Consider the following 57671-nt stretch of genomic DNA (forward strand, 5'->3'; position numbering starts at 1 on the left):
TTGCAAGGACGCTACCTCGCGCCCGGCCCGGTAGCCTGGAGGAATAAGCGGAGGGTATTGCGTAGCAACAATTTTCCCGCCGGGAGTCGGGATTGTAAAGGGCGTGACGGAGAACGCCCTTTACACGTTCACGGGTATCGGCGTTTCAGAGAAACTATGAACAGGAGGTGAACGGAACCCTTTTTCTGAGAGTGCATATTCAAAACTTCTACCCACACCGGCGATACTTTCTGAAACTAAGGCGTTAACTGAAGAGCATTACTCCGAGTGGGGCCGTTTCTTTGCATCGTTAAATCAGAACTGATACTCAATCCCAGCCCAGTAATTACGGCCTTCTTCGATAAATCCTTCGCTGTACACGTATCGTGTATCGAACAGGTTATTGACCGAAGCGTTGACGCTGAACCCGTGACCGATGGCGTAGTCTGCGCGTAAATGGGTAATGGCGAAACCTGCGGCTTTCTGCGAGCCGTCGCTATTGCTATAGCTCGATGAGCGGGCCTCTTCAGACAGCGTAATGCTCAGTGGATCCCACGGTTTCAGCGTCATCCATGCGGTGAGGGTTTGCGTCGGCAAATCGGTTATTTTGCCGATGTCGCTGCGTTTGACGTCCGCATGAATCAGGCCATAGCTCAGCCCAACATCCAGCATATCAAAGACTTTACCTTTAACGCCTGCATCCAGACCGGTGTAATCCACCCGGCCGCTGTTCTGATTCTGGATGGTATCGGCATCAATATTGTGTGAAAGAATGGCATCGCTGATGCGGTTGTAATAAACGCTGGCTTCGAATCCCCAGTCTTTGCCAAGTGAACCATTCCAGGTCAGATCCACGCTGCGGGCGCGTTCCGGTTTAAGCTGCGGATTGACCAGCGCCACCTGGTTATAGGCCGGTTTCGAGGTGGTGTAGCGCTCTTTCAAAGTCGGGAAACGTGTTCTGTCAGAGTAGGACAGCGCTAATGTGTCTGAATTTTCAAAGTGATATTTGGTCATCATCTGCCAGTTGAAGGCCGACTGATTGTTGTCATCATAGTGGGTGACGCTACCATTTTTTTCGTGCTTCATGCCTTCCAGACTGTCGCGCCAGTCATAGCTTATTCCAGCTACTACATCGACGTTATCCGCCGCTGCCCACTGGTATTCGCTGGCAACGGACCAGGTGCGGTCTTCGTAACGGTCGTAAGCTGCATTCGGAGCGCCTTTCTCGCGGTGAACATCATCTTTCCAGTTCACGGCGAAAGAGAGCAGGTCGTTTTCTCGCATTTCCGCAGCGAGCTGCAGGCCAGCGCCATCGCTGTAGTCTGAATAATGACTGTAGTTGCCTTTCTTGTTTTTCAGATCGGCAAGTGAGTTGTACATCATCAGCGTATTTTCAAAGGTGTCGCGATACAGACGGCTTTTCAGGGTGAAACGATCGCCCAGATGGGTGGTGCCCTGATAGTAATAGCTTTCTTTATCGTACTGTGGCCATTGCCAGTAGCGTGATTTCTGACTGCTGGCTCCAGCGTACGGCGGGTTATCTTTTTCACCGTCCTGATTAATATAGGTCAGCACATATTCGTCATTACCACGTGGGGTAAAGCCCAGCTTCACGATACCGCGTTTGTCATCGGCGGAGGAGTTAATCATCTTGCCGTTGCTGCCCGCAATAGGGTTGTCCACACCGTGCGGTAAGCCAAGGAAATCCTGCTTCAACTGACTGCCGCTGAGCTGGATGTAGCCGAGATCATTGCTGGCGCCAAATGAAGCGTGCATATCGTGGGCATTGTCTTTGCTACGACTCCAGCCCTGGCGATAGCCAATGCTGCCTTCAATCGGTTTGGTAGGCTTTTGGGTGGTGATATTGATGGCGCCGCCCATCTGGTTCGGCCCTTGTAACAGCGACGAGTAGCCTTTGGAGACTTCAACCGAAGCGATATCGGAGGTCAGAAAACGGCCTAAATCGAGGTTGCCATCATAGGGGATGTATACCGGCACGCCGTCAAAATAGACGGGAACCTGACGGCTGTCAAAACCGCGGACTTTCACCTGCTGTTCATTGCGGTTGCCTGACTTTTGCAGCACGACGCCGGGGACAACGCTCAGTGCCTGCGCCACGTTTTGCTTATCCAGTTGCTGCATCGTTTCCTGGCCGAGAACCGTAGTGGTTGCGGCGGAGGCCGGACTTGACCAGACGGTCATGGTTTCGCTTTCCTGCCCAGCAAAAGCACTGTGCGCGAAAGCAAACGACAGGGCTGTGTAAAGACAACTTTTGTTGAAATTCATTATTTTTAGTCCATTTATTAATGTTATATGCCACGTGCGTCCGGGCTCAGGCTAACTTTGATATCCGCGGGCGGAGCGTAGTAAGGCGCGGAAGTGATGAAAAGTCTGATGCCACAGTCGAGATAACTCGCCAGCGAGGCGAGGGTAATGCCGCCAGTCAGCGCCAGCGTGCAATGGGGGGCCAGAGAAGGGGCCTGGCGAACAATTTCTGTTGCTTGCTCAGGGGTAAATTTGTCGAGTTGCAGGACATCGGGCGCGGCGCGTAGCGCGGCTAATGCCTCATCTGGCGTATCTGCCTCAACCACAATCTTTTTTTCTGGCGCATGGCGGCGTAAGCGCGCAATCGCACCTGACCAGTCGTTTGGGTTGGTAAGAAAATGGCGGTGATTAGCAAACAGCAGTACCGTTTCGGCGCATCCTCCGCGATGGATAATGCCTCCCGCGGCGAGTATTGCCTGAGTCGCCAACAAACGCGTGCCGGGAATGGCTTTGCGGGTACAGGCAATCTGCCCATCAGGATAGCGTTGGCGCAGTTGGCTCAACATGCTCTCAAGATAGCCCGAAACCCCACAGCTCCACTCCAGGACATTTTGTACCGCTTTCCAGCCCTGGTGCAGCGCCGCCGCATTCCCATGTGCGCGAATCAATCGCTGCCCTGCACTTACCTGTTCACCATCGGCCACCATGTCGCTGACGGTCAGCCCTAATGAGGTGAGCATTTGTCTGGCAACGGCGGTGCCGCTAACGCATCCGCCCTGGCGATGATAAAACGCCATAACGCCCGGCTGTGCGCCGATCCCCAACGCGCGGGTAGTCAGATCGCCGCCCTGAATATCTTCCAGCAGCAGCGCGTCGGTTTGCGCCTGCGAAAAGTAGATCATCGCAGCGCCTCCCGCGGCACGCTGTCCCACCAGATAAGCGCCCAGTCACGGCTGGCGGGGGCAATCGTGCGTGGATCCTGCTGTTGATACCAGGTTTCCAGACGTTCGACCTCATCGGCGCTCAGTTCACCCATACTCCAGCGTACGTTTTCCAGAAAACGCGTCCAGGTGCTGTTGTCCTGCTGGCAGTTGGGCCCGCGGATAAAATCAACATGCGCGTGGATCCCCATCTGATACAGGACATTAAGCGCATAGATATAGTTGGGGAGCTCAATCACTTCGCGGCCCAGTGCACGCTGAATGGTGGGGGAAACGAAAGATGAACTGACGAGATGAGTGGTGTAAACCCGCAGTCGGGCCTGATTATTCAGTTTGGTCATCGCCTGGCGCATATCGGCAACCAGCGTAGAGCGCGAGGCGACGGCGATATCGCACTGGGGTAAATCATCCCAGTGTTCCTCCCAGGCCCGCTGCACCCACTGCACGTGACGGGCGTTCATTTGCGCAGCGCGGCGGGCAGCTACGCTAAGCATGCCCTGGCTGTAATCTACGCCGTAAATTATTGGCATCTTTTTAGCGAGCGCCAGCGAGACCGTACCGGGACCGCAACCCATGTCAAACAGCGACTCCGCCCCTTTCAGGTCGATTTTCCCCAGCAGTTGCAGCAGATAGCTGTCGGTTAATGAGGCGCAATTTTCCGCCATTTTTTCCGCACGTTTATCCCAGTGCTCCGGCTTTTTCTCGGTTCTGTTCGCCAGCTGTAACTGTTTACGGTAAAGATCGGCAAAATCAATGTCGTCAATGAGCATTCTTATTCCTTAGTTATGTGAGCCAAAGAGATGGTGAGCAATTTGTGACGGTGTAACGCGATACAGTTCCGCCAGGCGATCGGTGGCGAGCTGATGTTCAGGAAGTCCTTGTGACACTTCGCCATTTGGTTCAACGCGTACCACGCTGTCGGCAATTGCCCGGGCGTGCAACGGATGATGCGTCGACATCAGCAGGGCCATACCCGAATTTTTCAGCGTCACCAGCGTGTCGAGCAGACGGATCTGATACCCAAAATCCAGGCTGGAAGCTGGTTCATCCAGCAACAAAAGGCGTGGGCGTTGCGCCAGCGCGCGGGCAATCAACACCAGTTGCCGTTCTCCGCCGCTCAGCGTGTTCCAGCGCCGGGGTGCCAGATGAGAAATTCCCAGCATCGTCATCTGCTGGTGCGCATTTTCACGCTCTTTAGCGCCGGGAACCGCAAATGCCGCCAATTGCGGGGCCAGCCCCATCATCACCATGTCCAGCGCAGTGAAGGCAAACGCGCCGTCATGTGCCTGAGGAACCCAGGCGATAGCGGCGGCGCGTTGCCGATCGCTGAGATGATTTATGGCGACGCCATCAAGCAGAATGTCACCGTGAAGCGGCGGAAGAACGCCGAGAATGGTGCGCATCAGAGTGGTTTTTCCACTGCCGTTGCCCCCAATCAGACAACAGACGGAGCCGGGCGAAACCTGAAATGAGACATCGCGTAACACGGGCTGGTGACTGTGGTATCCCAACGACGCATGGCGGAGGGTCAGAAGCGTCATGGGCGATTTCCTCGAAGCAAAAGCAGCAAAAAGAACGGTGCGCCAATAAATGCCGTCAGGATCCCCAGCGGGATTTCTGTGCTGCTCAGCGTGCGGGCAAGAGTATCGGTGAGCAGCAGCAAAATGGCGCCGATCCCCATGGAAACTGGCAGCAACTGCTGGTGGTTATTGCCACTGAGGAGTCTGCCGATGTGCGGTACAACCAGCCCAATCCAGCCGATAATGCCCGCGATGGCAACGGTACAGGCGGTGATTAACGTTGCGCAGACGATCAGTCCCAGCCGCAATCGCGAGACGTTGATCCCAAGCGATCGTGCTTCATCATCCGACAGGGTGAGCAGGTTCATGCGCCAGCGCAGCAGCAATAGCGGGATCAGTCCTGCGAAGATCAGCGGTGCCGAGAACCACAGATCGTGCAGCGTGATCGTCGATAAACCGCCAAGCAGCCAGAAGGTGATAGACGGGAGTTGGGTATACGGGTCGGCCAGCGTTTTGATGAGCGAAATTCCCGCACCGCATACCGTACCCAGCGCAATCCCGACCAGCACCAGCGTTAACACCGGGTCGTGACGCTTGACTCGCCGGGTAATCAACCAGACACCGGAGACCACGAATAAACCGCCCATGAACGCATACAGCTGAATGAACAGGATCGGTAAACCTAACAGGATTGCTAAACAGGCACCTAAACCCGCACCCGCCGCCACGCCGAGAATATCCGGCGAGACCAGTGGGTTGCGGAACATGCCCTGATAGGTGGTTCCTGCGCCCGCCAGCGCCGCGCCGAGCAGCAATGCAGCCAGTATGCGTGGCAGGCGGATTTGCCAGAAAACGATTTTGTCCTGCATTGGAACGCCATCTGTACCGGCCACGAGATTCAGAACCTGCTGTGCATCCAGGCGATACGCGCCTGATACCGCAGCGACGCTCGCGCAAAGCACCACCGCAGCAATCATCAGAAAACCGAGGGTTGATGTTTTCATCAGACTGCCACCAACCTTTGATACTGTGCGTCGCTTAGCGTGGTGTGCCAGAACAATTCACTGTAGCGCTGCATATCGGCTTTAAAGCTCGCGTTAACCTGAGGATCAAGCCAGGCATGAAGGCGGCGTAACCCCAGTAAACGGTTGATGCCAGGAGGTGCATCCAGCCAGCCAAACGGCAGACCGCTGAGAAACAGAATGCGCCGGTCAGCAACCGCTTTGACTCCTTGCCAGACCGGATCTTCTCGTAGGAACTGCGCTGTCACCGCATCCTGCACCAGGATAATATCCGGCTGCCAGCTGAGAAGATTTTCCATTGAGACCTGTGTGAGCCCCTGTCGTCCGGGGATGTGCGCCACATTGTGCAACCCCAATAGTTCTGCTGCTTCGGTATGCAGAGAACCTTGTAAACCAGTCTCCAGTCCTCTGGCACCGCGCGCGGCATAAAAACGCAGATTCGCCGCGGGTGAATGCGAGAAAGCTATTGCATCATCGATAAATCGACGGGCCAGAGCGGCCTGCATTGCGGTTCGCGAGACGACGCCCAATACTTCACCGACTGCGCGCAGCTGTTCTGGGGTATGGCGCAATTCGCCGTTAATCAGCAGCCAGGGAATGTGTGTTTGTGCGCTCACTTGTCTGGCTTGAGAAAGCCAGGTTTCATCGGCATTACCGCAGTCAATAACCAGGTCAGGTTTAAGCGCCAGGAGTGCTTCAAGCGAGAGTGTGCTGGCGCGCCCCGCCAGCCTGCCGAGTTTCGGCAAAGTCCGAATGTTATCGTTAAACGGGATGGCTGTCTGGCGAGAGAAATCAAAGGAGGAAAGTCCCACCAGTTTTTCCGGTGCGACGGCCAGCAGCAGCATGTCAGCAGGCGCGCCAGCACTGACCACACGTTGGGTCGTTGCTGGCTTCGGAGAGTCTCCAATGGCCACAGTCAGCGAGGTTTGAGCAAACGCGGGAAGATGGCGTAGCAGTATTGCAGATGCCACGAGTTGGGCAAACATCCGTCTTGTCAGTGGCATTATCGGTATCCTGAAGGTTACAAAATCGCTATATATTTACATATACAGCGAATAAAAACATGTTCAGAATCAATTTCTCACGGATGAAAACCCCGGATACCCCATAAGGGCTAGAGGCCATAGAGACAGCTGGAAGGGGGAAATATAAGAAAGAAAAATCCGCGACGAAGCGCGGATTCAGGAAGTAAAACGGCTCGGGCTATGATGTTATGGCGTCGGTTGAGTCTGTTTTTTAGACTCGACTGGCGCTGTACTTGCCGGGGTAGGTCGCGACGCGGGTACGTTGTCACAGGGCTTTTCTTTGGCGCAAATCAGGTCGAGCATTTTCAGCGTTACGCCGTTGGTCCAGCCGAAACCATCCTGCAACGGATACTCACCGCCACCACCGCCGGTTCCAGTGGTGCTCACGTCATACTTCTCAACCAGCTTTTTCTCGCGATCGTAGGTGTGTTGAACATTGGTGAGGAATCGCCAGGTCACGTCCATGGCGACAGTATCCTGACCGTAATTCTGTAACCCGGATGCTGCTACCCACTGGAGCGGGGCCCAGCCATTGGGGGCATCCCACTGCTGGCCGCTTTTCACCGACGTGGTAGCAAGGCCGCCCGGTTGCAGCAGATGTGCCTGGGTGGCCGTGGCGACTTTACTGGCACGATCTTTTGCCGCTGCATTGACATATAGCGGGAACAGGGCGGCAGCCGTGAGCTGGTTGCGTACTTTGTGGCTTTTCAGATCGTAGTCGGCATACCAGCCTTCTTTGTCGTTCCACAGGTACTTCTCGATCCCTTTTTGTCGGGCATTAGCGAAGCCATCGTACTGCGCCGCTTTGGCATCATCACCAGCAGCCTTGCTGGCGAGGGAGATCATTTTTTCCATTTTGTACATCAGCGCATTGAGATCGACCGGAACGATGCTGGTGGTGCGCAGAGTGCCCAGCTGATTAGGATTGTCCATCCAGCGGGAACTAAAATCCCAGCCGGACGCGGCAGCTGAACGCAGGTCGCGGTAGATTTCTGTGGCCGGGCGGTTCGGGTTGCTTTTAGCGGTGGCGATATCCTCTACCCACGACTCTGGCCGAGGCGAATCGCGCTCATCCCAGTAGCGGTTCAAAATGGTGCCGTCATCCAGTTTAACTACGCGCTTATTTTGCTGACCGGGCTGGAGTGTTTCGACGCCTTCCATCCAGTAGCTGTACTCTTTGAGCATCTGTGGGAGGTATTTTTTCAGCGCGTCATTCCCGTCGTGCTGCGCCAGTAGTTCAACCATAAAGGCAAAGAACGGCGGTTGCGAACGACTCAGGTAGTAGGTGCGGTTGCCGTTAGGAATGTGTCCCCAGGAATCAATCTCGTAAGCGAAGTTTGCCACCATGTCCGAGACCTTATCCCAGTGATTGCTCTCGGCAAGCCCCAGCATGGTGAAATAGCTGTCCCAATAATATATTTCGCGAAAACGCCCGCCAGGTACCACATACGGGTCCGGGAGCGGCAGCAGCGAATCCCATTTTTCAGCGTCGGTGGTCGAACGAGTGAGTACCGGCCACAGGCCATCGATATGTTCGCGTAATGATTGCCCGGCCGGGGGCACGTATTTCTCGCCGACTTTCGGCAACGTAAAATTCACCTCGACAAAATGACGTAAGTCGAATCCGGACTGGTTTTTCTGCATCCGGTAATCGGCAAGAATCATTAATGGATCGCTGTTTGGCACCGCGTCCGCAAAGGTTTTCTGGTCAGGAAACAGTTTGGCTGTTTGTACATCGTTAAACAGGGGGCCAAGCAGAATATCAGGCGGAGCAGGCGTAGCGGCTGGTGCGTCCTCGGCGTTGACGGTAAAAGAGGAAAGGGCAAAAAAGGTGCTTGCGAGCGTCAGTTTTATTGCAACAGAGAGCAGGCCAGGATGGCGAGTTGCTGGCGTTATCATCGGTTAATCTCCTTAGCGGCTTGCCGAAGTAGCGGCATTTACCATGAGAAAACCTTAGTTCAGGAATGACCGTTTCGCGTGATCGGCTCCCCATTTTGCGAATAAACAGACATTTCCCGACGCGAATAGAGAAGAAGCACACCCTTTGTTGGAAAGGGTGTGCTTCGGTATCAGTTTGCGCGGGTTATCCGCTGTGTGACACAGTCAATGGTCAGAGTATCGCCCATCTTGATGCTATCGAGAGCCGCGCCTTGCTGACACATCCAGCACAGACCCATTTCACGAGCGATAATCGCCGGATGCGAGGCTTCGCTGCCGTCCCGCAGGCAGATACCTTTGATGGTCTTCGGATCGAGTTGCAGTACCGTAGACGGATAAATGACATCAGCGACCAGGATAGTGGGGCGCAAGAACGCGGGAATTTGTGCGCTCTCTCCCGTCAAATGCTGCAGTGAACGGGACAGCAAATCTTCAATATCAATGTATCGCGCCTGCAGATAAGGATCATCGAGCTGTAAATACTGCTGGCTGAGATCGCTCAGCACCTGATGCCAGGCCCAGGCGGCGCTGCACTGCTTTTCGCGCATTACATCGCAGGCCATTTCAAACAGTTCAGGATCGTCCAACAGCGTATGGTGACCGGAGAAGATGGCGGCGATATCTGCGGAATATCGTTCTTCAGCAAGTGCGGTGAGTTCGCTCAGATCGTTCAGCGTACTTTGGATGGCGGTCTGTAATCGCTGCTGCTCAGCCTGGAGTGATGCGGCTGGCTGCGGGTTTACCTCGGGCGAGAACGGCGTGTGACAGAATGCCGTCCCCGTGACTTTTGAGGGAGCCTGAGTTGCCTTGTTATCAGCATTAGCGGACTCGAGCGATTCACCAAAATTCTCCGCTGCCAGCTGTTTAAATGCGGCCAGCGCATCCTCTGCCTGTTCGCCTTTGGCAATCAGGCGCAGCGTGTCATTACAGCGTACCTGCAGCAGAGCTATCTGATTCAGGCTATCAGGAACCACACACTTGCCGTTTTTCTCCAGCCACATGTCGGCGTTAAAACCAGACAACGCGGAAACCAGCCGCGAAGCCGGGCGAACGTGGATGCCGTTAGGGTTTTTCACCACAATGGCAACAGAACGGGCATCTGCATCGGGAGACAGTGCAGCAGATGCGGGTTTCGCTGCGGATGGCGAAGGTAAACCCAGTTGCTCACATTTGGCGTCGAGGGCGTTCATGGCATCACGGATGACCCGATCGATATCAGCACCCGCGGCGGCGCTAACCGTCGCGGCCAGTGTGCCTTCAACCAGTGGTGCTGCGCACAAACGCACTTTGGCGGCAATGCCAGGGTCGAGCAGTTCCAGCGCGGTTTCCGCACTCAGTAATGCACTACCGATATCCATCATCACCAGCACGTGGTCCGTATCGGCCACGGACTCGATGGCTTCCATCACCTTGATCGGATCGGTGCCAATCGGATTCTCAGGATCATCAATGCCTGCGGCAATGGCGATTTTGCAATCACCGCCCATTAACATCTGCCGGGCCAGCGCACCGACGCCTTCGCCCAGTTGGGCGCTGTGAGAAACAATAACCAGGTTTACCATCGCTTTATCCTTACTCTCTGGACGCCTGAGCTAGCATTTGCATCATAAACATGACCGACGTTGCGCCGGGATCCTGATGCCCAATACTGCGCTCACCAAGATAGCTGGCACGGCCTTTGCGAGCCTGCATGGTGATGGTGCTTTGCGCTGCGGCTTCCGCTTGCTGGCTTGCCGCTTCCAGCGCTGCCTGTACGCTTAACTTTTGCTCGCAGGACTGACGTAAAGATTCGACCACCGGTAGCCAGACGTCGCACATGGTTTTGTCGCCAGGTTCAGCCTTACCGCGGCTAATCACACCTTCTGCGCCATCACGCATCATTTGATACAACTCTTCAAGCGTCAGGCTTTGATGAGCCTGAGTCACCTGGGCGGCGCGAATAAAAAAGGTGCCAAACAGCGGTCCACTGGCCCCGCCGACGCTTGAGAGCAGCACCATACCGGTGTTTTTCAAAATAAAGCCGATGTCTTTGTCTGCGATGGACGGCAGCTTTTCAACGACTTTGCTGAAACCACGATGCATGTTCAGACCGTGGTCGGCATCGCCGATCTCCCGGTCAAGTCCGGTGAGAAAATCACTTTCTGTGGTGAAGATCTCGCCGCAACGATAGAGCCAGTTAACAATTTGCGTTCTGTTGAGGGACATCATGAATCTCCTTATTTACCCCAGTTGAGGGCAGGGGTGTGAACCGGTGCATCCCATAAGCTCAGCGTTTCGTCGTCTACCTGTAACAGGGTGATCGAGAAACCGGTCATATCCAGAGAGGTACAGTAAGAACCGATCAGGTTGCGCTCAATGACGATGCCTGCATCCTGACAACGGCTTTCCAGGCGGTTATACACGCCGAAGAGTTCAGACAACGGCGTCGCGCCGAGATTATTGACCAGCGCAATAACGCGATCGCCACTTTGTAACGCACGCTTGCTTTCTTTACCTTCCTGCCACGTGCCCTGGACGTTGTCCCAGTGGCGGAGTGTACGGCTGTAGTTACCGTTTTCCAGCAGGGTATCGAACATTTCATCAACGGTCTGATCGAGAGAGGTGAAGGGGCGACGGTCTATGCCCGGTTCCCCGTGGATACCTACGCCAAACTCCATTTCGTTATCCTGCAGCGTGAACGACGGTTGTCCGGCGGCTGGAACGGTACAGGCGCCAATGGCTATGCCAATGGAGTGCCCCAGGTTATTCAGCTTACGGCCCAACGCCGCACAGGCTTCCAGCGAATCACCGCGTTCGGCGGCCGCGCCGACCAGTTTTTCGATCAATACGGTATTCGCCACGCCACGTCGACCGGCGGTATACAAACTGTCTTTCACCGCCACGTCGTCATCCACCACCATGGTAGTGACTTTGACACCGCTTTCGTGCAGCAACTCGGTGGCGGTTTCGAAATTAAGAATGTCGCCGGTGTAATTTTTGATTATCAGCAGCACGCCTTCGCCACCGTCAATTTGCATGGCGCATTCGAACATTTTATCGGGTGTGGGCGAGGTAAAAATCTCACCTGGACAGGCGCCAGAGAGCATGCCCTGACCAATGTAGCCGCAGTGCATAGGTTCGTGTCCGCTGCCGCCACCGGAAAGCAGTGCCACTTTGCCCATCACCGGCGCATCTGCGCGGGTGACATATACCGGATCCTGATGCAGTGCCAGGGAAGGATACGCTTTCGCCAGTCCGGCGAGTTGTTCATTCAGTACGTCTTCAACACGGTTGATCAATTTTTTCATTATTTATGCTCCGCAGACAGTCCTGGATGGCTGCCAAATTCGGGCAGGCATCTGATGTAGGGTATCGGTTGGTTCAACGTCACGGCGACCGCTCGCTGCCGATAAGGTAATTTTGCACACGGGTACGCAAAAGAAAATTACTGTGAAGGGCGTTTCAATACGGAACGTCATCATTTTATAACGTTCCATATTGAAACGTAGTGGTGCATAAAACAGCGAAAATGAGAGATCGGGCAGTATTTAATGGGGAAAGACTACGTGCAGGATTTTGCTAAAAAAAACCACCTGCCTGGCAGGTGGTTTATGCGAGGGAAAATTATCGGTATTAGCCCGGATAAATTCCGCGATCTTTACGTGCCAGCAGAATGCGTTCGCAGGCAACAATGTAGGCTGCGGTACGCAGGGAGCAGGATTTCTCAGCTGCTTTTTCCCATACGTGCACCATCGCATCAGTCATGATTTTGTCCATGCGATTGTTGATCTCTTCTTCACTCCAGAAGAAGCTTGCCATGTCCTGGACCCATTCGAAGTAGCTGACGGTTACGCCGCCTGCATTACATACGACGTCAGGTACCACGATGATACCGCGGCTTGCCAGCATATCATCGGCATCCGGGTAAGTCGGGCCGTTAGCGCCCTCAAGTACCAGTTTGCAGGTCAGCATTTCTGCACGCTGACGGGTAATCTGTCCTTCCAGCGCGGCAGGGATCAGGATATCCATCTCCACGCTCCAGAAGGCTTCGCTGGCGATGGTTTCAGCGCCTGGGAAACCGGCAATCTGTTTGTGCTCTAACTGCCAGGCAGACAGCGCGGTCATGTCGATACCTGTGGAGTTAAACAGCGTTGCGGTGTGATCCTGAATAGCGACGACACGCGCACCCGCTGCGGCGAACAGGCGGGCGGCTTCGCTGCCGACGTTACCGAAACCTTGTACCGCCACGCGAGCGCCTTCAACTTCAATGTTCGCACGACGCGCGACTTCCAGACCGCTGACGAAAACGCCGCGACCGGTGGCTTTATCACGGCCTAACGAGCCGCCAAGGTGAATAGGTTTACCGGTGACCACACTGGTCACGGTGGTGCCGTGGTTCATGGAGTAGGTATCCATCATCCAGGCCATGACTTTTCCGTTAGTACCTACATCCGGCGCAGGAATGTCTTTCTGCGGCCCAATGATAATGCCGATTTCGCTGGTATAACGGCGGGTTAAACGCTCCAGTTCACCTTCAGAAAGTGAGAACGGATCGACGCGCACACCGCCTTTGGCTCCGCCGTACGGCAGATTCAACGCTGCGCATTTGATGGTCATCCATGCAGACAGGGCCATCACTTCATTAAGATCAACATCAGGATGATAACGCACACCGCCTTTGCCCGGACCGCGGGAAAGGTTATGTTGCACGCGATACCCTTCAAAATGACGGATAGTGCCGTCATCCATCTGCACCGGGATATCGACAATCAGCGCGCGTTTTGGGTGGCGCAGGGTGTCCACCCAATGGGAAAGTTCGCCCAGGTAAGGGGCCACACGCTCGATTTGTTGCAGGTAGGTATTCCAGGCAGATGTGCTGCTATCTGAAGCGTAAGATAACTTATCCATGATAAACCTTAGTTATAAAAGTAATATGTTCTTAATTTGGCCGTGGTATACAGTGAATCTCACCATATAAACCTAAATTTAACATTTTTTTCATAGAACAGCCTGCCTGGCTAACACGGATTATCGGTATGAGTAGTGTGGGTTTTGGCTTAGTGGTGAATGGTTATTCTTTATTTTTGCTGTCATTGCGGTTGTTTTGCAGTTTATGTAGTTTAATATGCATAACTTGTAAAAATCGCAATTTGTCAGATTTATGACGCACCTCTAAAAGTAAACAATATGATAATAAAATGTGTTTGCTTTATTGCTGTTAAGCTGGGCGTCAGTAGGTCACGGCGATGGTGACAGTATCGGCATAGTTGTCTGGCGTGTAGTTCGCGCTGGGAACGGTGGCGTAAACCGGGTAGGTAGTCGTTGTCCCCGTGCCGCTGCCCGCAACGGTATTGAGCGATGTATTGCCCCACACCATACCGGAAGGACCTGGCGTCGAACTAAGCTGGTAGGGGACTTTATCCGTATTTGACCCCGTGCCTGCCATCACGCCGCTGCCTGCCGTATTGCCGTTGGAGGGTTGAAGTCCGATGGTATAAGGCGTGTTATTGGAACAGGCTACGCCTACGTTATTTGACGCCGTGAGATTACGACCCGTTCCGCTGGTGGGAGCAAAGCTGATGTTAGTCGCGGAGGTGATATTACACTGTTTGCTGACAGCAGCTGTGACGGTGAAAGGAAACCTGGCGGCAACGGTATCACCACAGGTGGTCGGCGGGAAAAGTAATCCAGGATTAAGGGTGACAAGGGCTGTTGCCGTCGTATAGTTATCCTGATAGTTTCCGGGGACGGCTGAAGTTTGTGGCGTGACGATCTGCGCCGATACCGTGAGTGAACCTGTCACTGGCGTCAGATTCAGCAGGTTAAGCTGTACCATCGGAAAAGTGGTTCCCGACTGATACTGGCTGCCCCAGACTTTGGTGCGCCCGCTATCCTGGTAAAGCTGGTATGCCAGCGTTCTGGCGGGGTTTCCGCTTAACGACATATTTCGCGGTGTCACCTGGCCACTGACGGCCGAGGCGCCAATATTAAAACAGAGATTGATCCCAGCCAATGTGTCACCAAGCTCTTTGGCGCAAGTGTAACTGAACGTCATTGATGACGTAGCGCCTGTCGCAGACAGTGGATTGACCGAACCTAAATTTATGGCTTGCACATTGCTCACCGAACAGGTTACCGCATGGCTAATTGCCGGACAAAAAAGTACGGCAGCGATGAGTAGCAGATGTCTTAACCTCATGAGCGCACTCCTGTTAATGTGGGCGACAAACCAGTGGGCCTATTTGCAAAATCCCCTTTGCTGACGCGGGATAGTCAAATTGCACGCGACAACTACCGGTGTCCGTATCAACTCGCAGCGTGTTGTGCTGTTCAAGAGTGTCGAACCATGTCATTCCATCAAAGCCAACGACAGACGATTGTCCTTTTTCGTTGATGGCGTAAGCCATGCTACCTTCAGGAATTGGCTTACCCTGATTGTCGACGAGGATAATCTGCGCAGCGCGGACGGGGGTGATGCCAAAGCTAATCAAAGTACCGGAACGATCGGCTGGCGTGGCATTCGTCTCAACGCGTGCGATCCGCATATTGGCAGGGAGATCCATCGGGTCAATACTGATCAGGTTTTTTTGATAACTGTTGAGCGGTGTGACCAGCAGTAGTCCCTGGTCATCGCTGCGACCGATCAGGTTATTTTGCAATTTGACCGGAACATCAGGCACGCCGTCAGTTGAGACGACGGCAAAACCATTATTGATTTCTCTTGCTGCAAACAGGCCGCCTCCCATAGTCACCAGCGATCCGGTTGCGCCTGCATAACCGTAATGGTTATCCGGTAAACGGCTGAATCCCGCGTACGCTTTACCATAACGTCCCAGATATCCCACTTCTCCCTGGCCACTTTGCCGGGAAGCCTGCTGACTGGCAGCCAGATTCCAGCCCCAGCCGCCGTCGGCAGGGGGCGTCAGGCTGGCGTTGAGCTGGTAACCGGTTTCGTCGTTGGTACGTTGTAGGGTGCTGCTGGCGCTCAGATTGTTGTCGGTCGTGATGGTTACCATCAGATAGAGGCTACGATCGCGGTTGTCGTCAATGTTCTGGTTGAATCCGGCATTCAGTGAGATGTTGTCGGTGAGAGATTTAAACCAGCTGGCATTGGCGTAGCGCACCGCATTTTCGTGTGGATATCGAAACTGCAAATAGCTCAGGCTGACATTTCCAGCTGCTTCCAGCGAATAACCAATAACCGTGTTGCTGTTAAGCGTGGGGGGCGGCTCACCGTAATGGGTGGCGACATCGCGATAATCGCCGGAAGTTGCCGTGGTACTGGTACTGAAATTAAACCGTTCGCCGGACCAACGGTAACCAAAACTGTACAAAAACCCGTTCTTTCCTGAGTCGGTACTTGCGGCAAGTGAGGTCGAAAACGTGCCGCTGCGGGTTCCTGGGATCCAGTCGTTACTGAAGCCCGCGTTAATCAGTCCATCGCTGGTTTCCGCGTGAGTCCCGGCGGTGAACGTATTGCTAAACCCGCGACGCCACGTAGCGCTCAATACTGGTGCGCTGGCATAATCAAAAGAGGAGTAACCATAATTTTCGCGTACCGTGCCTAATTCTGCCGACCAGGCGGTTAATCCTTCCCGCAGGAGTTGCTGATCGTTGTAGAACGAGAAATTTTGTACGCTCGTTCTGCCCAACGCATCTGTCATCATCACCTGACCCGTTCCCGCGCCGCTGATGTTAGGCATTGTGTTGATCTGAAAGCTACCTGCGGGGACTTCTCCGTTGTAGTACCTGACGCCGTCGACGTACAGCTCAACGTTTGACGGTAACGTCGCGGATCCCAGATATGCTGGAAGCGGGGTGGTTGGCATATAGGGCTGTAACCCAAAATCGGTGCCTATCTGAATGCCGCCGATTCGCGTCGGTCGGGACCAGATGAGTGAACTAGTCAGGGTATCGCCAACGGTTAACGCCAACATCGAATCAGGAAATGACGTACGCCAGCTGGTGTCGAGGCGCTCAACGCTGTTATCGGCATATTCCTCGGTAGAGTACTGCGTCAACTGAGTGGTGCTGAGCACGCCGGTCGCATTGAAGGCGCGAAATTCGCTGAAGGTATTGATTGCGCTTTCATCCCCCTGTTGCGTATAGATATCATAATTGAGCAGCGCCCCGCGTGATGTTGTTGCCGTTGGCGCGGTTTCGGTGGGCGAGTTAAGCTGCGTGGTTGCAAGATCGAGTGAACTGAGTGGCGCAGTAAGCGAGAGCGTTTGCAACTGAACGTTGTAGTCAATGGTTAGCTGGGGGATATCGTTCAGGCAGACGGCGTTAATGACGTCTGGAGCAAAGCGAAAGCCCATTTTACGCAGAGTATCTGCTCCTGCATAAAGCTTTCCATTATCGTAGCCAAAATGTACCAGCCCAACGGGATTCCCATTTAAGGTGACGTCGAGATACAAATCGACTCCCGTAATCTGTGAGGCGCTATTAATAACACCATTTTCGTTCTGGTTATTATTCAGCGTTTGTGCGCAAACCATTCCCGATATTAATACTCCATTGAGAAAGCAATATTTCACCAGAAGCCAGGATCTGTTACAGATCTTGTACTGTTTTTTGGCCATTGATTGTGACTTCAACTTTCCCGCCGTAATGATTATTCCTGGCTGACGGGGAGACTATCCAGCGCATTGTTGATCCGGGTAAAACGTAGCCTAATAGTCCGGGTGTAATGACTTTTTTAGTACCGTCAGGGCTTATAAATGTTGCAGCAGATAACTGTGCATGCCCATTTCCCTGATTACTGACTTCAATAAATTTTTTGCCATCCAGTTGCTGTAATTTCCATTGCAGTTTTGCCTGCGTTTGTGCCGCTGATGTTGGTTGAATGAAAACGGGAACAGAATAATGCAGCACAAACTGAAGCTTGTTTTTTTCTACTTTTGCAGGCGGTAACTCATCTATCGATAAACGATAAGCGTCTTCGGCATGTGCCGAGGGAGGGGTTGTGCGAATAACACGAATCAACTGACGTTCTCCAGGGGCTAATGCTAACATCGGCGGGCTAATCACCAGCCCCTGAGAGGGAGAAAGTTTGTCGTCATAAGCGCTTTGACTCCAGCGAAAAACCCGAACCTGGGCATTGAGCACATTTTCACCCGCGTTACTCAGCCAGATACCATCGGCATTTTGCGTCGCTTGCAACGTTAACGTGACCGGGGCTATTTGCAGTCCGCTGGCGGTGGCAAGATTGATGCTCGCACCCATCCCTAGCAGGCATGCGCAGGCACACTGCTTTACAGGCAGTTTTACTCTCATATGGCTTCCTGAAGTTAGTAGTTAACGTTAACCGTTACCGTGTCGGCATAGTCGTCAGGAGTGAAGTTGGCGCTCGGTGCGGTGGCATAAACAGTATACGTTTGCGCCAGACCTGTACCCGTCGCCGCTACCCCATTTCCAGGTGCGGTGTCGGTGGCGGTATTCCCCCACACCGGACCTGTTGCTGACGTACGATTTAGCTGATAGGGCACTTTATCGGTATTGGTGGCAGCGTTAGCTACGGAGGACATGGCGCCAGAACCCGTTGTCGTCCCTCCATTGGCAGCCGACGGTGCCAGGCCGATAAAATAGGGCGTGGTTTTTGAGCAATTAATTGAAATAGTGTTGCTTGCACTGGTATTTGTCGCCGTGGTATTCACCGGACCAAGTGTAATATTTGAAGCCGAACCGGCAGTCACGGTACAGGCTTTTTGAATCGTCATCAGCACCTGAAATGTTCCGTTAACGGTTGCTGCATTTGCCACAGAAATAATGGAAAAGGCGCAGCAACAAAGAATTAAGCGTTTGTCTAAGACTAGAGCCATATCCTTTACCTTTTTCAAATAACCACATTTATTACTTTAGAAAAACAATAATGTGGCATAAGAAGACATAATTTAACCCTAGAATAAGTATTAGACGTACGCCAGTTGATCTAATGAATTTTACTTAGGAAAAAGGTGATGTCGTCTGCAAAAAAATAATACCAATGGGTTAGTATATTGTTTTATTTTTATGCTATGGCCGGGGTTAAGTCAGGAGGATAGAGGGCAACATATTCCTTGGGGGGTACTCAAAATAACCAGCCAAAAAATGAGAGTTGTATGATTTATCTTACACGTATTACGTGTAGGTTACGAGCTGTGGAAAATGACCTTATAACCTTGTTCATTCCAGTGTTGGAGCAGTTCATTTTGTCTGCGGGTTGGCGTAATACCTGTCCAGACAAAAAGGGTTTGCCCAGGGAAAAGTTCAGGTCTTGGCGATTCAATGGGTTCAGCCAGAACGGCAATATGCCAACCAGATTGCGATAAGCGCCAGGCTTCGAGCCACAGACGGGTTCTGTCTTCAACATCCCAGGCCATCAGGAGGGCATCCTTTCCTGACTTGCGCCGCGTTTCAGACAGCAGTGTGGCAACATATTCAATCAATGCGCCATCAAGCATGCTGTTCATTATGCGGGATGTATTATGGTCAAGTATCAGCCGTTGACGTACGGGAAGATAAACGTGATCGATCAGCGCATCTACGGGGTGAACGCGACCGAGTGCGGTAATTTTGGCTCGCAGCTTCGGTGGATGCGCCATGCGAAGAATGCTCATCATCTCTTCTTGTGATTGATTCCAGTCGTCGTCAGCTTGACGGGTACTGGTTTCCAGCAATGCCTTAACTTTCCCAACAGGTATGCCATTGCTAATCCAACGTTTTATTTCTTCAATACGCTGAATATCTTCTTCATCAAAGAGTCGGTGGCCGCCTTCACTGCGCTGAGGTTTGAGTAAACCGTAACGTCGTTGCCATGCCCGAAGGGTGACAGGATTTATCCCGCAACGTTCTGCGACATCCCCAATGCTGTAATAAGCCATAGTTCCCCCGGGCACTCCTGATTCTCCGTCACCGATATGCGGTTCCTGTTACTTTGTACAACATGCATCAAATTGTACAAAACATACAGAGGATTCTAGCAAAATTAAGATTTACTTTACTATCACGCATGGGGTAAATGCTGAATTTTTATGTTCAGCATGAGGGCGGTTGTGGTGATTGTTTATTTATAACAATGCGTTAGTTATTTTGACGCTGAGAAATCATTTTTCTCTGGCCATGCAACAGACGGAATACCATTCAGGCAGGCTTGTGCAAAAAGGTTACCCTGGAAGATTTCAATACCTGCGGACTCAAGCCACATCCACTCTTCAGGTTTTTCAACGCCGACTGCGGAAATCATGATTTCCAGTGAAGTGCAACATTTGATAATTGCCTGAATGATGGCCTGTCTTGGTCCACTTTTATGCACATCCGTGATCAGCTCGCGGCTTATCTTAATTCGGTCGGGTTGAAAACGAGACAGAAGCTGAAGCCCGGCAAAACCTGCCCCAAAATGATCTATCGCCACACAGATCCCCGCAGCCTTGAGTGACTTTACGGCCTGCGCGAACGTATCAAAGCGCGATATAACTTCGCTTTCGGTAAACTCTACAATGATTTGTTCAGGCACCAGTCCGTGCGCCGCGATTTCGTTTATCAGAAAGCTGACTGCATCGGGTTTGTTTACCAGGGTCATGGGGAGCAGATTGACTGACAGCATTTTGTCGTTAAGTCCCAGCGCGCTTGCCATTGCAAAAGCAGTCTTTTTGCTCTGCAGATCCGCGGTATACAGTTCTTCAGGATTTAAGTTGCCAAAATAAGTTGCGGGCGTTTCACCGTCTCTACCACGAATAAGTGCTTCCAGAGCAATGACGCGCTGCGACATAGGATCGATAATGGGTTGAAAAGCAAAGCTGAAATCGATATTGGACTGGAGTGTGCTTTCATCCAGGAGAGTACAAGAGTTGTCGGCAATAAAACTCCAGTAATCAGGCGCAGGTATTTCAAAATAACTCGATTTTTCCGTCGCAAGGACAAATGTGCGGAAAAACTGTAATGCCCGGTCATCATAGGTGAGCTGAAATTTTGATGTTCCCTTGTTAAGTACCGCTTGCAGGACGTCATTGCGTTCATGTTTTTGTAAATCAAATAACTCCATTCCCACCTTTCCGAATCTTCTCGCAGGCGCGTAATCACACATCAGCTCAACGATATTGTGGTGCCGTGGATCGTTACATATACAACGATAAATCTCTTTTACCTGCTCCTCAGGTCCTTCAAGCAGTTGGAAAAAGTGGCGGCCATTAAAGAGTAAAATCCCCGTAACATCGGATCGCCGGTTTTTTAGATTTGCGGCTGTCACCATATCCTCAAGCGCTCTGAGGGGGGCGTCATCACGTAGATGGCTACGGTAAATAATGGTCGTGAGCATGGACAGTCCGGGATCAAGGGAAGGGAAGAGATATGGACAGTATCAAACAAACCAGCTTATGTCCTGATTTTAATACATTATCCTAACTTTATTTTTACAAACAAAGACCCTCAAACAGATCGAATTCATTCGTTAAACGAAGTGAATTGTACAACTGAATTTGATTTTATGTAAATTGATATTTATTTAACTTACTGATTGTATTGATTTAGCACTTTTTGATAAAAATTGATTGCTCGCGTTGTACACATTTTTGGTACAACTTTGCTACTGTTATAAAACTTAATATTCATCAGCATTTTGTTACAGGAGCATGACATGCAGCAGCATACCGTTCGCACTGATACTGCAAGCGCGATTTCTCGTTACTTTGCGAAGGCGCATCTGCCAACTCAACAGGAAACATTGGGAGAAATCGTCACTGAGATACTCAAGGATGGACGAAATCTGAACCGCAAATCACTTTGCACCAAGCTTCTGTGTCGTCTTGAAAAAGCATCCGGGGAGAAAGAACAGAAACACTACAATGCGTTAATTGGCCTGCTTTTTGAATAAAATAAACCCCTTACTTATAGGGGTAAGTAGTGAAGGAGTTATGAAGAAAACTGATAGTGAACGCCTGAAACATGAAATTACAGGTTTGGCTGTGCTAGAAATTTTGCGAATGCATACAGACGTTTCGTTAGCTGCAGTGATTAAGCAATTGCGACTTATGCAGGCCAGTGAAATAGATGGTACACGCAAGCAATTAATTGACAGCGTTATCAATGATTTTACAAACATTAATCCGGGGAAGATAAGTAGAAAACCGGATAAAACCAGAGATGAGAGTGCTTTCAGTGCCAGCAAAAACCCTAAATTACATTAAAGATAATCTTCCAGACTATACAAGCGAGGTTACCATGCTTCATGAAATTAATGTCCACAGTGTAATGACGGATAAAGCTTTATCAAGTTACTTCCATAATGCAGGTGAGCTATTAGCAGATGAGTCTGTGGTATTGGGTCAGGCGGTAACCAATGTAATTCTGGCAGGTGATAATGTTAATAATAAAAACATCATTTTAAGCCTGATTAGTTCTCTGGAATCAACAGTTGACGTTGTCCAGGCAGATGTTATCAGAAAAACCCTGGAAATAGTGCTGCGCTACACAGCTGACGACGTCTAAAAAGTCTTCATATTAATATAATATGTACAGTACCTTTGTTATATGCTGAAAGCACTCATGCTGAGCATTTTTTTGATTAAGACTATACATAGCATCCTCTCTAGAACAATTGTGATTTTTCATTGAGGCCATAATGATGAACATCGTTCAGGAACACACTGGAAACGCAGAGTTATGGATTGATGATATTTTTATCAGGCAAGGGCTAAAGAATATTCTTGCAGATATTGTTTTCGAAGATGATAAGACGCATCTGGTTTTTTTCACCGCCAATCACTTTGAGGCGGTAAAAAGGCAAAATTACGATCTGAAAACGCATCGTCTGGTACTGCTGATTGATGGTCATCTGTACAGATATCTCAATGAGTTATCACTTTACAGACTGCCAATAGATGTTAGCGTTGCCACATTCAAAAAATTTATTATTGATATTACTCGTTCTGGCGGAATACACGACAATCAGTCGGAACTAAATATTTCGCTGACTGCGCGAGATAAATATATTTTAACACAGTTAGGGGAGGGGCGAACTATTTTTGAGATATCCGCCTTGTTAAATCTACATTTAAAAACGATTTACCAGGCCAGGCAGAATCTGATCAAGAAGCTTGGTTGTTCTGGGCTGATTGATTTTCAGGGAATACTGCGAGCGAAAATATTCCGCAACTGGCTGGAACATGCCTGAGTAAATCGACAGTTCGTACTTACTGTTGGGGGATACGACAGGGCCAATGGCCCTGTCCGATATATTTTAAACTTCGCTACTCTGTCACCAGTTCATTTTCCATCTTCTGCTGATGATGCTTTTTGCTCAACGAGAAATAGCCAAATATTAGCGTTATTACCACAATGCTGGCCATAATCAGGAAGATTTCCTGATAGCCCACTTTATCAAACAACTTACCGACAGGCAGTGACAGCACGATAATGCCAATGGAACTGGCGATATTGAAGCCAATGAGATATATCGTTGATGACAGGCGTTTGTCAAAATTCGCTACGCTGAATTTAAACACTGAAATAACAAACAGTGGAACTTCCAGCGCATGAAGCATTTTAATCAAGGAGATAATATAGATATCGGTGAACAGTGCTGAACCCAGGATTCGACAGGTCATGATTGTGCCACCCAGCAGCAATGCGGATTTAGGCCCGATGCGGTTAATCAGGAATGGAACCAGCGCCATACCGACGGCTTCCATAAAGACCTGTACCGAATTGAGATAGCCGTATACGCGTGGTGCCAGTTCGGGATCGTCAAATAAGCTGGCGTAAAACACCGGGAACATCTGCTGATCGTAGATGCTATAGAACGACCAGGTGCCGACGACAAAGATAACGAAAAACCAGAACTGCGTATCTTTAAAGATAGTGAGAAAATCATTTCGGGTCAGCGCGTTGGGTTCAGGAGAGCGTGTTTTTACAGAAGATGGGGCGGGTGAGTTGGTTTTAAACAACACGTTAATCAACAGGAATAACACCCCCATTACCGATACGCACCAGAAGTTAATGTGCGGGTTGATGCTGAAGAAAATACCGCCAACAAAAGTTCCTGCGGCGTAGCCAAGCGATCCCCACAAACGGGCGGTGCCGAATTCAAAGTTGAATTTGCGGCTCACTTTTTCGACGAAGCTTTCAACCAGACCACAACCCGCGAGGTAGCCAAGGCCAAAGAAAATAGCTCCCAGCGCCATACCAAGCTTGAAGTTGGAGGTCAGCAGCGGTTCGTAAACATAAATCAGGAACGGGCCGCTGAGCGTGATGACTATCCCCATCAGCCAGATAAGGTGTTTACGGGTGCCGAGCTTATCCTGTAGAAAACCGTAGACCAGCATAAACAGCATGCTAAAGAACTGGTTTACGGCATACAGCATTCCCAGCTCCGTTCCGGACAGGCCAAGTTTATTTTTTAGCCATATCGCATAAAAAGACCACCACAACGACCAGGCGGCAAAGAAAAAGAGCAGATACCCGGATGAGTATCGATATTTGTCATTACTGAACGGCATATTTATCTTCATGATTTTTCCAATCCAGATCAGGTCATTGTAAGGTCTTTCTGATACGACGTAACGAGTGCGCTTTATTACGGGGTAATCGTTCTCCGTAGCGACGGTTGTGACTGAATAAAGCTGCTCAGGTGTTGGCTGTCGGGAAACGCGCTTAGCGCGCCACGCCGGGTGGTCGCCAGAGCACCACAAGCGCTGGCCTGCTCGATAAGTGGAAGTAGCGTTGACGTCGATGTGGGCCAGCCTTCCTCGGCGAGTGCCGCCAGCAGCCCGGCCATAAAGGCGTCACCGGCGCCGGTAGTATCGATACTTTCGACGTTATAGCCGCTTAAAGTTAGCCTGCTTTTTTGCCAGAAAGCGATAGCGCCGTCGGCACCGCGGGTGACGATTTTCAGGCGTGCAGGAAAATCAACCAGACGTTCGCAGGCGCTACTGAGACAGTTGGTCTGTGTTAGCCACAGCAGCTCTTCTTCCGACATCTTCAGAATGTCGCTCCGCCGGGCAAACTCGTAGACAAGGTCAAACATCTGCATCTCGTTGCTCCACATCTGCGGACGCAGATTGATGTCAAAGCTCAGAGTACCGCCGCTCTGTCTCAATGCGGCCATAGCCTGGGCGAGGGTGGCGCGGCAGGCAGGGGCAACAAGCGCCAGCGAACAGAAGTGCAGAATATCGGCGCCAAAGTCGGGCAGTCTCGCCGGGCTGAGAAATTGATCGGCAGACGGATTGACCAAAAACTCAAACTGCCGCTCGCCGTTGGGAGCCAGTGAAACCAGTACGGTACTGGTGTGCTGATGTGCATCAAACTCCAGACTTCCTGTATCCACCTGCGCTGTTTCCAGCGTCTGATGCAGAAATCGACCAAAAGTGTCATTGCCCACACGGCCAATAAAACCGCTGGCGCGGCCAAGGCGAGCCACGCCGATTGCCACATTGAAGGGAGCGCCTCCCGCGCAGGCTTCAAACTGCATATTGTCGCGCGGCAATAAATCCACCACAGCGTCTCCGAGCGTCCAGATAGTCATTATTTTTCCCCAAAGTAGTAAGACGGGTGTTTATTTGGCGCTGAGCGGCCAGGCATGCCCTTGATTAAAAATGGCGTGTCCGTTCAGGCTGAATAAGGTCAGTTGGCGATCGTCCGGTTCAGGATAAATACGACTGCTAAGGGTATATTCACCGTGATTGACAAATACCTCTACCGAGGAGCTGTCGATAAATAAGCGCAGATCCAGCCGGTCACCAACTGGCAGCGGCACGCTGCGATAACCAGAGAGACTATGCTGCGGGTAGCGGCGATCCAGCACCAGACGCTGTGCCTGAGCATCGACGTAGACCCGTAGTCCATCACCCAGCGCGATACCATATTCTTCAGCACTGCTGCGGGCGATATCGAGACTCAGTTCGACTTCAATAGCGTGCGTCTGCTCCTCTACCATCAGGGTGCGATTGTGTAGTTCGCTGACCGGCCAGACATGAAGCTCACCGCGTAATAATTCCAGCTCTTTCACCGGGTTCATACGCAGCCGCTGATCGGTATCGAGCGTCACCTCGCGGGGGAGGGTAAGCATGCCCGCCCAGCCGTCGGCTTGTTCTGGTATTGGCGATTCCCACATCGACAGCCAGCCAATCACGATGCGGCGCCCATCCGGGGTGGTAAATGACTGGGGGGCGTAAAAATCATGCCCGTGATCCATCTCCTGGAAGGCGTGGGTGACGTGAAAATGGAGATTATCCTGCCATTCGCCGACCATATAGCCGCTCTGGAACAGGTTACGGTAATCGTATCCGTCGGCGGCGATGCCCTGCGGCGAGAACATGAAGACGAGCTTATCGTTGAGTGGGAAGAGGTCTGGGCACTCCCACATGTAGCCCATGCCGTCATCGGCCCTGCCAAGCGTGCTGGCAAACTGCCAGTGCTGTAGATCTTGCGAGCGATAGAGCTGCACTTCGCCCACGTCATCGACCCGGGCGCCCACCACCATGTACCAGTTGTCTCCCTCTTGCCAGACTTTCGGATCGCGAAAATGGTGTACGCCTCGTGGGGTATCCAGAATCATGCCCTGGCGTTCAAAGTGAATTCCATCGGTGCTGGTGGCCAGGCACTGTACCTGATACAGGTTTTCCTCTTTCGCCTCGCCGTCAAACTTATGTCCGGTGTAGATCAGGGCCAGCTTATTGCCTTCAACCACCGCTGAACCGGAAAAACAGCCGTCTTTATCTTCCGGCCCTTCTGGTGCCAGTGCGATGGGTAAGTGCTCCCAGTTCACCATATCGCGGCTGCGCGCATGGCCCCAGTGCATTGGTCCCCAGACCGGCTGCCACGGATAGTGCTGATAGAACGCATGGTAGTAACCATCGAACCAGGACAGACCGTTGGGATCGTTCATCCAACCCGCTGGTGGCGCCAGGTGATAGCGTGGATACCAGCGCGGGTTTACAAGGTCTTTCTGCTGGCTTAAGGCTTCGTTGGCTTTGGAAAGTAGTGACGTCATTTGCTTGTCCCTGTAAGTGAATTGATCAAAAGATAACGTTAACATTCTCGGTTTTCTCGCAGATTTGATGGTAATATCGATGTTAATCACAAAAGTTAACGTTAATATTTTGCGGGCGTTATCGAGATCGCATTTTCAGACCCCGGCAAAGTGAACATCGGCGAAGGAGAGGGTATGGCATCTTTAAAGGATGTGGCGCAGCGGGCTAACGTCTCGTTAATGACCGTATCGCGGGCGATTAACGAGCCCGAACGACTACGGCCTGAAACCTATAAAAAGGTGATGGAAGCGGTAGATGCGCTGGGGTATGTCTCCGATCTCTCCGCTAAAAAAATTCGTGGTGCGAAAACCACAGCTAACACGATTGGGGTGCTGGCGTTGGACACCATGACTACGCCATTTTCCGTGGAGATAACGCTCTCTATCGAAGAGACTGCGCGGGCGCACGGTTGGAATAGCTTTGTAGTGAATATGTTCAGCAATGACAAGCCAGAGAAAATGGTTGATCTGCTGTTGGCGCATCGCCCGGACGGTATTATCTACACCGCGATGGGACTGCGCCAGGTACCGGTACCGGAAAAGCTGCATAAGTATCGCTGCGTACTGGCGAACTGTGAAAGCACAAGCGGCCCTTTCCCCACCTATATTCCCGATGATGAACAAGGGCAATATCTTGGCGTGAAAGCGCTGTTGGCCGCAGGCTATCGCCGACTGCTGTGTATCCACCTACCGAAAGGAATTGTGGCGACCGATCGCCGTCGGGCGGGAATGGAGAGGGCTTGTCGTGAAGCGGGTGTCGACCCTGATGCAATGTTCCACCACTATCTTCCGCCGGGCGAGCGCCACCATATTGATGCGGCGGAGATTGCCGGGCATTACCTGAGCGGCGCGCGCCCGATGTTCGATGCGGTGGTGTGCGGTAACGACCGCGTGGCTTTTGTTATCTACCAGCTCTTGCTGGGGCGAGGGCTGCGCATTCCGCAGGACGTCGCTGTGCTGGGTTATGACAATATGGTGGGCACCGGCGAGCTATTTTTGCCGCCGCTCTCAACGGTACAGCTGCCGCACTATGAAATCGGTCGTCTTAGCGCGCTGCATCTTATCCAGGGGCTCGATCACCGGGATACCGTGCGGGTAGACAGCCCCTGGCTTCCGCGCGCCTCAATATGATTAACCTAACTGCTTCGTTTCATCAACCGGAGGGATGTGTGAATTATGTGGGGGTATCGCTAATTTGCTGGTGGATGTTACAAAACTGAAACGTGGGGGTACTGCTAAGTCACGGTTTAGCGCGCAAGGCTCAAAGTTGGGGCGTGTATTAAACTCTCGTCGTAATTTAGGGTTTCAATAAAATAACCGTTATTTATTAATGTTAACGTATCAATACATCGTAACTTACGAAACGTTTAGATTTTAGTTCGTACTTACCCATCTATCGCTCTTCTCTGCTCATTCTGCTTCTCTAACTTCAGCGGGACGCACAAGCGTCCACCACATTAACCACATGCAATAGTTCAGCTCAATGACATCGGATTCTACGGCGGTTATAGGCTTTTACGTTCCTTTTTTAGCCTACAGATAAACCGTGAAAATTGTGATCCCGTACTCAGATAGTGCATTCCGTGGTTGCCTTTTAACCACAGACTTTTATTGTATTCTCATTGTATACAATTAAAATACAGGAAGCTGAGTATGAAAGTGATTGATACCCATAACCATATTTGGCATTGCCAGGGAGAGCATTTTGCCTGGATCACAGACGATCTGGCGGCAATTCGCCGTGATTTTCTTATTGACGATTTGCAGGCCGTATTGGCTGAAAACCACATCGAAGGCGCCATTTTAGTACAAGCCATCCCTTCAATTGAGGAGACCGAATGGCTGCTGGAAATAGCTGAGCATCACGATGAAGTAAAAGGTGTTGTGGGATGGGTGGATATAAACCACGGGGCTGGGATCGCAGAGGATTTGCAGAGACTGCAGAGAAAATCCCGCTATCTGAAAGGGATCCGCTATATGTCTCAGGGCTTGCCTGAGAGCCATTTAGTGACCCCGCAATTTATCCAGGGGGTACGTTGCGTTGGAGAGCAGGGGCTGGTGTATGAACTGCTGGTTACGCACCAACAGCTGGAGGCGGCAAGCCAGCTTATCTCTGCTTGTCCGGAAGTGACCTTTGTTATCGAGCATGCGGCAAAACCCGCAGTTCGCGACGGAGAAATTACCCGCTGGCGTGAACAGTTAATGTTGATTGGTGAGGTTTACAGCAATGTTTTTTGCAAACTATCAGGCCTGGTCACGGAAGCAGATTATGCCCGCTGGACGGGACCTGAGCAGGCGAGCCAGGAGCTGGAACCTTATTTTAGCTCGGTTTTTGCCGCATTTGGTGATGAGCGAGTGATGTATGGATCCGACTGGCCTGTTTCTCTACTGGCATTACCGTATGCCGACACTTTAGGGCTTTACCAGAACTACCTGCAATCTCACCAGGCTCTTTCCAGCGATAACTTTTTTTATCGCGTGGCAGAGAAGGTTTACTCATTAAAGTAACAGGGGGGCACTTATGGAAGTCGTTCAATATAACCTCGGATTTGGCCCGGCAGTGGTCATTCCAATGATTATGTTTTTATTTGCCGTGCTATTTGGCGCGAAACTTGCCGATGCGGCGAAAAATGCAATGACGGTAGGTATTGGGTTTCTCGGTCTTTCGTTGCTGATCGGTTTTATGGTGACATCACTCAGCAGTTCGACAGAAGCGATGGTAAAAAACCTCAATCTTCATTATGAAGTATTGGATCTGGGCTGGCCGTTAATTAGCGCCTTCAGTCTGGCTGCGCTTTCTCTACCGATTGTTTATGCGTTATGTTTTGCCACTAATTTGTTGATGATTTCAACCAATACCACCAAAACTCTTAACGTTGATTTTTGGAATTACTGGCACTTTGTATTTGCCGGAATCATCGTTGAACAGGTGACGGGTTCATTTTGGATGGGGATTTTTGCAAGTTGGATCACATTTATTATTACGCTAAAAATCGCCGATTACATTGCCCCACATGTGCAGAAATTCTGTGACACGCCAAACGTGACCATTACTCAGGCGGAGATCGTCGCATGGGCCCCGCTGGCATTTTTAATGGACCGTGTAATTGATCGCATTCCGTTGATTAACAAAATTGACCTTAATCTCAGCAAAATTGAAGCCAAACTAGGGTTTTTTGGTAGTCCGTTAGCGATGGGGGCCATTCTGGGGGTGATCATCGGTATGCTTGGCGCGCTACCGTTCAGCGATATTATTAAGAGTGGAATGAATTTTGCTGCGGTCATGGTGTTATTACCGACGATGGCGGGAGTGCTGGTCAGTGGTCTGGTACCGATTACTGAAATTGCTTCTGAATGGGTAAAGAAACGTTTTCCAACAAAGTCACTTTATTTTGGTATCAGCGGTGAAATTGCTTTTAAAAACCCTGCGGTATTGTCTGTAGGTATTTTGATGGTGCCACTCACGATCCTGATTAGTACTATTTTGCCTTTTAATACCATGATGCCATTCGCCGATATTCCTTATCTGCCGATATTTGTTGTCTTTGGCACGGTTGCATGCAACGGAAACATGTTCCGTGGATTAATTAATGGCATTGTCATCGTGTGTGGGATCCTGTGGTTTGGTTCGGATCTCGCTGTTGTGTCGCAGGCTTTGGCCGAAAAGGCACAATTGAATGTGCCAAAAGAGATGATGGCCTCATCAATCGATGGTGGCTCACACGCTATATCTTATATCTTCTACAAAATGTTCGAGCTGTTAAAAGGAATGAATCCTGCGCTCTTGTGTCTTTTTTCTATCGTAGTGACCGGGATTATTATTTATGTGCTGAAGTTGATTTTTAATATTAATAATAAATCAACAGCAGCGACCTCATTAACTGCAAACAAAGTTGACTAAGAATACTGATAAACATCAGGGGAATATTATGATCGCTCAGAATACAATTAAAAGTGTAGGGCTTAGTGTACCTTCTTTAACCTTCGGCGCAGCCAGCCTGGCTAATTTATTCAGAACGCTGAGCAATAACGAAGCTATGGACATTGTTGATAAGGCCATTCAGGTTGGCTGGCGCTACTTTGATACTGCACCACATTATGGCAGCGGACTTTCTGAGTTGCGTTTAGGTTTGGGATTACGTGGACTGGAGCGTAGCGAATATGTTTTGTCCACCAAGGTTGGTCGTCTGCTGCAATCCCGGAAACAAGAGCCAGGCCTTGAAGCAGGAGAATTTTTTTATGATGAGAACCCTTTTAACCGACAGGCTGATTACTCCTATGAGGGCATCATGCGCTCATACGAAAACTCTATCCAGCGACTGGGAACCCGTTATATCGACATTCTCTATGTACACGATCTCGGCACTTATACCTACGGCAATACGGAACTGGAACGCCAACATTTTAAAACCTTCTGTGAGTCAGGGCAGAAAGCACTAGAAGAGCTTAAGCGCAATGGCGATATCAAAGCCTGGGGCGCAGGCGCGAATGAAGAGGCAATCCTGATGGAGGTGATGGATAACGCTGCCCCGGATATCTTAATGCTCGCCAACCGCTACAACCTGCTGGAAACAGACCGCCAGGCGTTCTTTGCCAAATGTGAAAGCAACAATGTTTCGGTGGCTGTTGCTGCACCTTTCGCTACCGGAGTTTTAGTCGCGAAAGATAAATCGAAGGCGTTGTATGAATACGGTTCCGCGCCAGCGCAGGTTATTGAAAAAGTAAATGCGATAGAAGCGCTATGTGCAAAACATGCCGTGCCGATTGGTGCTGCGGCGCTGCAATTCCCATTAAGAAACCAAAATGTGGTCACCGTAACCTGCGGCGTTCAATCCGTAGAACAAGCATTGACTAATTTTGCCTGGGCTAACTGGGATATTCCGCAGGAATTGTGGGATGAACTGGCCAGCATTGGTATTCAGTAAGCATCATTTGTAACTTTGCGAAAAAATTAACAGATATTGAGGATGTAATGAAAATAGTTAAAGCCGAAATCTTTATGGTTGATTTGAAACCTAAAGTAAAACGTGTCGATGCGATTCAGTCTTTTGTCTCACAAGAGACGCCGATTATTCGTTTAACAACATCGAGTGGAGAAATTGGTGAGGGCTATACCTACACAATTGGCACCGGCGGCTCATCTGTGGTTGCGCTGTTACGAGATCACCTGTTACCGAAATTGATTGGTCAGGATGCGACGATGATTGAGGGCATCTGGGAATCATTGCTGTTCTCAACTCATGCGACCTCGGTTGGCGCCATTACGTCTCTGGCACTGGCAGCCATTGATACCGCATTATGGGATTTGAAGTGTAAGCGCATGAATTTGCCGCTGTATAAAGTCGCAGGTGGTGCGAAGTCGCGCATGAAGTTATACACCACCGAAGGGGGCTGGCTGCATTTAAGCACTCAGGAATTAGTTGATGATGCGCTGGCTGTTAAGGCGCAGGGATTCTGCGGTTCTAAAATCAAAATTGGTTCTGAAAGTCCGGTGCGTGATATCGAGCGTTTGACTGCTGTACGTGAAGCGGTGGGTGATGAGTACGTGATCATGACTGATTGCAACCAGGCGTTTAAATTCTCGGAAGCCAAACAGCGCGCAGCGTTGTTGGAGCATATTAATCTTTCATGGATTGAAGAGCCGTTTCTGGCGCATGATGTTGATTCTCATCAAAAATTGTGTGAGTCAACCACCATTCCTGTCGCGGTGGGTGAGTCCATTTATTCTATCCAGCACTTCAAAGAGTATTTACAGAATAATGCCGCAGATATTATTCAGGTTGATGTGGCTCGTATTGGTGGTATTACACCATGGCTTAAAGTTGCACATATGGCGGAATGCTTTAATAAAATTGTCTGTCCGCATTTCTTGATGGAATTGCATATATCATTATGTTGCGCCATTACTAATAGCCGTTGGTTGGAATATATTCCACAGCTCGATAGTGTTACTCTAAATAAAGTGAATATTCGCGAAGGATATGCTTTCCCACCAGAAGAACCTGGTTTGGGTATTCAGTGGGACTGGCAGAAAATACAGGCTGATACTGTTGTTTACCATGTCATTGAATAAAACAATTTTTATTTTCTCAGGAATATATTATGTCTGAAAATCATGCTCAATTTCACGGTGCATGGTGCCCATCAATTACGCCTTTTGATCAACAAGGAAATATTGATTTATCGGCACTGCAGCAGCATTTGCGACGTTTGGAAGAGGCTGGGACTCATGTCGTATTGCTAATGGGAAGTATTGGGGAGTTCACCGCATTAACGCTGGATGAACGACTGATGCTTATCCGTGAGGCACGGAAAATGTCATCGCTGCCGCTGGTGGCAAATATCTCAGCTACCTGTATGGCGGATATGATACGTCTGTCAGAAGAGGCCTGGCATTGCGGGTATCAAGCAGTGATGATTCTACCTCACTACTATTTTCAACAAACGCCGGCCCAACTATTGGCATACTACCGCGGTCTGGGGCAGCGCCTGAATGGAAAATGGTTCGCATACAACTTTCCTGCCCGAACTGGATGCGACCTGGACGCGGTACTGGTAGCGCAATTAGCGGCAGAATTTCCCAATTTTGTGGGTGTTAAAGATACTGTTGATTGTCTCTCTCATACTCGCGCAATTATTCAGAAAGTCGCGTCCGTTAGAGACGATTTTGTTGTTCTGTCCGGTTATGATGAATATCTTATCCCAAATCTTCTCGCGAGTGGCGCGGGAGTTATTTCAGGATTAAATAATATTTGTCCCGAACTTTTTGTGCAGGCAATTAAAGCCTGGGATGAAAATGATCTTACCCAGCTTACTGGCATACAGCGTGAGATAAACCGACTTTCTGCTATTTATAATATTGGTAATGATTTTGTTACTACAATTAAAACCGCGGTGGCTCATAAGTTTCAGTATTCTGGAGAGAAATCAAGAAGCTTTGCGGGGGAACTAACTCGTCAGGAATCGCAACAGATTGACATAATGTTCAGTATCAAATAATCAAAAATCAATAACAGCACACATTATGCCACGGCAATGCTGTATTGCTGTTATACCTCTCTGTTATAAGGTATAGAATATGTCTTATAGAATGATATTAAATGAAACCTCATATTTTGGCGTGGGTTCAATTAACGCTATCGTTGATGAAGTTAAAAAGCGAGGTTTTAAAAAAGCGCTGGTAGTTACTGACCACGATCTTATCCAGTTTAATGTAGCGACCAAGGTACTTGATATTCTTGATAGCGCAGGGTTGCCTTACCAAATTTTTGATAAGGTCATACCTAACCCGACGATTGACGTCGTGCAGCAAGGTGTTGAGGCATTTCGTCAGGCGGGGGCAGATTACCTGGTCGCTATTGGTGGCGGTTCACCGCAGGATACGTGCAAAGCGGTAGGGATAATCATTAACAACCCTGAGTTTGCCGATGTCCGCAGCCTCGAAGGTGGGGCTGACACTAAAAATGCCGCTGTACCGATGATTGCCATTCCAACGACCGCGGGTACGGCAGCTGAGGTGACTATTAACTATGTGATTACCGATGTAGAGAACCGACGTAAGTTCGTTTGCTACGATCCTCATGCTATTCCGGTCGTTGCCATTATTGATGCTGACATGATGGCCAGCATGCCGCCCAGTTTAAAAGCGGCAACCGGTGTTGACGCACTGACTCATGCAATCGAAGGATATATTACGAAAGGGGCATGGGAATTAACCGATACGCTTCATTTAAAGGCGATTGAGATGATAGGGCGTTCGCTACGCGGTTCGATACAGGGAATCGCCCAGGACGCTGAAGGCATGGCGGTGGGGCAGTATATTGCCGGGATGGGCTTTTCTAATGTCGGATTGGGCCTGGTGCATGGGATGGCCCATCCTCTGGGTGCATTCTATGGTACGCCACACGGCGTCGCCAATGCAGTGCTATTGCCGCATATCATGGCATACAACGCCGAGTTTACAGGAGACAAATATCGCCAAATTGCACAGGCTTTGGGCAATACTCAGGCCATGGTGATGCCGATCGAAGAGGCGCGTCAGGCGGCCGTTGAAGCCGTGGCACAGCTTAACCGCGACGTAAATATTCCCGCCCGACTGCGCGATATCGGCATGAAATATGAAGATATCGATGCTCTGGCAGCCGCGGCAATGGCGGACGTCTGTACAGGTGGAAACCCTCGAGATACTTGTATTGAAGAGATTAAGGCGTTGTACCGACAACTCTACTAATTTTTAACTTTCCACATGACCGGTAGAAATACCGGTCATGTTATATGCATAGCCTATTTAAAGCTGGAGAACAGGCGGTTGTAGGAGTTGTTGACGTGATGGGCAATGGCCTCACGGGTTTGTTCTATATCGCGGGCAATAATACCGGCGCAAATTTTCAAATGTTCTTTGGATGAATCAATAATTGAATCATTTTTCATTTTGTCTGAACGCAGCATGCGTAACCGGTCATACATGAAGGTCAGCGTTTTAGTCACAATAGCGTTGTGGCAATCGGATAGCATTTGTTCATGTAGCTCGTTATCAGCTTCGAGTAATAAAGACACATTCGAATCATGAAAACCGACTTCAATTTTATCTTTAATTGTCTGGTAGCGTTGCGGGTCCTGGTTCTCCCATGACAAATTCAATACCATAATTTCAATGTCTTTTCGGATCTGGAAAATATCACGTATTTCACTGAGCGTAATGGGTTTAATGGTTTTCGTTTTATTTTTGGAAGGCTCAATCCAGCCTTCAGTCATCAGGCGAAACAAAGCTTCGCGCAGCGGCGTACGGCTGACATTAAGTTCCTGACATAGCTCATTTTCTGAGATAGCCCCCACCAACTCATTGGCGATGATTTTGGCCTTCAATTGATGATATGTTTTTTCGCTGATGTTCATAGTCTGGCTTTAATGAGGGTCATAATCATGTTTAATGAGATACAAATTAGCCCCTTGTCACTATGAAATCAATGGGTAAGCCCGGTTGTACAACGAATTAGCTCGTGTTTCAACGACTCAGTCAGCAGCACTAACAGCTGCCAGCGCGTCCACATCCTTCTGCAGATGATGTTTTTTTACTCAGCGTGAAGAAACCAAATACCGGCGTTCATACCACGATACTGGCCATCATTAAGAAACTCTCCTGACAATCCACCTTTGCAAACTCAACGTTGAATTTGGCTTAGTGGAAGAGATAGCCGTTAGCCAGTTTGATGAGGATGTATGTAGGTGGTCTTTTGGGCGCCATGTCTCTGGCATTTACTCCTGATGAGGAGCGCTTTTTGTCCCTAAAAATTGTCCAACGCGACTAATGGTCAAATAAATTGTCGATTTCTCTAAAAAAAATGATCAGCGTGCCGATACACTGACAGGATATGTCAGCATTTTATATATAATTCATGTCAGGAAAACAGAAAAGTAGGTGCTTATGGCTGATTCAGCAAGGAGTTGCTCAGCAGAACGTTTAGTCGATATCCTAATAGAGCTGCAAACTTGTGGCGTTGTGAATCGCTATCAGTTGATGAAGAAATTTAATATCACTGAACGAACGGTCTATCGTGATCTTAATATGCTTTCCTCCTTTATTGAGGGGTGTGGTGGTGGAGAGTATCGATTGATACCGATTCGCGCGCAGAATAATAGCGCCTATGCCCTTCATGACCCACTGGCAAAGCTGCTGGACGCCGACGCGGTTTTTCCTGATAGAGATGAGGATTTTTGGCTTAGCTTAGAAAAACGAGCGGTAGAACAGCATGTTAGAGTTCAGTTTGGTCGCCCTGAACATTCAGTCAGAAATGATTTGCGAAAGTATTTTAACTTATTAGAAAAAGCGATTCAGAAAAACAGTGTCTGTCATATTTTATATAAAGACAAAACGCGCACCGTTCACCCTTATAAATTAGTTAACCAGAAAAATATTTGGTATCTGCAGGCGACCGAGGACGGAAAGCTAAAGTCTTTTTCGTTAAGTAAAATTCGGTGGTTGGATATCCGGAAAGAGCATTTTACGGTCGATACACCCACACTGTCATTAATTGATGAGCATCGCGATCCTTGGGTAAGTGAAGAGACGTTTGAGGTGCGGGTGCGTATTAAACACAGCATTGCTGGCTACTTCGCAAGACGAGATTTACTGCCTCAGCAAGAATTAGTGCGTGAAGAGAATGATGGCGTGACTTTGCTTTGCAAGGCAGCACATCAGAATCAAATTATTCCATTAATTCTATTCTGGTTACCGAATATAGAAATTCTGGAACCTGAATGGTTGAAAACAACGGTCATCAACATACTGCATAACTACATCACTGGCGATCGCGACTCTGTTCCTGTTCTGGAATGTGATGCGTAGCGGGTAACAACGACTTATTGCACAGGAGATTTTTATTTATGGCATTACCTTTCATTATTCTGGGCGTCGCGGCAGCGGCAACGGCGTTTGGTGGCAAAAAAGCTTATGATGGCTACCAGAAAAAATCAGAAGCCGACGATGTTTTAGATCGCGCGCAGCGTCGCTTTGATAAGCATAAAGAGAGCTTTGATCTGGCGAATGAAACAACGTCGAAAAAACTGGCCGAGCTGGGTGAAAAAGAACTGAAGATCGGTAAAGATTTCAATGAATTTAAAACGATTGCCGACGATCTGTTGGCGCGTATGGCTAAGGATGGGCATAAAGATCTTCGTCTGAAAGTACCGCAGCACAACATCAATAAAATTCAGAGTCTGGCGATTTCCGCCACGGAATATCTGACGACGGTCGTCGGTGCCGGGGTGTCCGGTGCTGCCGCTGGTTTTGCCGTGTACAGCGGCGTGATGGCGTTTGCCGCAGCGTCTACCGGTACGCCGATTGCCGCCCTGTCTGGTGCGGCGGCGTATAACGCCACAATGGCGGCTATTGGCGGCGGTTCTCTGGCCGCAGGCGGCTGGGGAATGGCGGGCGGTGCGATGGTACTTGGCGGCGCGGTAGTGGCTCCGTTGATTGCTATCGCAGGCTGGGCTTACGATAGCCATGCCGAAAAGGCGCTTAACAATGCTTATCAAAGCTCCCGTGAAGTGACAGCTGCGGTGGAAAAAATGAATGCGGCTGAAGCGCAGCTGACGAAGGTGCAGCAGTATGTAAATAGCATTTATGAATCAATAACCCGTATGCATAGCGTCTTTGTTCAACACTACTTTGAACCGCTGAAAGCGATGCATGCCATCATTGTTGAACGTCATGAGAAGAATATAACCACCGAGATTAGTGAGTCGGAAGAGATCATGGCGATTATCGACCATGGTTATGAATTAGCCGCCATCATGACCGACGTGATCACCACGCCGCTGTTCAAGCCGGTGACGCAGGAAAACGGTGAAGCCGTTATCGAAGATGGCGTGATCCAACTGCAGACCGACAGCAACGGTATGAACCTGCTGAACAAAGAGATTCTGGACGAAAAACTGGCGGTTTCTGCTTCTGAGTTTGACGCATTTTCTTCTCGTATTTAATCGACGCGCCGGGCGAATCTGCCCGGCATTGCTATGGGCGAGCACAATGAACACAGCCAGGTTTGACTGGGGTGAAGAGTTACATCAGACGGTGGTTAAGAGTCTGACCACCTCTTTTGGGTTGGATTTTCTCTTGCTGGAGGATAAACACGGCGGCGATGTGAATACCATTCATAACGCTCGCGAGGGAGTGTATGCCACCGATGCCGAGCGTCAACGGTACGAGCAACGTGAAGGGTATGATTCTCATCATTACCATAGCCACGAAAACTACATTGCCACCAACCGGGCGGGAAAAAAGGCGCACGAGGCCGGTAAGTTGACCGATACCTACACCGGTGAGAAATTTGCGGCTAATGATAAAAAGAACCTCGACCATATTATTGCCGCCCATGAAATTCACAACGATCCTGGGCGTATCCTTGCCGAATGCGATGGTGCCGATCTGGCTAATGATTCATCAAATCTGACCTTCACGAATGAGTCGCTGAATAAGGCGAAGAAGGCGAAAACGATGGATGCCTTCGTGCAAACGCTACAAGAACAGCATGCTGTGACCACGCAGGAAATTGCCCGTTTACGCAGCCAACCAACGCTTTCCGAGCAAGAGCAAAAACAGCTGAATAAGCTGGAAAATAAAGCCGCCGCCGATTTTGAACGGATGAAAGAGGCCGACAAAAAGGCGCGGGTAAAATACAACAGTACGATCAATCAGGAATATTATACCAGCAGTAAGTTTGCGAAGAATGTCGCCACCGCCACAATGAACAATGCGTTTCGCATGGGAACGCGGCAGATGTTGGGACTGATTCTGGCAGAGACCTGGTTTGAGTTCCGCGCGCGTATTCCCGTGATGTTTGAGAAGCATCGTCATTCATTCGATGCCGGAGACTTCCTGCAAGATGCGGCGGAGGCATTACGCGCAGTCTGGCAGCGAGTGCAGGGTAAATTCAGCACTTTCCTGACGTCCTTTAAAGACGGAGCCATCGGTGGCGTGCTCTCCAGCATTACGACGACGCTCTTCAATATCTTCTTTACGACTAAGAAGATGATGGTGCGCCTGATTCGTGAGATGTGGAACAATTTGGTACAGGCCTTTAAAGTTATGGTCTTTAACCCTGAAGGCTTAGCGCCGGGGCAGCTCGCTAAAGCGGTAAGCAAACTGGTGGCTGCGGGTGTGGCCGTGGCTGCTGGTGTGGTGGTTAACGAAGCTTTAGCCAAGATGCTCGTCTTTCCTTTTGGTCCGGAACTGGCCGCTTTCTGCGGTGCGCTGGCGACAGGTATTCTGACGCTGGTAATGAACTACTTCCTGGAACACAGCGCATTGATGAAAAAGGTCTGGGCGTTTCTGGATACGTTTAAAGATAAGTATCAGAAAGCACTAGAGTATTATCAACAGGTGAATGCTGAACTCGATCGTTATCTACTGGAGCTTTCGGCGTTAGAGTTTGCTATTGATACGTCAGCGTTATCGCGTTTCTCGCTGCATCTTAACGCGGTGAACAGTGAAATTGAGCGTGGTTTGTTGCTGCGTGCAGAGGTTGAGCGCCGAAATATTGCGCTACCGTTTGAAGCAGGGAATACCCGCTCTGTACGTAGCTGGTTAAGTAAGCTATGACGCTCACGCCCGCGTTTCCCTGTAACCAGTGTGGCGCTTGTTGTCGCCACGTCGATCGCGCCAGTGAAACGCAATTTCTTGATCGCGGTGACGGCATTTGTCGTCACTATCAGATGGAGACAAAGCTGTGCGCGATTTATGAAACACGTCCGCTTATTTGCCAGGTAGAAAAGCAGTATCAGCTTAACTACCGACAGCAATTTAGCTGGCAGGAGTTCATTACGCTTAATCGTGAAGCGTGTTTAATTCTGGAGAAAATGTAGGGCGGTGTGCTTCACGAAGGGGTCAGGGTCAATATGTACTCATTATGGAGTTGGCTCGCTTTCGTAATGCGAAGGTCGTAGGTTCGACTCCTATTATCGTGCCATTTAAATCAATAGGTTACAGTTTATTATTTGCATATAATCTTACTGTCTTCTCTCCCGCGTACTTACTGGCGTACTTATTTAGCATGGCATAGCTGAGTGTCATGTTCCCGTTCTCAAATAAATTCAGACCCTACAAACTATTCCCTTCATAGGCTACTAAGAAGCCAATCCAACAGAAGTATCTAACTGAAAACTCATTGCGTTTACATGAAAGTGGTCAAATGCTTGATATACCTCATTGGACGTCCCATGATCTGAGCCGCCCTGTACGGACAGGGCTATCTCGTTTGCAATGTCCAAACGAGGTAGCTGAGGCTAAATTGGGGCATATGCGTGGCGGCGTTGAAGGTATTAGGATTTACTGACACATAAAAGTGATGGTGAAAAAATGTTGCCTATCAGATATGCATTTTGAAGTTTTGATACATGCATTCGTTTCTCTGGTTCAGAGCTATCGTAGATGGCTTTAGTAAAAAAATCATCAGGCATTGTGTCAGCTGATTTCTTTCTCAGTCGTGCTTCAGAAAGCCTTACGGTGCCAGAATCTAGCATCACGTATTCAAACGCAATGGTACGCTGGACGCTACTTTTCCCAACGCCATGCTCTCCTGTTTCCGTAACGACACCAGAAAAATCAACCTCACCGGATCCGTCTTTATAAATCTGAACGTATACACTGCCATTGAATTTCACCCCATGAGGTAATTCTGGCATCGAGATCGTCGATACACAGTTGATGCTTATCCCATTATTGGGTGCCCAGTCAGCGATTCCTGTCGCGCGAACAGCAATTGCTGAAACAAACGCAATTGCTGAGACGCTTATCAGTGTTTTTTTCTTATTAATTTTCATGGATATAGATATCCTTGCAACCTGCAAATTTAGTTTGTTCTTTGTTATTCCAGGTGCAGCGGGACAAAAATACGCGTCCTTTTTCACCGTAGGTGTATAGATCGTCAGGCTGGAAGAAGTAGGTCGCACCCTGAATGCACGGAAGGTAAGTGTTTGTTAACAATCTGGCTTTTTCGAGTTTGACGGACATCATTTCTGGGGAGTTGTTATAAAAAGTATACACAGGGCACTGATCAATCTTACCGAGTTTCCAAGTCTTTATAGCTGAAATCATATCAGAAGCACCATTTTGTGATGGGTAAAAGGCTATAACCAGTGAACTCAGCAACAAAATCATTACAAAAATCCAGATTTTTGCCGATACTTGCGTTTTTTTAATTTGCACCGTTGACTGAACATTTAATGAATTGATTTCACGGTAGTTATCAGTCTCTCTGATAGATATAGAGTCATCAGGAACCAAGAAGCCCACCCGGGGTATAGTCTGAATGACTTCCTGATTACAGCCCAGATCGTGGAGTCCTCTTCGTATAAATGAAATGTACTGGCTCAGAGAGTTATTCGAGGCCTGAAACCCATTCTTATCCCAAACATTAACTAAAAGATCCTCACGGGAAACGACCTTGCCTCGTTGCTCAAGCAGGAACGAAAAAATACGATTCGCCGTGATGGAAAGTACAACCGAATTTTCGGGTGATGAAAGACTGGCAAGGACACCATCATCAGTTCTGAATGTTACTTCGTTGTAAATTTGGTAAAGCATATGTGTATTCATCTGCATATGATTGTTCCTCTCTATTTTAGCTGATATTTCACGTTTTGACATTGTGCTCTATCACGCATACGCATTTTGCAGTTAGATATTTTATAAAACTATTTCTTCTATTGCTTTATCAGAATATCTACCTATATGACATGACATTACTTCTATAGATTCCTGGGTAAGGTGTTGTTGTATTATTATTTTCGTCTCAAACCCTCCCAGTAACGAGGCTCTTCGTGAAGGTTCTGTCAATTAATTTTGAGAACATCATGAAGGGCATTATCAGGATTTACTCATGATGGATAGGCAAACATTCATGGTCATCACGCATGATACTTTTCTTCGTCAGTCTATTTTCGCTTTAATGAAACAAATTTGTTGTGAAAATAGAATATGTTTCATTGATGTCGATTCATTTAACTCGCTTGGAGAACTGAATGACACCCTATATCACTTTTCCAAAGAGGATGAAATTCGAACGATTTTGATCTCTCGCGGGTTATGGATCTCTAAGGTTATCTCATCTCAAATTGATTTATCTGTGTATGATGATTTAAACAAATGGCGACACCTTATAACGATAGCTAAACTAAAATCGGTGAGTAATGTAATTGAAAAAATTGAATTCTTCAAGGACTTCAAAGGAATGAGCCAATGTGAAGTTAAAACAATTCAATCACTAAAACTTTCAGAGAGTATTTTCTTGGCTGCAAAAAAATCAGGCGTAAGTTATAAAAACTTTTTGAGAAATACACTCGCCATAGCAAAGAGGTATAATCTTAAAAACACCGCCAACCTGCACTTCTTTGTTTACAGGTTTAATAAATAGGATTACTCTCAAAAAAGTTTTTCCAGGGTGGTAATCCCCCCTGGAGCTTTTTAATCATGAAGCTATTAGTTAACGACATGCTGAAAATATATATCGATAATATGTACTCACCAGAATGTATACTTCCGCTAACCAATAAAATGTCGTGTAACACCATTTAAAATTCAGCACGATAATCTTTAAAGATTTATTTTTATAGATGATGTATCTATAAATAACGCATTATTCATTATATATACCCTAGAAGAGGGGCGGCAAGTAAAATCACTCACGAAACGCCTGAGCTAAAAATCAGGCACTGATAATTTTGGTCCAAATTCACCTGTGAAGTAATCGCGAAAGAAAATGGGCTGTTAAAAGCGAGTGAGATGATGAACAAAGTATTTAAGGTTATCTGGAGCGTAGCCCGCTCGTGTGCCGTTGTTGTTTCCGAACTGGCACGTGGAAACGTACAATCAAGCAGTTCTTCGCTTATTACGGAAGAACAATACAGCGCAGAATTCCAGAATGCATATGTTTTTCGAATGGCACCTGTCGCTTTATTAATGCTTGCACTTTTTCCAGCGAAATCACAGGCAACAGATTATGTAGTAGACTCCATGACCCCACAAGATGCCATAGAGATAACAGTGAGTGGACGGGATAATACATTGTCAGGTAGCTTTTCGAATGTTTCGTATGGTAATAGTGGTTACACCAATATGACTCTGGGTGAGGCTTATGATAAAGGTCTTCTAGGTACTAATAGTGAGTATGTTAAGAATAACAACATATTTAATATCGGCTCGCAAAGCAAAGTAATTGACTTTATAGATCCAGTTACCGGGAATACGACATCAATAGCGGTCTACGATAATGATGCGATGGTCATTAACTCTCTCGCCGACTTTAATGTTACGATTTCAAATGCCGTGGGTGCTAACGGCCAGTATATAGATCGTAATCTATACAACGTTAATAGTGGAGCCACTCTTGATGTCAATGTTGGAAGTCAGGATGCCAACTGGATTAATGATAGGGAAAACTTATTTAGCGCTGTTTTCAAAAGTTCAAATACGAGTAGCATAAATAAAGCATCAGTTTTTAATGTTTCCAGTGAGTCTGGTGACAAAGCAGAGCTTAATTACCATTCTAAAACAATAGCCCAGTTAGGTAATGATTACAACAATCACAGTGGTGGCACGGCTATTGCGTACCCAGTGATTGACGAATTTACAGGTGAGTTCACCAGCAAACTTGGGCCACAAAATGTGACAAATGTGGAGGAGTTTAAAGCTTACAACGCTGCGTTAATCGCAGCGATTGAAAAAGGTGAGCTCTCAATGACCAGTGCAGAGTACAACGCTGAACTGAATTTGGCGCGAACTACCGGGTCTATCCCTATTTATGCGAATGAGGATGGGATTGCGTCTGATGATGCAGTTAGAGGAACGGTTAATCGTGATACCGTCTCCTACATCCACGGAACCGGCAAAGATGCCGTTATTAACATTGATAAAGACGCTAATCTGCAACTTTTTTGGTCTGATGCATCGCTGGTTAACCTGGAAAATGGTGCAACCTTAATCAATGAGGGCACACTAGGGTCGAATAACAATACGCTTCGTGGGGCCTATGTCGTCGCCGTTCACAGTGGTTCTGTATTTGAGAACAACGGGGTTGTTGATGCAGGGACTAACCCTGACATGGCTGAAAAATTGGGTTCGAGCGCAGCATTAGTCGCAGCAGGCCAGCACACGGCTATCCTGGCAAACGGCACATCCACTGTTAATAACAATGCCACTGGCGTGATTAACCTGGCAACGAGCTCTTCTCAATACAGTAATAAAGGTGTCCTACTCTCTTCGTCTGCGGTGCTGACAAATGACGGCACGATAAATGTCGCATCAACCGCGCAGACGAATACCACTGGCACACCGGTCACAACAGGTGTTGAGGCCGGCCAGCAATCAACATTTAACCATAACGGCATGTTGTACATCGGCCGGGAGGCTCAACGTGAGGGGACGGATGCGACTAACGACCTTCGTATTTCGGGAGACTCCATCGGTGTTCTGTTATCAGGCAGTGCGACGTATAACGGCGATAGGGCCTCAAAAATTGTAATTGGTTCTCAGACAACGAACGCAACAGCCATCGTTGTTAAAAATACCGCGACGTTAAATCAAAATGGCACGATAGAGATCAACGGCGATCTGCCCGGCGAATCCTCGATTGCGAACGTGGGGATCAACGTAAAATCAGGTACCGGTGAAAACCGGGTCGTGAACAACGGCGTAATCAATCAAAACGGGCAAAACAGTATCGGTATTGATGTGGAAGCCGGAGGAAAAATCACGCACGCGGGTGTCATTAACGTCAACTCCGGTGTAGATGAGGGGACGCATTACGCGAACTACGGTATCCGGGCGAGTGGTGAGGATGCCCTCGCCGTGGTATCAGGCGACGTCAATCTCAATGGCGATTATGCCATCGGTGTTCAGGCGCGTGATAAAGGCACCATCACCCTGGTGGATGACGGAACGGTGACCTTCAATGAAGGGAGTCACCAGACGGGGTATTACATCTACGGTGCCGGATCGTCAATTATCGATAATGCCACGAGTAATCAAACGGTTTCGACGACAGATTCGACACTTTATCGCGTCGATGGCGGCGCTGCGTTTGATGGTTCTAGTACCAATAAGTCACAAATGAATGCAACGGGTGATAACTCCACCATTATCCTTACGACGGATGCAGGTAGCAGTTTTAACTCCGGCAAGCTGGCGTTAAGCATTATGGGTGAAGGCTCAACTGGCGTTCGTATTGAAGGCGGTGCTACGGGGACAATCACGGCGGATGCCGATATTGTTAAAGTCGCCGGTAAGGGCACAACGGCGGGCATTGTTGACGGAAACTACTATGGCCTGGATGGTGAAGTCGTTGAAGCCAAAAAAGGTGAGTCGGTATTAACCAGCTATGCCACCCTTGAAACGGCCAACACCGCTGACGGCGCTTTCGGCTATATCGCTCGTAATGGTGGTACGCTGAACCATAAAGGCACTATTGATTTTGATCAGTCGGACAGTACCGGAGTGCTGATTTCCGGCGGTACGCTGAACAACGACGGCGATATTCAGGTGAATGGCGTGGCGGTCAATATTCAGGGCGCAGATTCCGTGGTGAACAATAGCGCGACCGTTTCTGCCACCGATGGCACCGCGGCGTATCTGGTCGAGAGCGACGCAACGCTTAACCTGACCGGTGAAGGGCAAACTACCGCTGACGGCACGGCGCACGCCATTCTGTTGGCAAGCGGGGCGAAAGGGCTGGTCGTTGATGGCGCAACCATCACGATGGCCGCGGGCGGCAGCGGTAACGCCATTGAAAACCAGGCTAACCTTGTCGGTATTCAGCTCAAAGAGACCCACATTACCGTCGGCAACGGCATTGGGGTACATACCGGGGCTTCCATGGCGCAGACCAACTCCGGCACCATCAACGTTACCGGTAGTGGAACCGGCATCCTGTTTGAAAGTATGGACGGTTCGCAAACCGATCAGACCCTGGTTATGTCCGACTCGCGCGATCTGGTCATCAACGTCCAGCAGGCGGGTGGTAAAGGGATCGTCACCAATTCCTCCGCAGACCTGAAAACAGGTGCCAGCGTCAACGTGCTGGACAGCGATGGCGCAGAGGCGCTGGTTGTCGGCGGGACCACGAAAAATATTGAACAGTCGGGCGAGCTGACGTCAGTTTCCACTTCGCATGCGGTGGTCGATGCAGATAACGGCTCTCTGGAAAGCTTCCTTAATAAAGGGGTGATCCGCGCGCTGGATGCTTCGCAAAAAGCGCTGGAAATCGTTAAAGGGAAGGGCATTGCCTTTACCAATGCCGCGGAAGCCAGCATCACCGGGATGGTAAATTTACTGAGTGGCGATAACACCGTCACGCTGGAGTCCGGCAGTATGGCAACCGATATCACCACCGGTAACGGCAGCGATCTCTTCTTGCTGAAAGACATCAAGGCGACGGAAACCTCGCTCTTCACCAGCCTGAATGGTGGAGAAGGTGAAGACACGCTCCGGTTGCAGAACGCACAGTACACTCTGAACAGTGCCGACGCCATTACCGGCATGGAGCATATCGATCTGACCAGCAACTCCGTGTTTAGCGTCAATAACGTCGACTTCGTCCTGGGTGACGCAAAAGATGATGCAGCGAATACGGGTTACAGCATTGATACGAACAGTACGCTGCAACTGAACGCGACCGGCGATATGGCGTTCAACAGCCACCTCTCGGGAACCGGGACCGTGTCTGTGGATGCGTCCGGCAAGGCGTTTGATTTTACCGCCAACAATGCCGCAGACGGTTTCCAGGGCACGCTTGCGCTGCAAAACAGCACCTTTGAACTGGCCGGGTTAAATACTCAGGCCCTGGCTAAAGCGACGCTGAGCGCGGGTGAAGGCAGCCTCACGCATGTCGGCAAGGGCGAACAGAATATCGGCGGGCTGGCGTTTAACGGGGGCACGGTGAGTTTCGACGGTGTTACGCCGGGCAAAACGCAAGCGGATGGTACGATCCATGCGGGTAAAATGGATCTGAGTGGTCGCGGGACCGTTCAGGTGGATACCGGCAGCGTCAGCAATGATCGTCCACAGGCGGATACGACGCTCTCCCTGCTTGAGCAGGACGACGCACAGGAGTTGATCAAACTGGCCATCTCTGACTCCGCTGTGCAGGGTGGCGCGGGCAACCTGACGTTAACCGACAAAGACGGCAACGTCATCAGCGATGGCGTGGTGGCCGACATCGAGCAGAATGATGAAGTGGTGGCCAAAGGCACTTATGACTACCGCCTGACCGGTGGAGAAAACGACGACGGGTTGTATATCAGCTACGGGCTGACGCAGGTTGAACTGCTAGCGTCCGGCAGTAACGCGCTGGTGCTGGATGCCAACGATAAAACAGGTAATGCCGCTGACCTCAGCGCCCGCGTCACTGGCACCGGCGACCTGGCATTCGACAGCGCCAAAGGCCAGACCGTGTCACTTTCCAATATGGATAACGACTACACCGGCATCACCGATGTGCGTAGCGGCAACCTGCTGATGAATAACAACGACGTGCTGGGGCAGACCAGCGAACTGCGTCTGGCATCTGACACTGGTTTTGATATGAACGGCTACAGCCAGACGGTCGGTAAACTGACGGCCGCTGTCGATTCTTTGCTGAATATCCATGGTGGCAGCCTGACGATTGCGGATGGCGGTGAGGCGAACGGCACCTTAACAGGTAGCGGCGCGCTCAACCTGAACGGAGGAACGCTGACTGTCACGGGTGAAAACAGCACTATGACCGCGAAAACCACGATTGCCGAAGGGGCCACGGCGTTGCTGAACTCTACGCTGGGCCTCGGTACTGGTGACATCGTGGCGGCCGGTACGCTGGCGTTAAGTAATGCCGCAGGCGTGCTGTACAACGCCATCAGCGATAACGGCAGTGTCGAACTGACCGACAGCGATGTGGTGCTGGCCGGTAACAACAGCGAGTTTACCGGAACCTTTGACATTGATGGTGGATCGCAGCTTACCGCGTCCGTGGCTGAACATCTGGGCGATGCGGCGGTGAAAAACGCCGGTTCCCTGGTGCTCAACAGCGCCAGTAGCTGGGACCTGAACAACAGCATTACCGGCGCAGGCAGTGTCACCAAACTCGGCAGCGGCACCATCACCGTGGGCGACAATGCCGCGTGGACCGGTAGCACACACATTGAGCAGGGCGGACTGCAACTGGGCAGCGAGAGCGCTTCACTGGTGCTGAGCAGCACGCAGGTCACTATCGCAGATCAGGGGAAATTATCCGGGTTCGGCGGCGTGACGGGTGATATCGACAACGCCGGTCTGCTTCAGGTTGGCACCGCTGAAAGCACAGGCACTCACACCTTTACGGTGGGTGGAAACGTCACTAACAGCGGCACGATGGCTACCGGGGTTTCCGGGAAGCAGGCCGGAAACCAGCTGGTGATTAAGGGTAACTATGCGGGTAACGACGGGCTGCTTTCGCTTAACACCGCACTCGGCGACGATAAATCCGTCACCGATAAGCTGGTGGTGGAAGGCGATACCTCCGGCAACACGTATGTCACGGTGACAAACGCCGGGGGCAAAGGGGCGGCGACCATCAACGGTATTGAAGTTATTACCGTTGAGGGGGCGTCCGACGGTGATTTCACCCAGAAAGGCCGTATTGTTGCCGGGGCGTATGACTACACCCTGAACCGCGGTACCGGTGAAAACAGCAGTAACTGGTATCTGAACAGCAGCAAAACGGACCCGGGCACGGATCCGGGTGATAAAGAAACGCCGGATCTGCGTCCGGAAGGCGGCAGCTACACCGCAAACCTGGCGGCGGCTAACACCCTGTTTGTGACCCGTCTGCACGATCGCCTGGGTGAAACACAGTTCATCGACGCGTTAACCGGCGAGCAAAAAGTCACCAGCATGTGGATGCGTCACGTGGGCGGCCACAACAACTGGCGTGATGGCAGCGGGCAGCTCAAAACGCAGAGCAACCGTTACGCCGTTCAACTGGGCGGTGATGTGGCGCAGTGGAGCCAGAGTGGTCTTGACCGCTGGCATCTTGGTCTGATGGCCGGTTACGGCAACGACCACAGCAATACCCACACGTCACGTACGCAGTATGGTTCGAAAGGGTCTGTGAACGGCTATTCCGCCGGGGTTTACTCAACCTGGTATGCCAACGACGAGACGCACAGCGGGCTGTATGTCGATACCTGGGCACAGTACAACTGGTTTAACAACAGCGTGAAGGGTGAAGGTCTGCAGGGCGAATCCTATAAATCGAAAGGGGTGAACGCCTCGGTGGAAACCGGCTACACCTGGAAAATGGGGGAATACCAGACGCGTGAAGGTTCGACCAACGAATGGTATATCCAGCCGCAGGCACAGGCCGTGTGGATGGGCGTGAAAGCCGACGATCACCGTGAAAGCAACGGCACCCGCATCACCAGCAGCGGTGACGGTAATGTGCAAACGCGTCTTGGTGTGAAAACCTGGATCAAAGGCCACAGCCAGCTCGATAACGGTAAAGCGCGTGAGTTCCAGCCGTTTGCCGAAGTTAATTGGCTGCACAATACCCGTGATTTCAGCACCCGGATGGACGGCGTTAACGTCAGCCAGGCCGGAACGAAAAACCTGGGTGAGGTGAAAGTGGGTGTCGAAGGGCAGGTCAGCCCACGTTTCAACCTGTGGGGCAATGTCGGCGTGCAGGTGGGTGATAAAGGCTATAATGACAGTGCGGCAATGATCGGCGCGAAATGGAACTTCTGATAATCGTCTCCTGACCTTTTTGCCAGGCAACCAGTGGTTTGCCTGGCAATCCTGCTGGTTGGACTGACCCCACGCTCGTAGACAAATTCTTTCCTCACGACGGGGCCTGTTCAATAAGTTGAGACATTATGAAATGAAAAATCCACGCAATTGCGTGGATTTTATAGGTTTTGTCATTTTCATGAGATTCGTTGGAACCTCATGAGACAGCAGATTTTATTTAGATGTTGAACTGTGATTTTAATCGTATCTTATTGATATTTATTATTTATCAAAAGCTATGTCTTAAAAATACTCATTCTTGTACTCATTTTGGAGTTGGCTTGCTTGATAGCCAGCAAAGTGCTATGTCATCAAACCCCAATGTACGAGCGCTACTTGGCATCGTGAAAGCGAAAAATTCGTCCATTCTCGTTCACTTCCGCAACCTTTCTCAAAGCCTCTGCTGGCGACAAACTGAACTTTCGGGTTAACACAACGAACAGGTGATAGAACTCGGATTTCAAATCCGCTGCGAAGATCCCAGGATCATCAGATCCTAGACAAATAGACATAGGGACATCACCTTCAATCACCTCATTCGGCAAGCCCATCCAGCGAAAGATATGATGTTCGCTGACATCTCGATACTGGCTGATACGGGTATTGCTGGTCGGAGGGCACTCAATCGCTATGTTTCGGCCTGCCATTTTTGCCATCACAGCTTGTTGTAATGCAACAACTGCTTCATCCGGCAAATATTCTAGGGCAACTTCAACATATTCTGCACGCTGCTTTCGCACATTGTCAGATGTAAGCCATTGCTTATACAACTTTAGTGGTCTTTTCATTCCTGCAGTTTTAGCCAACTCTCTAGCATGCTCAAACTCTTCCAACCAGAGGGATTTGGTTTTCAACGGCCCATCCAATTCACCCAGTAGGCCTTCCGATTCTGCCAACACCCCCCTCAACTCAAACACCTGATCAAGGGTGGTAATCGAGATTTCTTCTTCTAGCGAAAAAACCTCATGTGCCAAATGAACCGCCTCAATCGCTGCATCACTAGCGTAACGCAGCAGTTCCGGATGACTTCGAAGTTCTCTCCAGATAAACACCAAATCGAGCAATCTCGTTTCTTTGTTCATGGACAAAGACAATGGCAAAGAGCGTTTCCAGATGCCAGGTGTGATGCCAATCGCCGTGCAGTGACCAAGACGGTCGCCATTCCGCAAAGGCAAAAATCTCAAAGCATCATCAATTGATCGAATACCACTAATCAGATGCGGAAAGTCCTCGCCAACATGATAGGTAAAATGAGCAATACCGGATTTGGCTAGTACCCGGAACAAAGGGCCAAACAACTCCGGTGGAGCGTGCATCTCATTAGCTGCGGCATCTACTCCTCTAATCCATTTTGTCAAACGTGGTTCATGATTCAGGATGTCCATCAGAATAGCAGCCTGATTCTTCAAATCCTTGAACAGAAACGCGTAGGGATAGACTTCATCTTTTTTGGGCTTTTTCTTGATAAAGTGCGGCACTAGTGCCAGCTCGGCACATATACTGCCAGGCTTAACCTGCTCAAGATTATCGAGCACCTGAGTAATATTCAGTGGCTGGGAATGCTCCCAATTTATGGACATATGACATTTGAGGTATTCCCAGTACCCACGCAAAACGCTGAAGAGCAGTTTTTGCATTTTGCTGGGGTCGCTCTTCGGAGCAAAGCGTCCTTCCAGATAACGCACCTGAGAATATATACCGGCGCCATGTGCATGTTTGAAACGAGACAAATAAGATTTCTCGGTTTCTTCTCTCAGCTCCGTCATGGTGTATTTCTGGAACTGATCAAAACCGAAAAAATCGTCTCTCTGAACTAGCAGCGTCAAATACTGGTTCTGAATCAGCAGGTAAATCCAAAGCAGTCGTTCCAATCCTTCGGGCGCACCATACCGCCATTTTTCCAATACCCCGGTTAGCCAGCAAAATTCAGATTCCTGACTATATTTGCGGTCCGTTGGCCAAATCGTCGCAAACTCATGCTCCATACCCTGATGCAGAATTGTGCTGTTCGCCAACTGCTGTGGGTGCTGCAATGATGTCATCCACTCTGGCAACTCCATGCCCTGAGCTACCCGACAAAGGATTTCGCGAATATTGTTGGCAACCTGCAAACGATCCTGGAAGGTTTTGGGCGTCAGTGAGGAATCAATCTGGCCACAGAGTTGTTTCATCTCTTGCGAGACCCATCCCTTATCGAAATCTCTGACGGCCACTTCTGGGTGCCTGAGTGCATCCAGCCAGCACTCTTCCGCACTGGTACTACCATTCAGATGCTGGTGAGTTTCGTGCAGGCGTTCACGGGTAATGTAGTCCTCAACAGTCGGGTGATAAGGGTACAAAGGCCAGTGAAAACAATATTCCTGACTGGCAGATCCAGGATTAATGACCTGATGACACGCCATAACCGGCAGGCACGACACACGGCTCATCAGAGTTTGCCATTCCGAGAATAAAGCAAGATCGGTTCTGGGGCCATCTTTCTCGTTTTTAACAAATTTTTCAGCGATCAGGCGTAAGGCCGCTACCGGACCAAGTTTCATATTTCGCTGTTTGAGTTGCTGTTCCAGGGATGACCAAGCCGATTTGGCTACATGATCAGGCAAACTACGCGTTTGTTCGTATTGAGCAAGGAACACGGATGATTCCACCCTGTCATCAAGTGATACTTCATCCAATGATACGTTACTTAGCCGATCCAACAGTACTGTTGAGTTAAGAAGAAAGCGTTCCATATCCGATCCTTAAACAGATTAATCTTGGCCATTATCTGACGAATATGTTTTATCTTTCTTTGCCAATTTTGAATCATATGGAGCAGCAGCAATACTGGTGACATGCAAGTTTCTAATTCCCAGACCTGAAAACGAGGGATCATTTTTTTCCATATTATCGAAATCCACATTCTTACTGAATTCTCCACCAATAATCGTATCCAAACAATTAAGAAAGGATTTTTCTTGCTGGAGGAGTTGCGTATCGGCCGAATTAATTCCACCAAAAGGAAAAAGAAATGGATGTATTAACGGGCACTTTATAATGAGATAAAAAATCGGATGGGTTTTTATCAACCCGCCTAAATCCTCTATTGAATCCAGTTTGGTGACGAATTGACCAACGGATGTAACAGGATTTTGCTTAAACTTAACAGAAATACTAGACAATGAGTTCTCGTCAATCCGATGATAAGCATCTTCTTCAACCAGTACCGCGTGAAGGAATGCCAATATATTAAATCGCATAATTTTTGCAGCATTGGTATATTTTGCATATTTTCCTTGGTGCGCATCTTCATCACCACCAAGTAACGCTTTATGCTTTTCAGATATAGAGGACAAATTAAAAAATAACCGGGTCCATATCTTACCAATCAATATAGAGGAAGGTTTTATTTTTGGTGACTCTTGACGAACAAGACGATTCCAAACAATAAGCGCCGTCATTGCTTCACTAATTTCCTTTTCACTAACAATGTCCTGATCTTCCACCTCTTCGACTGTGCCTTTATCCATATGTTTAGACCATATAGGCGCAACACAAGTGGGTTTCGCCAAAACCTTCAGTAAAGCCTTATTAAATACCTGCTCGCCCATATTTATTTCTGAGCTAGCGTCATCTTCCACTAGGTTATTCGTATCAATATCCGCTAGATCAGCAATGGCGCCAATTAGGTTGAAAACAGACAGAAAATCCGATGGGACTGGCGTCAATGAGGAGCTTAGAGAGGCTGCAACAGCAAGCTTCGCCAATCCATTTTCTGAATTTATATTTAATGCTTTGTATACCCCTTTCTCACCACGATTTTTCTTATTTACTTGTATCATTCCAAGATATACACCTGCTGATTGGGATGGCAACCCATCATCAGAGATAACGGCACAACTTCTATTCGCCCAATTGGTAACACTTTCACGACGACCAATTGACATATATGACTTAAACTCTACATCTATACTTGGTCGAGTTTTCTCTACATCTCCTCCAAGTCGCTTCTTCACATGATCAAAGAGACTGACACTGCCACATCCAACCAGCATAAGTTGAAGTATTCGTGAAAGACTTCCTCCACACAAAGCACTTACTTGAGAGGATAAATAAACAGAGCAATTCCTGAGAGCTTCAGAACTTGATTGAGGTCGAAGATAAAATCCGGTATTAACCTCTTGATCCTGACGTGAGTAGCTAAATATATCATCACACAAAGAATCCATACCAAACCGATGCTGCTCATAATTCAAACCCACCCTATAAATACTACTAAGCATTGCTCCATATAACGAATCCCTCAGCAAAACACTTTCAGATATACCAGATACATGCAAACGGGAGTAATAATCCTGCATCACCTGCATTAACAACCTAACCGGTTGCTTCAAAAGCTCATCAACATACATATCAAGATCGGAGCCAACCCGTATGTTCAAACCATTCGAAACAATATTCTCCAAAGCACTCCTAACAGTATTGATCTTTATTCCATCTGTGGTTTTACTGTATAAAACCTTAATCTTTTCAGAGCTTTGATCTCGTCCTTTCTCTCCCACCAGTTGCAACATGGTTTTCAACTGCATACGCTTCTGTACTGGAAACAGTTTTAACAAATATTGCTGTTCAAGGTGTTCCACCATATAGCCCCGTTCGGCTAAGCGGGCGCTCTCTTTTTCCTGATCGAGCAAAGTTTTGCTGTAATTTTCGTATTGCTTACCGCGAATCAACTGGGAATAAAGACGCAAATCCCCGGTCGCCACTACCACCAATTTCTGGCTGTTAAAGAATTTTCGAATAGATTCAAGTACATCCCAACCCGTATCAAACTGCGTATCGATATCATCAAACGAGATCAAAATGGCCTTACAGCCGAGAATTTCACACGCACGTTCAACCAATTGATCAAAGATTTGCGATAAATTCTGGCCACCGATGGAGTAATCAAGCTGGGCATCCAGCTTCAAAGCGTCACTGAAATATTCCGGCTTGTATTCCTTGTCAGTCAGCAGATGAAGACCGCGCTTGAGCTGTTCAAGGTGACTCTGCCATTCTTCCTTTCGTTTTTTATGGTTATTCGACGACCAATCTCCTCTTAACTCGTCGGATACCATTTTGTTCAGACGGGCGGTCACCGTGACCAGAATGGGTTCATGACGCGGCAGCTTGGTAGGGTCGATGGTCGGCAGACACTTGATGCTAATGTTGGCATCATCTGTGCCACTGTTCAGTGATTTGACCACGCTATTGATAAAAGTTGTTTTACCTGCACCGCGAGTACCATCCACAAAGAACACATTACGGCCTGATTCATCAATAAATCGGGCAAGCCCTGATGGATTGTTGGATTTAGGGAGAGTAATCGAGCTTCGAATGCTTTCAACCAACTGAGTAAGCAACGCTTTCTGGATTAAGTCGCCTTCATTGGTACTGCCCGGAAGATTGGGGGCGAACAAGTCGATGATGATTTCGTTCGTCTCGTTGTTTTTTTTCTGCGTGTTATTAGTCATATCCGTATTGATCCAGTCATTTTGTTTTTTGCCAGCCTGTACACCAGAACTGGCGCTTTGAGTTTCCACTACATTGAATTCTCAATATTCTCCCCCTAAGTCAGCTCGCGGGGGCATGGAGTGAAGGTAAAACTGACCACTCCATTCAACCCATCCTCGCGATTGATGGTTCGTTGTATTGAGCTGGCATTAGCACGCACTGGAATCACGTATAACAATTTATTAGATTCCTAAATGGGTCAGTTAAACTCCTTATTTGGAGATCTTTCATGCATTCTAAAGAATGCTGACTTCTGGTATAATTACCTGTTTTTACGATGTTATCATAGGAATATCCAAAAGAGAGAACGAGAAAACACGACGAAGCATGAATCGTTATGATCCCTGCAAATAGTGCGGCATTCCAGGAGCCTTTCGCCACTTGGCTATCCCTCAGTATGAATCTGAATCTAGGCAACATACCAACTGCGACTGACATAATCTGTCAGTACACATCTGTTATTCATTTCTGGGCAATCCAAGCCACCGGCCGACAAGAGCGAGCACAGGTCTGCATGATGGTGATCCTGTAAACGGTCGTGTTTGCCGGACAGCTGTCGCAGGCATTTTCATTACTGCCTAAGAGATGCAGAACGATGAGTTTCTTACCGAGTTGTTACAGGTACGGCGGAACAGCAGCTGCAGGACATTATCGTGCCCTTACGAAGTACCCAAGGGGCTGGCGCTGTGCGCGATTCATCATAAAGCGTTTGGCCGAGGCTCGATTGACTTGGATGAAAATATGCGTGCGGTGGTTTTCGATGAGGTGAACGTCGATGATGGGCGAATTACAATGCTGTCCTCCACGCTTCTGACACTAGGTACACTAATCCCTCTTCCTCGAACAATTGCGGGGCATCCCTGGTGTGACATCTTCCTAGTCTGAATAATAACGACAATATCGACTATAATTGTATATGCACGTTACATCGGCTAAATTTCGTTTAGTATCTACAGCAGTTGCGATTGTGCTGACTCTACACGTTCCTGGCCGATTAGATTTGATAATGAATGGCACATCAGCAGGAACATCTTTTTCTGGGGTAGTTGTATTTAGTGTAACTAATCAACTAAATGCGATAATAGCTACAATGGTAAATGTGATTATCTTATTCGTGAGGATTCCTTTTGGGATAAACATCAATTACTTTACCCAAAAGGAATTCTAATATTAACTAAGGTTATTATAAACCAGATACATTTATATAAAATTGCCCTTTGCCATCGTCAGTTTTCTGAATCCGGTAGATGACTGGTAGGGAATTTTGCAAGTCTGGTTTTGTAAATGTTAAATCAGCCGCGCACTGATAAACATCAAGCCCTGATTCATGGCTTATTGTTCTGACATTTTCTACTGTAATCCGCACATCCTTATCCAGTGTCATTCCTTTCTCGATTGTCTTTCTGGCAATATCCACGACCAGATTTTTAGCGTCATCACTACTACATTTTGGCGTTTTCTCGCCACAGCCAGCCAGCAAACCCATGGATATTAATACCAGAAGTATTGCTCTTTTCATCTGTAGTTCCTTCGTAAATTAATGATACTTTTACTTCTTATTAAATAGACCATCCATTGCGCCTGCTGCAGAAGCCCCGCAGTATCCCTCGCAACCACGAGTCATAATGCTGGCATTACCGTTATGCAGTTCACTAATTACTGCAACACATTGGCTGGTATTGTCATTCCAGACCCAGCGATGTTTCTGGTTTTCTCCGGCAGCTATTTGTTGTGCTGTACCCTCCATATTGCATACGCCCGAACCATCCCCCGTTGAAGCATTAATGTTGAATTCAGCGTTATTCTGCCCCGGATGCAGGGTTAGAACCGCTCCGGGTTTTACGTACTGCGCTGCCGCAGCCGGAAGTGTTATGGCTGCCATCAATAAAGCCAGCAGTTTTCTGTTCATTATTTAAATCCTTGTTAAGTGATACGGATGTTTTTGGTGATTTTCCCAAATGCCAGCGGTCTGCGTTTTTCCACAAAGAAATAGACCACATTGAAAGCTGATTTACGGTGATTCCTTTGACCGAGAGAGGGCCAGTTGCGGGAGGATTCAATCTGTTCTTCTGAATAGGGCGAGTAAGAAAAGTCCAACAGCACAAGCAAGGCTTTGCCATCGTGCTTCATTAACTTCTTAACTTCAGTGCTATTTACAGTTGCGGAGACATTCGAA

45 protein-coding genes, 1 tRNA gene and 2 pseudogenes (1 of these 48 only partly in view) are annotated in these 57671 nt (G+C 49.1%); 20 read left to right on the plus strand and 28 right to left on the minus strand.

Features of this window, described 5'->3' with window-relative positions; genetic code table 11:
* Window positions 1-294: 294 nt before the first annotated feature.
* From OGY33_RS17650 to OGY33_RS17730, 17 genes are all read right to left on the minus strand, one after another.
* Window positions 295-2265 carry a TonB-dependent receptor plug domain-containing protein gene (locus OGY33_RS17650; RefSeq protein WP_048216206.1) on the minus strand — a complete coding sequence of 657 codons (1971 nt, stop codon included), beginning with the start codon at window positions 2263-2265 and terminating at the stop codon, window positions 295-297.
* A 23-nt stretch (window positions 2266-2288) separates the two neighbouring features.
* Window positions 2289-3146 carry a ModD protein gene (gene modD, locus OGY33_RS17655; protein ID WP_048216207.1) on the minus strand — a complete coding sequence of 286 codons (858 nt, stop codon included), beginning with the start codon at window positions 3144-3146 and terminating at the stop codon, window positions 2289-2291.
* Window positions 3143-3955 (minus strand): class I SAM-dependent methyltransferase, encoded by an 813-nt coding sequence (locus OGY33_RS17660; protein ID WP_032943738.1) that lies wholly within the window; start codon window positions 3953-3955, stop codon window positions 3143-3145. Before OGY33_RS17660 ends, modD begins: the two co-directional genes overlap by 4 nt.
* A 9-nt stretch (window positions 3956-3964) precedes the next feature.
* Window positions 3965-4726: an ABC transporter ATP-binding protein gene (locus OGY33_RS17665; RefSeq protein ID WP_191238408.1), complete on the minus strand. Its 762-nt coding sequence runs from the start codon at window positions 4724-4726 to the stop codon at window positions 3965-3967.
* Complete coding sequence (locus tag OGY33_RS17670; protein WP_410739347.1) at window positions 4723-5682, minus strand: FecCD family ABC transporter permease; 960 nt, start codon at window positions 5680-5682, stop codon at window positions 4723-4725. The genes OGY33_RS17665 and OGY33_RS17670 overlap by 4 nt, the downstream gene beginning before the upstream one ends.
* A 26-nt stretch (window positions 5683-5708) precedes the next feature.
* Entirely contained in the window at window positions 5709-6731 is a 1023-nt protein-coding gene (locus tag OGY33_RS17675; RefSeq protein WP_149607703.1) for an ABC transporter substrate-binding protein, read from the minus strand.
* A gap of 207 nt (window positions 6732-6938) precedes the next feature.
* Window positions 6939-8651 (minus strand): alpha,alpha-trehalase, encoded by a 1713-nt coding sequence (locus tag OGY33_RS17680; protein ID WP_191238410.1) that lies wholly within the window; start codon window positions 8649-8651, stop codon window positions 6939-6941.
* A gap of 170 nt (window positions 8652-8821) precedes the next feature.
* On the minus strand, window positions 8822-10252 hold the full coding sequence (dhaM, locus tag OGY33_RS17685) for a dihydroxyacetone kinase phosphoryl donor subunit DhaM (protein ID WP_048235235.1): 1431 nt from the start codon (window positions 10250-10252) through the stop codon (window positions 8822-8824).
* A gap of 10 nt (window positions 10253-10262) precedes the next feature.
* On the minus strand, window positions 10263-10895 hold the full coding sequence (gene dhaL, locus OGY33_RS17690) for a dihydroxyacetone kinase subunit DhaL (protein ID WP_020996617.1): 633 nt from the start codon (window positions 10893-10895) through the stop codon (window positions 10263-10265).
* Between the two features lie 11 nt (window positions 10896-10906).
* A complete protein-coding gene (gene dhaK / locus OGY33_RS17695) occupies window positions 10907-11977 on the minus strand; it encodes a dihydroxyacetone kinase subunit DhaK (RefSeq protein WP_191238412.1) in 1071 nt (356 codons plus the stop codon).
* A gap of 325 nt (window positions 11978-12302) precedes the next feature.
* Window positions 12303-13577, minus strand: a complete 1275-nt coding sequence (locus tag OGY33_RS17700) for a Glu/Leu/Phe/Val family dehydrogenase (RefSeq protein WP_020996616.1) — start codon at window positions 13575-13577, stop codon at window positions 12303-12305.
* Between the two features lie 322 nt (window positions 13578-13899).
* A complete protein-coding gene (locus tag OGY33_RS17705; protein WP_191238413.1) occupies window positions 13900-14868 on the minus strand; it encodes a Csu type fimbrial protein in 969 nt (322 codons plus the stop codon).
* Window positions 14869-14881: 13 nt separating this feature from the next.
* Window positions 14882-17167 carry a fimbria/pilus outer membrane usher protein gene (locus OGY33_RS17710; protein ID WP_191238414.1) on the minus strand — a complete coding sequence of 762 codons (2286 nt, stop codon included), beginning with the start codon at window positions 17165-17167 and terminating at the stop codon, window positions 14882-14884.
* Between the two features lie 55 nt (window positions 17168-17222).
* The gene (locus OGY33_RS17715; RefSeq protein ID WP_191238415.1) at window positions 17223-17945 is read right to left on the minus strand and encodes a fimbrial biogenesis chaperone; all 723 of its coding nucleotides are present in this window, start codon (window positions 17943-17945) and stop codon (window positions 17223-17225) included.
* 14 nt (window positions 17946-17959) lie between these two features.
* Window positions 17960-18490, minus strand: coding sequence for a Csu type fimbrial protein (locus OGY33_RS17720; protein ID WP_003833507.1), 531 nt, complete (start codon window positions 18488-18490; stop codon window positions 17960-17962).
* 309 nt (window positions 18491-18799) lie between these two features.
* On the minus strand, window positions 18800-19531 hold the full coding sequence (locus tag OGY33_RS17725; RefSeq protein WP_191238416.1) for a MerR family transcriptional regulator: 732 nt from the start codon (window positions 19529-19531) through the stop codon (window positions 18800-18802).
* 203 nt (window positions 19532-19734) lie between these two features.
* Window positions 19735-20964 (minus strand): diguanylate phosphodiesterase, encoded by a 1230-nt coding sequence (locus OGY33_RS17730; protein ID WP_048235240.1) that lies wholly within the window; start codon window positions 20962-20964, stop codon window positions 19735-19737.
* A 318-nt stretch (window positions 20965-21282) separates the two neighbouring features.
* Here OGY33_RS17730 and ycgZ point away from each other — a divergent pair, with 318 nt between their 5' ends.
* The 4 genes from ycgZ to OGY33_RS17750 all read left to right on the plus strand — a co-directional run bounded on the left by ycgZ (window position 21283) and on the right by OGY33_RS17750 (window position 22818).
* Window positions 21283-21519, plus strand: a complete 237-nt coding sequence (gene ycgZ, locus OGY33_RS17735) for a regulatory protein YcgZ (RefSeq protein ID WP_003833500.1) — start codon at window positions 21283-21285, stop codon at window positions 21517-21519.
* A 40-nt stretch (window positions 21520-21559) separates the two neighbouring features.
* On the plus strand, window positions 21560-21832 hold the full coding sequence (locus tag OGY33_RS17740; protein ID WP_008784991.1) for a hypothetical protein: 273 nt from the start codon (window positions 21560-21562) through the stop codon (window positions 21830-21832).
* Between the two features lie 34 nt (window positions 21833-21866).
* Entirely contained in the window at window positions 21867-22133 is a 267-nt protein-coding gene (locus tag OGY33_RS17745; RefSeq protein ID WP_008784990.1) for a biofilm development regulator YmgB/AriR family protein, read from the plus strand.
* Between the two features lie 133 nt (window positions 22134-22266).
* Complete coding sequence (locus OGY33_RS17750; protein ID WP_149607710.1) at window positions 22267-22818, plus strand: LuxR C-terminal-related transcriptional regulator; 552 nt, start codon at window positions 22267-22269, stop codon at window positions 22816-22818.
* 76 nt (window positions 22819-22894) lie between these two features.
* On the opposite strand, the gene OGY33_RS17755 is transcribed toward OGY33_RS17750, so the two are convergent.
* The 3 genes from OGY33_RS17755 to OGY33_RS17765 all read right to left on the minus strand — a co-directional run bounded on the left by OGY33_RS17755 (window position 22895) and on the right by OGY33_RS17765 (window position 26634).
* Window positions 22895-24154: an MFS transporter gene (locus OGY33_RS17755; RefSeq protein ID WP_149607711.1), complete on the minus strand. Its 1260-nt coding sequence runs from the start codon at window positions 24152-24154 to the stop codon at window positions 22895-22897.
* Window positions 24155-24219: 65 nt separating this feature from the next.
* Window positions 24220-25167: a PfkB family carbohydrate kinase gene (locus tag OGY33_RS17760; RefSeq protein ID WP_191238417.1), complete on the minus strand. Its 948-nt coding sequence runs from the start codon at window positions 25165-25167 to the stop codon at window positions 24220-24222.
* Window positions 25168-25197: 30 nt separating this feature from the next.
* A complete protein-coding gene (locus tag OGY33_RS17765) occupies window positions 25198-26634 on the minus strand; it encodes a glycoside hydrolase family 32 protein (protein ID WP_191238418.1) in 1437 nt (478 codons plus the stop codon).
* 174 nt (window positions 26635-26808) lie between these two features.
* On the opposite strand from OGY33_RS17765, the gene OGY33_RS17770 reads away from it, so the two are divergent.
* The 7 genes from OGY33_RS17770 to fucO all read left to right on the plus strand — a co-directional run bounded on the left by OGY33_RS17770 (window position 26809) and on the right by fucO (window position 34903).
* A complete protein-coding gene (locus OGY33_RS17770; protein WP_048216224.1) occupies window positions 26809-27804 on the plus strand; it encodes a LacI family DNA-binding transcriptional regulator in 996 nt (331 codons plus the stop codon).
* Between the two features lie 522 nt (window positions 27805-28326).
* On the plus strand, window positions 28327-29181 hold the full coding sequence (locus OGY33_RS17775; protein ID WP_191238419.1) for an amidohydrolase family protein: 855 nt from the start codon (window positions 28327-28329) through the stop codon (window positions 29179-29181).
* Between the two features lie 13 nt (window positions 29182-29194).
* The gene (locus OGY33_RS17780; protein ID WP_191238420.1) at window positions 29195-30574 is read left to right on the plus strand and encodes a PTS transporter subunit IIC; all 1380 of its coding nucleotides are present in this window, start codon (window positions 29195-29197) and stop codon (window positions 30572-30574) included.
* 28 nt (window positions 30575-30602) lie between these two features.
* Window positions 30603-31598, plus strand: coding sequence for an aldo/keto reductase (locus OGY33_RS17785; RefSeq protein WP_191238421.1), 996 nt, complete (start codon window positions 30603-30605; stop codon window positions 31596-31598).
* 47 nt (window positions 31599-31645) lie between these two features.
* A complete protein-coding gene (locus OGY33_RS17790) occupies window positions 31646-32746 on the plus strand; it encodes a mandelate racemase/muconate lactonizing enzyme family protein (RefSeq protein ID WP_048216226.1) in 1101 nt (366 codons plus the stop codon).
* A 29-nt stretch (window positions 32747-32775) separates the two neighbouring features.
* Window positions 32776-33672 (plus strand): dihydrodipicolinate synthase family protein, encoded by an 897-nt coding sequence (locus tag OGY33_RS17795; RefSeq protein ID WP_191238422.1) that lies wholly within the window; start codon window positions 32776-32778, stop codon window positions 33670-33672.
* 79 nt (window positions 33673-33751) lie between these two features.
* Window positions 33752-34903, plus strand: a complete 1152-nt coding sequence (fucO, locus tag OGY33_RS17800; RefSeq protein WP_048224064.1) for a lactaldehyde reductase — start codon at window positions 33752-33754, stop codon at window positions 34901-34903.
* A 53-nt stretch (window positions 34904-34956) separates the two neighbouring features.
* Here fucO and OGY33_RS17805 read toward each other — a convergent pair whose 3' ends face one another.
* Window positions 34957-35568 (minus strand): GntR family transcriptional regulator, encoded by a 612-nt coding sequence (locus tag OGY33_RS17805; RefSeq protein ID WP_048216229.1) that lies wholly within the window; start codon window positions 35566-35568, stop codon window positions 34957-34959.
* Between the two features lie 529 nt (window positions 35569-36097).
* Here OGY33_RS17805 and OGY33_RS17810 point away from each other — a divergent pair.
* From OGY33_RS17810 to OGY33_RS17835, 6 genes and pseudogenes are all read left to right on the plus strand, one after another.
* Window positions 36098-37018, plus strand: a complete 921-nt coding sequence (locus tag OGY33_RS17810) for a helix-turn-helix transcriptional regulator (protein WP_048216230.1) — start codon at window positions 36098-36100, stop codon at window positions 37016-37018.
* Between the two features lie 38 nt (window positions 37019-37056).
* Complete coding sequence (locus OGY33_RS17815) at window positions 37057-38154, plus strand: hypothetical protein (RefSeq protein ID WP_048216231.1); 1098 nt, start codon at window positions 37057-37059, stop codon at window positions 38152-38154.
* A 46-nt stretch (window positions 38155-38200) separates the two neighbouring features.
* Complete coding sequence (locus tag OGY33_RS17820; RefSeq protein WP_191238424.1) at window positions 38201-39772, plus strand: cobalamin adenosyltransferase; 1572 nt, start codon at window positions 38201-38203, stop codon at window positions 39770-39772.
* Window positions 39769-40035, plus strand: coding sequence for a YkgJ family cysteine cluster protein (locus OGY33_RS17825; protein WP_048216233.1), 267 nt, complete (start codon window positions 39769-39771; stop codon window positions 40033-40035). The genes OGY33_RS17820 and OGY33_RS17825 overlap by 4 nt, the downstream gene beginning before the upstream one ends.
* Window positions 40036-40137 (plus strand) — tRNA-Thr (locus OGY33_RS17830).
* A gap of 155 nt (window positions 40138-40292) precedes the next feature.
* A pseudogene (locus OGY33_RS17835) lies at window positions 40293-40493 on the plus strand (tyrosine-type recombinase/integrase); the annotation flags it as partial.
* Here OGY33_RS17835 and OGY33_RS17840 read toward each other — a convergent pair.
* Both OGY33_RS17840 and OGY33_RS17845 read right to left on the minus strand, forming a co-directional pair.
* Entirely contained in the window at window positions 40492-40992 is a 501-nt protein-coding gene (locus OGY33_RS17840) for a FidL-like protein (protein WP_048216234.1), read from the minus strand. The pseudogene OGY33_RS17835 and the gene OGY33_RS17840 sit on opposite strands and share 2 nt — an antisense overlap.
* A complete protein-coding gene (locus OGY33_RS17845; protein WP_231912244.1) occupies window positions 40982-41773 on the minus strand; it encodes a winged helix-turn-helix domain-containing protein in 792 nt (263 codons plus the stop codon). The genes OGY33_RS17840 and OGY33_RS17845 overlap by 11 nt, the downstream gene beginning before the upstream one ends.
* A 277-nt stretch (window positions 41774-42050) precedes the next feature.
* Between OGY33_RS17845 and OGY33_RS17850 the strand changes: the two genes are divergently transcribed.
* Entirely contained in the window at window positions 42051-42584 is a 534-nt protein-coding gene (locus OGY33_RS17850) for a hypothetical protein (RefSeq protein WP_128612292.1), read from the plus strand.
* Between the two features lie 371 nt (window positions 42585-42955).
* Window positions 42956-49921 (plus strand): autotransporter outer membrane beta-barrel domain-containing protein, encoded by a 6966-nt coding sequence (locus OGY33_RS17855; RefSeq protein WP_191239014.1) that lies wholly within the window; start codon window positions 42956-42958, stop codon window positions 49919-49921.
* Window positions 49922-50295: 374 nt separating this feature from the next.
* On the opposite strand, the gene OGY33_RS17860 is transcribed toward OGY33_RS17855, so the two are convergent.
* Both OGY33_RS17860 and OGY33_RS17865 read right to left on the minus strand, forming a co-directional pair.
* Window positions 50296-52695: an amidohydrolase family protein gene (locus OGY33_RS17860; RefSeq protein ID WP_191238425.1), complete on the minus strand. Its 2400-nt coding sequence runs from the start codon at window positions 52693-52695 to the stop codon at window positions 50296-50298.
* Window positions 52696-52713: 18 nt separating this feature from the next.
* Window positions 52714-55455 carry a P-loop NTPase fold protein gene (locus OGY33_RS17865; RefSeq protein WP_410739346.1) on the minus strand — a complete coding sequence of 914 codons (2742 nt, stop codon included), beginning with the start codon at window positions 55453-55455 and terminating at the stop codon, window positions 52714-52716.
* A gap of 697 nt (window positions 55456-56152) precedes the next feature.
* On the opposite strand from OGY33_RS17865, the pseudogene OGY33_RS17870 reads away from it, so the two are divergent.
* A pseudogene (locus tag OGY33_RS17870) lies at window positions 56153-56266 on the plus strand (phosphorothioated DNA-binding restriction endonuclease); the annotation flags it as partial.
* A gap of 412 nt (window positions 56267-56678) precedes the next feature.
* Here the strand turns inward: OGY33_RS17870 and OGY33_RS17875 are convergent.
* The 3 genes in view from OGY33_RS17875 to OGY33_RS17885 are tightly spaced (at most 30 nt apart) and all read right to left on the minus strand, a layout consistent with a single transcriptional unit that may run on beyond the window.
* Complete coding sequence (locus OGY33_RS17875) at window positions 56679-57014, minus strand: hypothetical protein (protein WP_191238426.1); 336 nt, start codon at window positions 57012-57014, stop codon at window positions 56679-56681.
* 30 nt (window positions 57015-57044) lie between these two features.
* Window positions 57045-57404, minus strand: coding sequence for an acyl-CoA dehydrogenase (locus OGY33_RS17880; RefSeq protein WP_191238427.1), 360 nt, complete (start codon window positions 57402-57404; stop codon window positions 57045-57047).
* A 14-nt stretch (window positions 57405-57418) separates the two neighbouring features.
* Window positions 57419-57671: the end of a hypothetical protein gene (locus OGY33_RS17885; protein ID WP_191238428.1), read on the minus strand. The gene runs 275 nt beyond the window's last position; only the last 253 of its 528 coding nucleotides appear in the window; the start codon falls outside the window, past its right edge; the stop codon is at window positions 57419-57421.

The sequence above is a fragment of the Citrobacter sp. Cpo032 genome, assembly GCF_030332975.1.
Classification (GTDB): domain Bacteria; phylum Pseudomonadota; class Gammaproteobacteria; order Enterobacterales; family Enterobacteriaceae; genus Citrobacter; species Citrobacter portucalensis.

Coding starts and splice junctions, on each gene's coding strand:
- OGY33_RS17650 (WP_048216206.1), bottom strand. CDS start 2,265: ATGAATTTCAACAAAAGTTGTCTTTACACAGCCCTGTCGTTTGCTTTC.
- modD (WP_048216207.1), bottom strand. CDS start 3,146: ATGATCTACTTTTCGCAGGCGCAAACCGACGCGCTGCTGCTGGAAGAT.
- OGY33_RS17660 (WP_032943738.1), bottom strand. CDS start 3,955: ATGCTCATTGACGACATTGATTTTGCCGATCTTTACCGTAAACAGTTA.
- OGY33_RS17665 (WP_191238408.1), bottom strand. CDS start 4,726: ATGACGCTTCTGACCCTCCGCCATGCGTCGTTGGGATACCACAGTCAC.
- OGY33_RS17670 (WP_410739347.1), bottom strand. CDS start 5,682: ATGATTGCTGCGGTGGTGCTTTGCGCGAGCGTCGCTGCGGTATCAGGC.
- OGY33_RS17675 (WP_149607703.1), bottom strand. CDS start 6,731: ATGCCACTGACAAGACGGATGTTTGCCCAACTCGTGGCATCTGCAATA.
- OGY33_RS17680 (WP_191238410.1), bottom strand. CDS start 8,651: ATGATAACGCCAGCAACTCGCCATCCTGGCCTGCTCTCTGTTGCAATA.
- dhaM (WP_048235235.1), bottom strand. CDS start 10,252: ATGGTAAACCTGGTTATTGTTTCTCACAGCGCCCAACTGGGCGAAGGC.
- dhaL (WP_020996617.1), bottom strand. CDS start 10,895: ATGTCCCTCAACAGAACGCAAATTGTTAACTGGCTCTATCGTTGCGGC.
- dhaK (WP_191238412.1), bottom strand. CDS start 11,977: ATGAAAAAATTGATCAACCGTGTTGAAGACGTACTGAATGAACAACTC.
- OGY33_RS17700 (WP_020996616.1), bottom strand. CDS start 13,577: ATGGATAAGTTATCTTACGCTTCAGATAGCAGCACATCTGCCTGGAAT.
- OGY33_RS17705 (WP_191238413.1), bottom strand. CDS start 14,868: ATGAGGTTAAGACATCTGCTACTCATCGCTGCCGTACTTTTTTGTCCG.
- OGY33_RS17710 (WP_191238414.1), bottom strand. CDS start 17,167: ATGGTTTGCGCACAAACGCTGAATAATAACCAGAACGAAAATGGTGTT.
- OGY33_RS17715 (WP_191238415.1), bottom strand. CDS start 17,945: ATGAGAGTAAAACTGCCTGTAAAGCAGTGTGCCTGCGCATGCCTGCTA.
- OGY33_RS17720 (WP_003833507.1), bottom strand. CDS start 18,490: ATGGCTCTAGTCTTAGACAAACGCTTAATTCTTTGTTGCTGCGCCTTT.
- OGY33_RS17725 (WP_191238416.1), bottom strand. CDS start 19,531: ATGGCTTATTACAGCATTGGGGATGTCGCAGAACGTTGCGGGATAAAT.
- OGY33_RS17730 (WP_048235240.1), bottom strand. CDS start 20,964: ATGCTCACGACCATTATTTACCGTAGCCATCTACGTGATGACGCCCCC.
- ycgZ (WP_003833500.1), top strand. CDS start 21,283: ATGCAGCAGCATACCGTTCGCACTGATACTGCAAGCGCGATTTCTCGT.
- OGY33_RS17740 (WP_008784991.1), top strand. CDS start 21,560: ATGAAGAAAACTGATAGTGAACGCCTGAAACATGAAATTACAGGTTTG.
- OGY33_RS17745 (WP_008784990.1), top strand. CDS start 21,867: ATGCTTCATGAAATTAATGTCCACAGTGTAATGACGGATAAAGCTTTA.
- OGY33_RS17750 (WP_149607710.1), top strand. CDS start 22,267: ATGATGAACATCGTTCAGGAACACACTGGAAACGCAGAGTTATGGATT.
- OGY33_RS17755 (WP_149607711.1), bottom strand. CDS start 24,154: ATGAAGATAAATATGCCGTTCAGTAATGACAAATATCGATACTCATCC.
- OGY33_RS17760 (WP_191238417.1), bottom strand. CDS start 25,167: ATGACTATCTGGACGCTCGGAGACGCTGTGGTGGATTTATTGCCGCGC.
- OGY33_RS17765 (WP_191238418.1), bottom strand. CDS start 26,634: ATGACGTCACTACTTTCCAAAGCCAACGAAGCCTTAAGCCAGCAGAAA.
- OGY33_RS17770 (WP_048216224.1), top strand. CDS start 26,809: ATGGCATCTTTAAAGGATGTGGCGCAGCGGGCTAACGTCTCGTTAATG.
- OGY33_RS17775 (WP_191238419.1), top strand. CDS start 28,327: ATGAAAGTGATTGATACCCATAACCATATTTGGCATTGCCAGGGAGAG.
- OGY33_RS17780 (WP_191238420.1), top strand. CDS start 29,195: ATGGAAGTCGTTCAATATAACCTCGGATTTGGCCCGGCAGTGGTCATT.
- OGY33_RS17785 (WP_191238421.1), top strand. CDS start 30,603: ATGATCGCTCAGAATACAATTAAAAGTGTAGGGCTTAGTGTACCTTCT.
- OGY33_RS17790 (WP_048216226.1), top strand. CDS start 31,646: ATGAAAATAGTTAAAGCCGAAATCTTTATGGTTGATTTGAAACCTAAA.
- OGY33_RS17795 (WP_191238422.1), top strand. CDS start 32,776: ATGTCTGAAAATCATGCTCAATTTCACGGTGCATGGTGCCCATCAATT.
- fucO (WP_048224064.1), top strand. CDS start 33,752: ATGTCTTATAGAATGATATTAAATGAAACCTCATATTTTGGCGTGGGT.
- OGY33_RS17805 (WP_048216229.1), bottom strand. CDS start 35,568: ATGAACATCAGCGAAAAAACATATCATCAATTGAAGGCCAAAATCATC.
- OGY33_RS17810 (WP_048216230.1), top strand. CDS start 36,098: ATGGCTGATTCAGCAAGGAGTTGCTCAGCAGAACGTTTAGTCGATATC.
- OGY33_RS17815 (WP_048216231.1), top strand. CDS start 37,057: ATGGCATTACCTTTCATTATTCTGGGCGTCGCGGCAGCGGCAACGGCG.
- OGY33_RS17820 (WP_191238424.1), top strand. CDS start 38,201: ATGAACACAGCCAGGTTTGACTGGGGTGAAGAGTTACATCAGACGGTG.
- OGY33_RS17825 (WP_048216233.1), top strand. CDS start 39,769: ATGACGCTCACGCCCGCGTTTCCCTGTAACCAGTGTGGCGCTTGTTGT.
- OGY33_RS17840 (WP_048216234.1), bottom strand. CDS start 40,992: ATGAAAATTAATAAGAAAAAAACACTGATAAGCGTCTCAGCAATTGCG.
- OGY33_RS17845 (WP_231912244.1), bottom strand. CDS start 41,773: ATGCAGATGAATACACATATGCTTTACCAAATTTACAACGAAGTAACA.
- OGY33_RS17850 (WP_128612292.1), top strand. CDS start 42,051: ATGATGGATAGGCAAACATTCATGGTCATCACGCATGATACTTTTCTT.
- OGY33_RS17855 (WP_191239014.1), top strand. CDS start 42,956: ATGAACAAAGTATTTAAGGTTATCTGGAGCGTAGCCCGCTCGTGTGCC.
- OGY33_RS17860 (WP_191238425.1), bottom strand. CDS start 52,695: ATGGAACGCTTTCTTCTTAACTCAACAGTACTGTTGGATCGGCTAAGT.
- OGY33_RS17865 (WP_410739346.1), bottom strand. CDS start 55,455: ATGACTAATAACACGCAGAAAAAAAACAACGAGACGAACGAAATCATC.
- OGY33_RS17875 (WP_191238426.1), bottom strand. CDS start 57,014: ATGAAAAGAGCAATACTTCTGGTATTAATATCCATGGGTTTGCTGGCT.
- OGY33_RS17880 (WP_191238427.1), bottom strand. CDS start 57,404: ATGAACAGAAAACTGCTGGCTTTATTGATGGCAGCCATAACACTTCCG.